Annotated in this window: 52 protein-coding genes (2 of these 52 running past the window's edge); 20 read left to right on the forward strand and 32 right to left on the reverse strand. The window is 36.9% G+C overall.

The annotated features are described in order from the left end of the window. Positions 1-670: the beginning of a glycine--tRNA ligase gene (locus CHB68_RS11095; RefSeq protein ID WP_089260944.1), read on the reverse strand. 875 nt of this gene lie to the left of the window's left edge; the window shows 670 of its 1,545 coding nt (coding positions 1-670); it begins with the start codon at positions 668-670; its stop codon lies beyond the left edge, outside the window. A gap of 37 nt (positions 671-707) precedes the next feature. Beyond that, positions 708-1,607 (reverse strand): hypothetical protein, encoded by a 900-nt coding sequence (locus CHB68_RS11100; protein ID WP_089260945.1) that lies wholly within the window; start codon positions 1,605-1,607, stop codon positions 708-710. A 41-nt stretch (positions 1,608-1,648) separates the two neighbouring features. Between CHB68_RS11100 and CHB68_RS11105 the strand changes: the two genes are divergently transcribed. Both CHB68_RS11105 and CHB68_RS11110 read left to right on the forward strand, forming a co-directional pair. Further along, entirely contained in the window at positions 1,649-2,350 is a 702-nt protein-coding gene (locus CHB68_RS11105; protein WP_089260946.1) for a ComF family protein, read from the forward strand. 51 nt (positions 2,351-2,401) lie between these two features. Beyond that, positions 2,402-4,018, forward strand: coding sequence for an Ig-like domain-containing protein (locus CHB68_RS11110; RefSeq protein ID WP_089260947.1), 1,617 nt, complete (start codon positions 2,402-2,404; stop codon positions 4,016-4,018). A gap of 23 nt (positions 4,019-4,041) precedes the next feature. Here the strand turns inward: CHB68_RS11110 and CHB68_RS11115 are convergent, their stop codons facing one another. Then, the gene (locus CHB68_RS11115) at positions 4,042-4,827 is read right to left on the reverse strand and encodes an amidohydrolase (RefSeq protein ID WP_089260948.1); all 786 of its coding nucleotides are present in this window, start codon (positions 4,825-4,827) and stop codon (positions 4,042-4,044) included. A gap of 7 nt (positions 4,828-4,834) precedes the next feature. Beyond that, positions 4,835-5,299, reverse strand: a complete 465-nt coding sequence (locus CHB68_RS11120; protein ID WP_089260949.1) for an ankyrin repeat domain-containing protein — start codon at positions 5,297-5,299, stop codon at positions 4,835-4,837. A gap of 118 nt (positions 5,300-5,417) precedes the next feature. Here CHB68_RS11120 and CHB68_RS11125 point away from each other — a divergent pair, with 118 nt between their 5' ends. The 3 genes from CHB68_RS11125 to CHB68_RS11135 all read left to right on the forward strand — a co-directional run bounded on the left by CHB68_RS11125 (position 5,418) and on the right by CHB68_RS11135 (position 8,593). Further along, complete coding sequence (locus CHB68_RS11125) at positions 5,418-7,616, forward strand: sensor histidine kinase (protein WP_143815197.1); 2,199 nt, start codon at positions 5,418-5,420, stop codon at positions 7,614-7,616. A 5-nt stretch (positions 7,617-7,621) separates the two neighbouring features. Next, the gene (locus CHB68_RS11130) at positions 7,622-8,026 is read left to right on the forward strand and encodes a response regulator (protein WP_089260951.1); all 405 of its coding nucleotides are present in this window, start codon (positions 7,622-7,624) and stop codon (positions 8,024-8,026) included. Positions 8,027-8,185: 159 nt separating this feature from the next. Beyond that, positions 8,186-8,593, forward strand: a complete 408-nt coding sequence (locus CHB68_RS11135) for a response regulator (RefSeq protein WP_089260952.1) — start codon at positions 8,186-8,188, stop codon at positions 8,591-8,593. A gap of 2 nt (positions 8,594-8,595) precedes the next feature. Here CHB68_RS11135 and CHB68_RS11140 read toward each other — a convergent pair whose 3' ends face one another. Together CHB68_RS11140 and CHB68_RS11145 are read right to left on the reverse strand one after the other, a co-directional pair. Continuing rightward, positions 8,596-9,966 (reverse strand): DUF5689 domain-containing protein, encoded by a 1,371-nt coding sequence (locus CHB68_RS11140; protein WP_089260953.1) that lies wholly within the window; start codon positions 9,964-9,966, stop codon positions 8,596-8,598. 11 nt (positions 9,967-9,977) lie between these two features. Next, positions 9,978-12,722 (reverse strand): carboxypeptidase-like regulatory domain-containing protein, encoded by a 2,745-nt coding sequence (locus tag CHB68_RS11145; RefSeq protein WP_089260954.1) that lies wholly within the window; start codon positions 12,720-12,722, stop codon positions 9,978-9,980. Positions 12,723-12,892: 170 nt separating this feature from the next. Between CHB68_RS11145 and CHB68_RS11150 the strand changes: the two genes are divergently transcribed. Then, the gene (locus CHB68_RS11150; RefSeq protein ID WP_245838920.1) at positions 12,893-13,870 is read left to right on the forward strand and encodes an endonuclease/exonuclease/phosphatase family protein; all 978 of its coding nucleotides are present in this window, start codon (positions 12,893-12,895) and stop codon (positions 13,868-13,870) included. Positions 13,871-13,882: 12 nt separating this feature from the next. Here CHB68_RS11150 and CHB68_RS11155 read toward each other — a convergent pair whose 3' ends face one another. From CHB68_RS11155 to uvrC, 9 genes are all read right to left on the reverse strand, one after another. Beyond that, on the reverse strand, positions 13,883-14,479 hold the full coding sequence (locus tag CHB68_RS11155; RefSeq protein WP_089260956.1) for a 3-keto-disaccharide hydrolase: 597 nt from the start codon (positions 14,477-14,479) through the stop codon (positions 13,883-13,885). A 15-nt stretch (positions 14,480-14,494) separates the two neighbouring features. Then, the gene (locus CHB68_RS11160; protein WP_089260957.1) at positions 14,495-14,935 is read right to left on the reverse strand and encodes a hypothetical protein; all 441 of its coding nucleotides are present in this window, start codon (positions 14,933-14,935) and stop codon (positions 14,495-14,497) included. 93 nt (positions 14,936-15,028) lie between these two features. Then, positions 15,029-17,731, reverse strand: coding sequence for a TonB-dependent receptor (locus CHB68_RS11165; RefSeq protein WP_089260958.1), 2,703 nt, complete (start codon positions 17,729-17,731; stop codon positions 15,029-15,031). A 171-nt stretch (positions 17,732-17,902) separates the two neighbouring features. After that, positions 17,903-19,540 (reverse strand): glucose-6-phosphate isomerase, encoded by a 1,638-nt coding sequence (gene pgi / locus CHB68_RS11170; protein ID WP_089260959.1) that lies wholly within the window; start codon positions 19,538-19,540, stop codon positions 17,903-17,905. A gap of 1 nt (position 19,541) precedes the next feature. Then, positions 19,542-20,825: a M23 family metallopeptidase gene (locus CHB68_RS11175; protein WP_089260960.1), complete on the reverse strand. Its 1,284-nt coding sequence runs from the start codon at positions 20,823-20,825 to the stop codon at positions 19,542-19,544. A 1-nt stretch (position 20,826) separates the two neighbouring features. Further along, positions 20,827-21,795: a tryptophan 2,3-dioxygenase family protein gene (locus CHB68_RS11180; RefSeq protein WP_089260961.1), complete on the reverse strand. Its 969-nt coding sequence runs from the start codon at positions 21,793-21,795 to the stop codon at positions 20,827-20,829. 7 nt (positions 21,796-21,802) lie between these two features. Further along, a complete protein-coding gene (locus CHB68_RS11185; RefSeq protein WP_089260962.1) occupies positions 21,803-22,582 on the reverse strand; it encodes a DUF3108 domain-containing protein in 780 nt (259 codons plus the stop codon). Positions 22,583-22,936: 354 nt separating this feature from the next. Further along, entirely contained in the window at positions 22,937-25,231 is a 2,295-nt protein-coding gene (locus CHB68_RS11190; protein ID WP_089261264.1) for a patatin-like phospholipase family protein, read from the reverse strand. Beyond that, positions 25,209-27,002 carry an excinuclease ABC subunit UvrC gene (gene uvrC / locus CHB68_RS11195; protein WP_089260963.1) on the reverse strand — a complete coding sequence of 598 codons (1,794 nt, stop codon included), beginning with the start codon at positions 27,000-27,002 and terminating at the stop codon, positions 25,209-25,211. The genes CHB68_RS11190 and uvrC overlap by 23 nt, the downstream gene beginning before the upstream one ends. Before the next feature lie 502 nt (positions 27,003-27,504). Here uvrC and CHB68_RS11200 point away from each other — a divergent pair. Next, entirely contained in the window at positions 27,505-28,077 is a 573-nt protein-coding gene (locus tag CHB68_RS11200; RefSeq protein WP_089260964.1) for a 5-formyltetrahydrofolate cyclo-ligase, read from the forward strand. On the opposite strand, the gene CHB68_RS11205 is transcribed toward CHB68_RS11200, so the two are convergent. The 4 genes from CHB68_RS11205 to ileS are packed head-to-tail and all read right to left on the reverse strand — an operon-like array spanning position 28,056 to position 33,193. Further along, complete coding sequence (locus CHB68_RS11205; RefSeq protein ID WP_089260965.1) at positions 28,056-28,718, reverse strand: lipoprotein signal peptidase; 663 nt, start codon at positions 28,716-28,718, stop codon at positions 28,056-28,058. The two genes, CHB68_RS11200 and CHB68_RS11205, sit on opposite strands and share 22 nt — an antisense overlap. Before the next feature lie 33 nt (positions 28,719-28,751). After that, positions 28,752-29,369: a DUF4097 family beta strand repeat-containing protein gene (locus CHB68_RS11210; RefSeq protein ID WP_143815198.1), complete on the reverse strand. Its 618-nt coding sequence runs from the start codon at positions 29,367-29,369 to the stop codon at positions 28,752-28,754. A 38-nt stretch (positions 29,370-29,407) separates the two neighbouring features. Beyond that, complete coding sequence (locus CHB68_RS11215) at positions 29,408-29,791, reverse strand: TraR/DksA family transcriptional regulator (RefSeq protein WP_089260967.1); 384 nt, start codon at positions 29,789-29,791, stop codon at positions 29,408-29,410. A 3-nt stretch (positions 29,792-29,794) separates the two neighbouring features. Further along, entirely contained in the window at positions 29,795-33,193 is a 3,399-nt protein-coding gene (ileS, locus tag CHB68_RS11220) for an isoleucine--tRNA ligase (protein WP_089260968.1), read from the reverse strand. 186 nt (positions 33,194-33,379) lie between these two features. Between ileS and CHB68_RS11225 the strand changes: the two genes are divergently transcribed. Next, the gene (locus CHB68_RS11225; protein ID WP_089260969.1) at positions 33,380-33,751 is read left to right on the forward strand and encodes a hypothetical protein; all 372 of its coding nucleotides are present in this window, start codon (positions 33,380-33,382) and stop codon (positions 33,749-33,751) included. Between the two features lie 53 nt (positions 33,752-33,804). On the opposite strand, the gene CHB68_RS11230 is transcribed toward CHB68_RS11225, so the two are convergent. The 4 genes from CHB68_RS11230 to CHB68_RS11245 all read right to left on the reverse strand — a co-directional run bounded on the left by CHB68_RS11230 (position 33,805) and on the right by CHB68_RS11245 (position 39,720). Beyond that, positions 33,805-36,216: a TonB-dependent receptor gene (locus tag CHB68_RS11230; protein WP_089260970.1), complete on the reverse strand. Its 2,412-nt coding sequence runs from the start codon at positions 36,214-36,216 to the stop codon at positions 33,805-33,807. Beyond that, positions 36,209-36,937 carry a DNA repair protein RecO gene (gene recO, locus CHB68_RS11235; protein ID WP_089260971.1) on the reverse strand — a complete coding sequence of 243 codons (729 nt, stop codon included), beginning with the start codon at positions 36,935-36,937 and terminating at the stop codon, positions 36,209-36,211. Before recO ends, CHB68_RS11230 begins: the two co-directional genes overlap by 8 nt. Before the next feature lie 123 nt (positions 36,938-37,060). After that, entirely contained in the window at positions 37,061-38,404 is a 1,344-nt protein-coding gene (gdhA, locus tag CHB68_RS11240) for an NADP-specific glutamate dehydrogenase (protein ID WP_089260972.1), read from the reverse strand. 161 nt (positions 38,405-38,565) lie between these two features. Continuing rightward, complete coding sequence (locus CHB68_RS11245; RefSeq protein ID WP_089260973.1) at positions 38,566-39,720, reverse strand: cystathionine gamma-synthase; 1,155 nt, start codon at positions 39,718-39,720, stop codon at positions 38,566-38,568. An 84-nt stretch (positions 39,721-39,804) separates the two neighbouring features. On the opposite strand from CHB68_RS11245, the gene CHB68_RS11250 reads away from it, so the two are divergent. Continuing rightward, entirely contained in the window at positions 39,805-40,548 is a 744-nt protein-coding gene (locus tag CHB68_RS11250; RefSeq protein WP_089260974.1) for a DUF3298 and DUF4163 domain-containing protein, read from the forward strand. Here the strand turns inward: CHB68_RS11250 and CHB68_RS11255 are convergent. Then, positions 40,545-41,006 (reverse strand): DinB family protein, encoded by a 462-nt coding sequence (locus tag CHB68_RS11255; protein ID WP_089261265.1) that lies wholly within the window; start codon positions 41,004-41,006, stop codon positions 40,545-40,547. The genes CHB68_RS11250 and CHB68_RS11255 overlap by 4 nt on opposite strands. Before the next feature lie 102 nt (positions 41,007-41,108). Between CHB68_RS11255 and CHB68_RS11260 the strand changes: the two genes are divergently transcribed. Together CHB68_RS11260 and CHB68_RS11265 are read left to right on the forward strand one after the other, a co-directional pair. Beyond that, entirely contained in the window at positions 41,109-41,462 is a 354-nt protein-coding gene (locus tag CHB68_RS11260) for an arsenate reductase family protein (RefSeq protein ID WP_089260975.1), read from the forward strand. Next, a complete protein-coding gene (locus CHB68_RS11265; RefSeq protein WP_089260976.1) occupies positions 41,459-42,376 on the forward strand; it encodes a DMT family transporter in 918 nt (305 codons plus the stop codon). The genes CHB68_RS11260 and CHB68_RS11265 overlap by 4 nt, the downstream gene beginning before the upstream one ends. A gap of 12 nt (positions 42,377-42,388) precedes the next feature. Here CHB68_RS11265 and CHB68_RS11270 read toward each other — a convergent pair whose 3' ends face one another. Together CHB68_RS11270 and CHB68_RS11275 are read right to left on the reverse strand one after the other, a co-directional pair. Further along, positions 42,389-43,009: a GntR family transcriptional regulator gene (locus tag CHB68_RS11270; protein ID WP_089260977.1), complete on the reverse strand. Its 621-nt coding sequence runs from the start codon at positions 43,007-43,009 to the stop codon at positions 42,389-42,391. A 98-nt stretch (positions 43,010-43,107) separates the two neighbouring features. After that, complete coding sequence (locus CHB68_RS11275; protein ID WP_089260978.1) at positions 43,108-43,584, reverse strand: acyl-CoA thioesterase; 477 nt, start codon at positions 43,582-43,584, stop codon at positions 43,108-43,110. 122 nt (positions 43,585-43,706) lie between these two features. Between CHB68_RS11275 and CHB68_RS11280 the strand changes: the two genes are divergently transcribed. From CHB68_RS11280 to trxA, 5 genes are all read left to right on the forward strand, one after another. Then, a complete protein-coding gene (locus CHB68_RS11280) occupies positions 43,707-44,681 on the forward strand; it encodes an NAD(P)H-dependent flavin oxidoreductase (RefSeq protein WP_089260979.1) in 975 nt (324 codons plus the stop codon). A gap of 27 nt (positions 44,682-44,708) precedes the next feature. After that, positions 44,709-45,671, forward strand: a complete 963-nt coding sequence (locus CHB68_RS11285; RefSeq protein WP_089260980.1) for a YheT family hydrolase — start codon at positions 44,709-44,711, stop codon at positions 45,669-45,671. A 169-nt stretch (positions 45,672-45,840) separates the two neighbouring features. Beyond that, entirely contained in the window at positions 45,841-46,320 is a 480-nt protein-coding gene (locus CHB68_RS11290; RefSeq protein WP_089260981.1) for a c-type cytochrome, read from the forward strand. 151 nt (positions 46,321-46,471) lie between these two features. Continuing rightward, a complete protein-coding gene (locus CHB68_RS11295) occupies positions 46,472-47,173 on the forward strand; it encodes a DsbA family oxidoreductase (protein ID WP_089260982.1) in 702 nt (233 codons plus the stop codon). A gap of 28 nt (positions 47,174-47,201) precedes the next feature. Further along, positions 47,202-47,498, forward strand: coding sequence for a thioredoxin (gene trxA, locus CHB68_RS11300; RefSeq protein WP_089260983.1), 297 nt, complete (start codon positions 47,202-47,204; stop codon positions 47,496-47,498). On the opposite strand, the gene CHB68_RS11305 is transcribed toward trxA, so the two are convergent. Further along, positions 47,495-48,535, reverse strand: coding sequence for a lactonase family protein (locus CHB68_RS11305; RefSeq protein WP_179213191.1), 1,041 nt, complete (start codon positions 48,533-48,535; stop codon positions 47,495-47,497). The two genes, trxA and CHB68_RS11305, sit on opposite strands and share 4 nt — an antisense overlap. 243 nt (positions 48,536-48,778) lie before the next feature. On the opposite strand from CHB68_RS11305, the gene CHB68_RS11310 reads away from it, so the two are divergent. After that, positions 48,779-49,036 (forward strand): hypothetical protein, encoded by a 258-nt coding sequence (locus CHB68_RS11310; protein WP_179213192.1) that lies wholly within the window; start codon positions 48,779-48,781, stop codon positions 49,034-49,036. A gap of 10 nt (positions 49,037-49,046) precedes the next feature. Here the strand turns inward: CHB68_RS11310 and CHB68_RS11315 are convergent, their stop codons facing one another. Together CHB68_RS11315 and CHB68_RS11320 are read right to left on the reverse strand one after the other, a co-directional pair. Continuing rightward, positions 49,047-50,672, reverse strand: a complete 1,626-nt coding sequence (locus CHB68_RS11315) for a SulP family inorganic anion transporter (RefSeq protein ID WP_089260986.1) — start codon at positions 50,670-50,672, stop codon at positions 49,047-49,049. Positions 50,673-50,755: 83 nt separating this feature from the next. Continuing rightward, positions 50,756-51,727 carry a phytanoyl-CoA dioxygenase family protein gene (locus CHB68_RS11320; RefSeq protein WP_089260987.1) on the reverse strand — a complete coding sequence of 324 codons (972 nt, stop codon included), beginning with the start codon at positions 51,725-51,727 and terminating at the stop codon, positions 50,756-50,758. Positions 51,728-51,874: 147 nt separating this feature from the next. Here CHB68_RS11320 and CHB68_RS11325 point away from each other — a divergent pair, with 147 nt between their 5' ends. Beyond that, the gene (locus tag CHB68_RS11325; RefSeq protein WP_089260988.1) at positions 51,875-52,723 is read left to right on the forward strand and encodes a helix-turn-helix domain-containing protein; all 849 of its coding nucleotides are present in this window, start codon (positions 51,875-51,877) and stop codon (positions 52,721-52,723) included. Between the two features lie 107 nt (positions 52,724-52,830). Then, positions 52,831-53,358, forward strand: a complete 528-nt coding sequence (locus tag CHB68_RS11330) for a DUF421 domain-containing protein (protein ID WP_089260989.1) — start codon at positions 52,831-52,833, stop codon at positions 53,356-53,358. 52 nt (positions 53,359-53,410) lie between these two features. Here CHB68_RS11330 and CHB68_RS11335 read toward each other — a convergent pair whose 3' ends face one another. Then, a complete protein-coding gene (locus CHB68_RS11335) occupies positions 53,411-54,325 on the reverse strand; it encodes a nicotinic acid mononucleotide adenyltransferase (RefSeq protein WP_089260990.1) in 915 nt (304 codons plus the stop codon). Between the two features lie 121 nt (positions 54,326-54,446). Here CHB68_RS11335 and CHB68_RS11340 point away from each other — a divergent pair, with 121 nt between their 5' ends. Beyond that, positions 54,447-55,448: an NAD(P)H-dependent glycerol-3-phosphate dehydrogenase gene (locus CHB68_RS11340; protein ID WP_089260991.1), complete on the forward strand. Its 1,002-nt coding sequence runs from the start codon at positions 54,447-54,449 to the stop codon at positions 55,446-55,448. Here the strand turns inward: CHB68_RS11340 and CHB68_RS11345 are convergent. Further along, complete coding sequence (locus tag CHB68_RS11345) at positions 55,445-57,112, reverse strand: glycerol-3-phosphate dehydrogenase/oxidase (protein WP_089260992.1); 1,668 nt, start codon at positions 57,110-57,112, stop codon at positions 55,445-55,447. The genes CHB68_RS11340 and CHB68_RS11345 overlap by 4 nt on opposite strands. Positions 57,113-57,250: 138 nt before the next feature. After that, positions 57,251-57,671: the 3' end of a glycerol kinase GlpK gene (gene glpK / locus CHB68_RS11350; RefSeq protein WP_089260993.1), read on the reverse strand. 1,070 nt of this gene lie beyond the right edge of the window; only the last 421 of its 1,491 coding nucleotides appear in the window; its start codon lies beyond the right edge, outside the window; its stop codon occupies positions 57,251-57,253.

Consider the following 57,671-nt stretch of genomic DNA (forward strand, 5'->3'; position numbering starts at 1 on the left):
AGATACCTTGGGCAGTTTCTGGCCTAAGGTAAAGATCCATAGCAGTATCTGCATTGGCACCTAGTTTGGTGCCGAACATGAGATTAAACTGCTTTACATCAGTCCAATTTTTAGAACCGGACATAGGACATGCAATATCCAATTCCTCGATCAAGGCCTTTACATCTGCCAAATCCTCATTCTGCAATGATTTTCCCAATCTTGACAAAATTGTTTTTCCTTGCAATTGGTAATCAACTACCCTTTGGTTGGTTTCCAAAAAAGTTTGTTTATCAAAGGCATCACCAAATCTCTTGGCCGCCTTATTGACCTCCTTTTCAATTTTAGCATCGATCTTGGCCACATAGTCCTCTACCAAGACATCTGCCCTATATCTCTTTTTGGAATCCTTATTATCTATTAATGGATCGTTGAAAGCATCTATATGTCCAGATGCTTTCCAGGTTGTAGGATGCATAAAAATTGCCGCATCCAAGCCAACAATATTATCGTTGAGCTGCACCATTGCCTTCCACCAATAGTCGCGTATGTTCTTTTTGAGTTCCACACCATTTTGACCATAGTCGTAAACGGCACTTAACCCATCATAAATTTCACTAGATTGAAATACGTATCCGTATTCCTTTGCGTGGGATATTACACGCTTAAAATCATCTTCTTGCTTTGCCATGCGGCAAAAATAGAACAATAGCCCAAAAAATGAATAATTATTTTAATTGAAATTCTGAAGAAGTGATCAACCGTTCATCCTCAAAGACATTTAAGGTATAATTACCAGGGATCAGAGAACCTTCTGGTATCGTAATGGCCTCGCATATATAAGACTCCAATCCAGTAAATACAAACTCAACCCTTTTACTATACACATTACCGTTTACCGTAATGGTATTGGCATTATCCTCTATGATCTGTTTATTGGGATCCAAAAACTGTAAATAGATAATTTTTTCGTTATCCGCTTCGCTCTCGTCCGCCAATATGGTTACACAGCCCCTTAATTTTTCAATAATCGATGCTTTATTGGTTTTGGTAGGCCTGGTATTCCTTACGATCCTGAAACCGCTCCCTTCGGCATTGGCCATTTTTAAATAGCTCTTTGTCTTTAGTTTTTGATTCAATTCCAGAATTTTCCTGCGCTGTAAGGCTTCTGCCTCTGCCAATGAATTACTATTGGCACGTAATTGTTCTACTTGCTTACGCGATTCGTCATACTTATCGGTCAACAGCATGTTGTTATAGCGAAGGAAATTATTCTTTAATATTAAACTGTCGTTTTTAGACTCCAATCTTCTAAGTTCACTTTTAAATTCCCTTAGTTTTTCTACGGTAAAGTTTAACCTACCCACAGAATCCAAAAGTTCCTGTACCCTAAATTTGGAATCTTGCAATTCTATCTCGTTCATTTCATTTTTGGCGGCAAGGCGATCTACATCTGCCTTCATAATGGTAAGGTCCCTTACCAATATAGCTTTTTCCTGCTCCAAAAAGTCTATTTGGGCACTAGACTGCGCATAACTGTAATAAAATGCGATCAATAACGCAATGATTACAGCCACAAATGCAGCGAGCAGAATTTTATAATTGAATTTGTTATCTTGATTGTCCATTTAAAACACGGCCTGTAGGTTAATTTAATCTGTAAAATTTGATGCAAAACAGAATTTCAAATATACTAAAGGATGTTACTAACATTCTCCTGCCCATATCATGTTTTGGATGTAATGCACGATTATACGGAGGAGAGGTTATGCTTTGCACACTTTGCCGACATCAATTACCACTCACCGAGTATAATTTTAACGAAGAAAATGCCGTTGACCGTATTTTTTATGGTCGAATTAACATCAAAAAGGCAAATTCTTTCCTTTTCTTCACCGATATTGGAATAGTTAAAAACCTTATTCACAATTTAAAATACAAAAATCAGGAAAAAATTGGCGAGTTTTTAGGCGACTGGTTTGGACAAATATTGAAAAAAAATGGGCATCTCAATAATATTGATTATGTTATACCCGTGCCCTTACATCAAAAAAAATTTAGAAAACGTGGATACAATCAAGTTTCCTTATTTGCCCAACGTATTGCTTTTCACATCAACGCAACATACGCAGATGATTTGCTCATTAAAACCGCCAATACAAAAACACAGACCAAAAAAAATAGATTGGGAAGATGGTATGACAACCGTTCCCTGTTTGAAATTAGGAATAGTGACATGCTTAAACATAAGAACATCTTGCTTTTGGATGATGTTATTACAACGGGTGCAACTATGGAAATTTGCGCAAGTAGTTTAAAAAAAATAGACGGTGTTGGTATTTATATTGCTAGCATGGCCTTTGTACAATAGGCTTACAATTGTACAAAATATGTTGTTTCTTTGTGGTCGATTATAGCATGTATGGGTAGAAAAATTCTAGGTTTTATATTTTTATTTATCATTTTGTTGGTATCCTATCAATGTGCTCAAAGAGGCACACCTACAGGAGGACCAAAGGACATTACGCCACCAAAACTGCTAAAGGCGGAACCCGCCAATTTATCTACTAATTTCAGCGAAAAAAAGATTCGCCTGTATTTTGACGAGCTGGTGAAATTAAAAGATATACAAAAACAACTTATTATATCCCCACCCCTAAAGTACGCCCCTATCCTATCACCACTTGGAGGTGCCAATAAATTTGTAGAAATTACCTTAAAGGATACTTTGGAGCCCAATACTACCTACACTCTTAATTTTGGGCGAGGTATTGTGGACAACAATGAAGAAAATGCCATTCCGTTCTTTACCTATATATTTTCTACCGGGGATTATATAGATTCCCTTGAATTATCAGGTGTGGTCACAGATGCCTTCAACAAAAAAGTGGATCAGTTTATTAGTGTAATGCTATATAAAATTGACACTAGTTATACTGATTCTACCATATATAAACGCCCTCCAAATTACATTACAAATACCTTGGATAGCGCCGTAATTTTTAAACTTAAAAATTTAAAAGAAGGTAAATACGCGCTATTTGGTATTAAAGATGCCGCTAACAATAATGTATTTGATCAAAAAACGGACAAAATAGGTTTTGTGGAAGACACTATTAACTTACCTACAGATTCTATTTACCTATTGAATCTGTTCAAGGAAATTCCCGATTATGGGGTAGCCGTGCCCAGTATGGTTGCAAGTAACAAAATAAGCTTCGGTTATTATGGCGATGGCTCCGCAATTAGCATAGAACCAATAAATGCGCTTCCGGATACTGTAAAATCCATTGTGGTAAAAGAAAGGGACAAGGATACCTTAAACTTTTGGTTCACCCCTTTTGAGATGGATTCTATCCTATTTTCAATTACCAACGAACAACTCAAGTTAAAGGATACGTTTAACGTTAAAAACAGAAAAGTTGCTTTTGATTCCCTGAAAATTTCAATGAACCAAAGGGGAAATATTGAATTTGATCAACCTATTAATTTACAAATCAATACGCCCTTGATTAGTTTTGATACCACCAAGATAAAATTAATGGACAAAGATTCTGTACCGATTGTTCATACCATTACGTTGGACACGCTGGAAAATCAATTAAATTTCGACTTTACCATAGCAACCGGTCAAAATTATCAGCTTGATCTTTTCCCCGGTGCCATTACCGATTTTTTTGAACAAACTAACGATACCATTTCATATAACTTAAGGACCAAAAGTCCTGCCGATTATGGAAACTTAACTTTAAACCTTAATGCCAATACCATTCAATATCCAATCATAGTGCAATTAACCAATGAAAAAGGAGAGGTTCAACGTGAAATTTATGCTAAAGAATCACAATCATTTGAATTCATCAACTTAAATCCGGGTAAATATTTGGCCAGAGTAATTTATGACTTGAACGGAAACGGAAAATGGGATACCGGAAATTACCTTAAAAAAATACAGCCAGAACGGGTAAGCTATTACCCAACAACCATTGAGTTACGTGCCAATTGGGAGAAGATTGAAACTTTTAACCTTATTGAGTAAACACCTTGTATAGCTTATGCTGATTAATGAATTGTAAAAATATCCCTATCCTCCAAAAACCTTAATTTTTCACGGTACTTGTTAAGAATTGCTTTATCCAGAGTCCTAACTAAAGTTTCATCTTTTTCAGAAAAACCTATGCGCTCCCCTAATGGATCATAAATTCCAGAATGGCCTGTATATAAATGACCTTCATAATCCTTTCCTACACGGTTAACACCAATACAATACACCATATTTTCTATAGCCCTTGCCTTTAAGAGTGCATCCCAAGCGTTAATTCTTGGAGCCGGCCAATTGGCTACATAAAGCAAAAGGTCTACATCTTCAGTATTTCTGCTCCAAACAGGAAATCTAAGGTCATAGCATATCAAAGGGCATATTTTAAACCCTTTATATTCCACAATACATTTTTTGGTACCTTTTGTATATTTCTTATGCTCGCCTGCCAAGGTAAACGTATGCCTTTTATCATACGATTCATAATGGCCGTTAGGGAACACAAAAAAAAGACGATTATAATAATGGTTTTCCTCCTTGTAGACCATACTTCCGGTAACGGCACAATCTCTTTTTTGCGCCATTCTTTGCATCCACTGCAAGGTAATATCGCCTTCCTTTTCATGAATATTTTCTGGCGACATCGTAAAACCGGTACTAAACATTTCTGGCAAAATGATCAAATCTACCTTTTCCTTTACTTGATCTATTTTTTGGCCAAAAAATGACCTGTTGTCCTGGGGATCTTCCCATTTGATAGGAGATTGTACCAATGCTACCTGCAGATGTAAGTTATCTTTATTGGACATTATCAATTTATTCAAATAAATCTATCAACGCACTTAAACCCTGGGTCTTGGCATGGTCCAAAGCGCTATTGCCCCTGTTGTCCTTTATGGACTTGTCCGCACCATTGGCAATCAATAATTTTGCAATCTCCAGTCTATTGAACTGTGCTGCATAGATAAGGCATGTAGCCCCCATTGCATTCCTTTCGTTAAGGGCCGCACCCTTGTCTATCAAAAGTTTGGCAATATCCGTAAACCCTTTAAAACAAACCCCCATTAACGCTGTATTTCCGGAGGCGTCCACAGCATCTATCTTTGCTCCTTTTTCAAGTAACAAGCGGGCTATTTCTGTTTCATCATAATACGTTGCCAAAATTAATGGGGTAGAGCCTCTAGAATCCTTACTGTTGACCAAAACGGCATTTTTATCTAACATTGCCTTAACCTCATTATAATTACCTTCCCTTATTGCTTTAAAAAAAAATTCGTTCATAATTGAAAATGTTACGGTTATTAAGTTATAAAAAGGTTGTTTTCCAAGTTTTTTCCTACTAATTTCATTCTTTCCTACAATGCTAATAATTGTACCTTTAAATAAAAACTAATTTCTTTTGAAAACATTAGCTATTGACTTTCTTTTAAAGAAAGCTCCCATCGCGATCGCTATGGTAGATACTAAGTTAAACTTTATTAACTATTCAAACCAATGGCGTAAGGATTTTACTTTGAATAATTCCGATTATATCGGCAAGAATTTATTTGAGGTTATTGGTGAAACTCCTGGGCAATTTGATAAAGATTTAAAAAAAGGATTAAAAGGGGAGGAAATTGAAAATCTTGGTCAAAAATATATTTTACCAAGTGGCAAATTACAATGGCTAAAATGGAAAATTTCTCCTGTTAAAATAGACGATACAAATGATTTGGATGGTCTGCTTATCTTTTTAGAAGACGTAACGGAAGATAAAAAAGAGATAGAATTATTACATAAGGCCGAGGCAGTTGCCAGAATTGGATGCTGGGAAATTGATTTGATCAATAATTCCCTGTACTGGACCAAAACTACCAAGGATATTCACGAAGTAAGTGAAGATTTTGTTCCCGATCTGGCCCAGGGCATAAATTTTTACAAAGAGGGATCCCATAGGGATAAAATTACGGAATTAGTGGGCACAGCCATTGAACAAGGAAAATCTTGGGATACAGAACTAATCATCATTACTGCTAAGGGAAACGAGGTTTGGGTTAGGGCAAAAGGTGAGGTTGAGATGGCCAAAGGACAACCTGTACGTATTATTGGAACTTTTCAGGATATAGACCAAACCAAAAAAATGCAATTGGCCCATGAAGAAATTTCAGAACGATTAAAAATTACTACCCAAACTGCACAAATAGGAATTTGGGATTTTAATCTGGAAACCAACGAACTGTTATGGGACAATGAAATGTACCAAATTTTTGGTGTACAAAAAGATGATTTTTCAGGAGTTTTTGAGGCATGGGAATCAACCATTCATCCAGACGACAAGGAAAAAGCTTTAAAAGCCACAGAAAATGCAGTGGCCGGAGTTAAGGATTTTGACGAAGAGTTTAGAATTATCTTAAAAGACGGTAGCATTAAACACATAAAGGGAACCTCTAAAACTATAAAGGATTATAATGGCAAACCCATTAAACTTACCGGTGCCAACTGGGACATTACAAATTTAAGAAGCACAGAGCTAAAATTGATAAGGAGTACAGAGTCCTTTATAGAAACCTTTGATAACGCATCTATTGGTATGGCATTGGTAAGTCCAGATTTTAGATGGTTAAAGGTCAATAAAAGTTTACTGAACAGTTTAGGTTACACGGAAAAAGAACTGCTGAGCATGAAAACTTTGGATATAACCCACCCAGAGGACATTCTTGCCAGCAAGTCCTTTCATACCAGTGCATATGACGGCCTAAATGATACATATCAATTAGAAAAAAGGTATTTTCATAAAGATGGCCATTTGGTACATGTTGTATTAGGGGTAACGGTAGTAAAGGACATGAACGACAATCCTAGCCATACCATTGCTCAATTTTTGGATATTACAGATAGGATAGAGTCTGAAAAAAGATTGCAAACCTTGGTCGAAGTCACCAAAAGCCAGAACGATAGTCTTATGAACTTTGCCCATATCGTATCCCATAATCTAAGGTCGCACTCTACCAATATGACTATGCTGACCAAGTTTCTTACTATGGAAGAAGATGAGGAAGAGCGTAAGAACCTTCATAACATGATAAACAATGCTGCAGAAAGCTTGGCAGAAACCATTGCCCATTTAAACGATGTCGTACAAGTAAAAACAGGTACGTTAGAAAACTTAAAAAGTATTGGCGTACTCAACACCGTTCATCACATTAAAAAAAGTATAGGCGGACTTTTAGAGGAACAGAATGCCGTATTGAACATTAATGTATCTAAAACTCATTTTGTAAATGCAGTACCGGCATACTTGGAAAGTATCTTTTTGAACGTTATAACCAATGCACTAAAATATAGGTCAGAGAATAGAGCACCTATTATCGAAATCTCCTCAAAAATAAAAGGAGACCATGTACTGATTACATTTTCAGATAATGGTCAAGGCATAGATTTAAAAAGACATGGCGATAAAATATTTGGAATGTACAAGACGTTTCATAAGCACAAGGATGCCAAGGGCATTGGCCTTTTCATTACCAAAAACCAAATTGAAGCAATGGGCGGAAAAATTAATCTTGAAAGTACCGTTGATGTTGGTACAACAATTTTTATTGAATTAAAAAAAGCATAATAAGCATGAAAAACGTACAAATTTGCTGTATAATCGATGATGACCCCATTTTCATTTATGGTACTAAAAGGATTATGAAAGAAGTGGATTTTGCCGAAACTATCTTGGTCTTCAACAACGGGCAAGAAGCAGTGGAAGGGTTGATGGAAATTAGCCAAAGTGGAGAATTAATGCCAGAAGTTATTTTCCTGGACTTGAACATGCCTATTATGAACGGTTGGGAATTTCTGGACGAATACAAAAATTTACCAAACCATAATACGGAGAAGACCATTATCTACATTATTAGTTCATCTGTTGACCCTAGAGATCTGGAACGAGTAAAAAATTATGAGCAAGTAAACAATTATATTCTTAAACCAATTACACCAGATGATTTATCAAATATCTTAAAAGCTACAAAGACATAGTCTGTCTATATCTTACGACATTGATATATTCAAAATTTACTATTAGTATATAGAATCATTGGTAAAATGATTAATATTGAACTAATCGTTTTATTTATAGTGTCCAAAAGTATATCTTGACCCAAGCCAAATTTAAGAACTGTAAAAAAGATTAATTTAATGGGCGTATTTTCTAGTTGCTGCATTATCGATGATGATGAATTTTTTATTTTGAGCAGTAAGAAAACCTTACAACAAATAGATTTCAGTACGAACATTCTATATTATACCAATGGTCAGAAAGCATTAGATGGATTAGTAGGTCTTATCGTTGAAAATATAGCCCTGCCTACCATTATCTTTCTTGATCTAAATATGCCAAAAAGGGATGGATGGTCTTTTCTAGAAGAATTTGAGGAATTTCCAGAAGATAAAATTAAACACATTCAAATTTATATTACCAGTTCCTTTATTAGTCCGTCACTGATCGAAAAATCAAAAAAGTACAAATTGGTCAAAGATTATATTGTAAAACCCTTAACGGAGAATGCGTTGCAGAAAATAATTTCATCCCATAAAGTTATTTGATGCTACCTAACCCCGGGCGTAAAATCTTCAGGTGCAATTTGCGGGTCATTTAACGTACCGCTACCTCCACTATCATTAATGATTATCCATTCTTGGGGATTGAACTCGGCATTGGCAATGTTAATTTCCGGTTTGCGTAAAGCCCTACCATCTTCAAACTCATGATCGGTTCCACTACCATCTTCACCAATGACCCCATAAAGATCTATAATCGTACCAAAAGGATCAACCAACGCTATATTATCATCACCGTTAGAATCCGCAGGTGAATTTGTTCCTACGATAATGTCCGGTGTAAAACCATACACACGTTCAAATTCCCCAGCATTGGGCGATATTACCAAAAGGGACTTTGCCCCAATAGTATAGTTTGATAAATCTATGGAGGAACTTACGGTCAAATTTGCATTGGTATACCTTACCAAACTCCATCCTTTTAAGGATAATATACTATCCGATGAATGATATAGTTCAACAAACCTTGCGCCGGCATTATTGTTAGGGTCCGCTAGTTCCGAAATAAAGACATTGTTAGAGCTGTATTCATCAATTACATCCTTACATCTATCATTCATTAAATTTATGTCCTCCACATTCCTTACCGTTAAAAGAAAAGAATTCCCCTTTTTAGTCAATATTCCTGTAATGGTCCCAGATTGCGCCGGAATCAATTGTTCATGAAAAGTTGAATAACCGCTATTAAGTAGTCCCAACTCATTGTCCTCACAATCCATTACGGTCCTAATAGTTTCTTCATTTGAAATTGCAAAGGGTTCGCCGATCAAATTTTCAGCAAATTCCACATTTTCCAGCTTAACCAAAGTACTTAACATATTGTCACTTAAATTGGTCAGGGACACCAATGTGGGTTCAACCCCAACATTATCCTTACATGAAGTAAAAATATGGTCAAAAACCACAGTTTTAGGCAGTCTGCCAACACTACGATTCCCAAATGAGGTAAATACGCCACCTATTTTAAAAAGATCGTTAGATTCACCTAAATAAAGTCCTTTTAATTTAACCTTGATATGTTGGCCAACATTAAAAAATAGATGGGAATCCCTAAGTTCCAGTTCTATCTGTAATCCATGGGTTGGATTACTGCGACTGTCCTGAATATGTAGTACGTTATAAAAATTTCCCGATTGATCGGAAGAGGTCACATAGCCTTCAATAATCAAATCTTCCTGTATTTGAGCAGTATCACCAGTAAACATCGCTTTAAGCTCACCAATTGTAATCGTATCATATTGTTCGTCGTTACAAAAGGTTTCCAATTTGTCAAAATCCCTGTCATCAACACAACCCGTTATTAATAAGACCAAGCTGGCCATCAGCAAATTCAATATTTTATTTTTCGTTGCGCACATATACCGTGGTTTTAAAAGCTAAATGCCAAATTCAAAAAATAAGTTCTACCAAATCCATACCAATATTTAGGGGCAAATGAAGGTGTACCACTTAAATTATCCTGATTTAACTGGCCATAATTACCATTTCTACTTTGCTCATAACCTCCTGTTCTAAAGGTCGTATCAAATACATTATTAACACTTGCGAACACACTCAAATATTTCCCGTTCCTTAACCATGACTTGCCACCTATAAGATTGAGCAAGTAAAAATTGTCCAATGGACGCTGTTTTAATAAATTTTGGACATTTTGAGTTGTGGCTTCTGGAAACTTCTCACCTGTTTCCGGGTCGGTCAGAAAACTTTCCGTTCTAATAATCGTAGAGATGTTGGCATAATTATTTGCCAAATAATTTGCGGTTGTACCAACCCACCAATATTTTGGATCTCTATACTCTAACCCTATTGCAATAGCTTTTTGGGGACCTTGGGCCAGTTTGTATCCTTTTATGGCCGCAATACCTAGAGATTTTGAACCGATAACGTCAATGACATCCTCGTTGGAACCGGCCGTATCAAAATTTATGGTTACGGAAGGATCACTGGCATATATATGTTTGGCAATGGATGATACAAAGGATAATTTAACGGCACTTGACAATTTGTATTCCAATCCTAGTTCCGTACCCATATGTAACTTATCCATATCCGTTAACACCTCTTGTACGAAATCTGACCCAATTCCTGAATCCACAAAGAAAAAATTTATATCGGTGGTATTTTGAAAACGGGTATAATAGCCTGTTAACCTACCGGTAAGTTTAGGCAATCTTAAAAAATAGGTTGCATCTACAGTGGTAATTTTTTCATTATTTATATTTGGCACAACGGTATTGGATTCCCTGGGATTTACAAAAACATTTTGGAGTATAGGTGCTTTTTGGATTAAGCCAATATTTCCAGAAACCCAATGCCTACCCGTTACCTTATAATTTACCCCAGATTTTAGGGACCAATTGGAAAATTTGACCCTTTCACTTTTCCCTAAGGAGTTGTTCAAAAATCTCTCATTTTGGTACAAACCGCTACGTTGATATTTTACTAGTTCATATTTTCCAGATATAAACCAAGATAATTTATGAAGACGTAAGTTCAATTGGGTATATGCACTATTACTATTACCTAACAATTTATAATGATAATTGAATATGTCTCCTTTCTTCTTATTTACATCCGTTGCTAAATCATTGCGCGTTTCTGAAAATATATCAATATCATTATGATATTCAGCACCCAATAAATCGTTGATCAGTGCATAGTTTTTAGAGTGCAATTCTTGAAAGGTTGTTCCAAAATCTATCCTTATACTATCGCTTAAATTTATATTTGAATTTAGGTTCATGGTTAATTGATCATCAGCAATAGTGTCGTCATAGAGAACATACGCAGCTTTTCCATTTTGACCTAAACTAGTATTGGCCTTATAAATAGAACCCCAATTTAATTCTGGGCTTTTTAAAAAGCCATCCTTAGCGATTATGGCACTTTCAAAATTAGCACCTATTGGACTATTGATATAAAAACTTGGCAGATACCTATAATACGTTGGGTCTGGATTAGGCGCATTGTAATATCCTAATCTACTTCTTTTATAAAATCCGGTTTGATAACTTAACCCGGCATCTACCTTTACCCTATTGGATTCAAAAATGTAATTCAATAAGAACAATGGTTCCTTAATATGTCTTTCCCTGGAATTTCTGATTTTACCATTCTGTTCGCCCCAATACGGATTATATTTTCTGCCTTGAATTTCAAATACCTCCTCAGTTAACGCCGAAGAGCGACCTCTTCTATTGGAACCTAAAATTCCTGCAACATTTAAGGTATGTTTTTTATTAAACTGATATTCCAAATTACCATATAAAGAATAAGCGTCATATAAAGTTCCATTAATATAACCCTCTTTTGCCCATCTTCTAGACGCCGATAACATGAAGGCAAACTTTTCATTTTTCAATCCGGAATTATAAGTCGCCATTAATCTACCGGAATAGGTCCTGTTAGATATAGAGGAAGACAGCCTAGTACCAGGTCTTAATCTAGATGGGCGTAAATCTATATTGGTGTTGCCCAAAATACTCCCAAAAGTAAAATCCGAAACTTCCAGTCCATTGGCATATAACTGGTTTCTTATTACATCATTAAGACCTCCCCAGTTATTCCATTGCGGCCTACCGTCTAACAATTTATTCATGGGCAACCCATTTAACCGAACTTCACCATATTGAGAATCATATCCCCTGACCCTGAAAAATGCCTGGCCAAAATCAAACGCGGCCCTATTTAAAAAAACATCTTTTGTGGCCTGGAGCAAGGCCAAGGAATTGGAATTCATTTCGTCATCCAACAACTCATCTTCAGAAATATTGATTAAATGTAAACTCTTCTCTAACGTTATATCCTTCTCTATTAAAATAACTCCCAGTTCCAAATCTTTGCCCTCTAAAAAAACTGGTATACGTTTACTAACATAATCCTTAATAGATATTTGAAGAATGTAGGACCCACTACCATTATCAGTTAAATAAAATTCTCCTTTATGATTAGAAAGAACTTTATTAGAATTTCCTTCTAAAAAAATTTCAGCATTCTGTAGGACCTTCTCATTTTGTGCATCTTTTATAACTCCCTTTATATATAAATTGGTTTGTGCTTGAGACCATGAGATACCAAAAATGAAAATTAAAAAGACTATTATTTTTCTATTCATGCAACAGCTTAAGACCTTACCATCAGGTCATTAAGATATCAATTACTAAATAATTACCATAAATTTTCCGTATACTAGTATATTTTTAAGTCAAAATACCATTCGTGAGGCATTATCATTTTTTGTTATTAATTTTTCTTTATTCAGGAGTTTTTAGTCAAGATTCCAATATGTATCAAATTAGGACTATAGCTTTTTACAACTTGGAAAATCTATTTGACACAGAGAATGATAGCTTAATATTTGATGATGACCGCACACCTTCCGGCAAAGACCAATGGACCAAGGAGCGTTATCTTGGAAAGATTGAGAACATGTCTAAGGTACTTTCGGAAATAGGCTCTTCTGCCCATACATCGGTTCCTGACATTATTGGAGTTTGCGAAGTAGAGAATTTAGATGTTTTACAAGACCTAGTTGACCACCAAAATCTAAAACCTTATAATTTTGGTATTATTCATTTTGATTCCCCAGATGAGCGTGGTATAGATGTAGCCCTATTATACAAAAGAGATGCATTTATTCCTGTTAATTTTAATAGCCATAGATTATTATTGTTCACAGACGACGGAAACCGTAATTATACCCGCGATCAGTTGATCGTAGAGGGCTTACTGGATAATGAAACCATATATTTTATGGTTAACCATTGGCCTTCCAGAAGTGGTGGTGAAGCCAGAAGTAGGCCTTACCGATTAGAAGCGGCCAAATTGAACAAACGCATAATAGACTCGGTTAGAAGAGAGGATATCAATGCTAAAATAATTAGTATGGGAGACTTTAACGACGACCCCATAGACCCAAGTTTCAAAAAAGTTCTTGAGGTACGAAAAAATGCCAAAAAATTGGATAGTCTAGACTTATACGGTCCTATGGAAAAAATGTATAGGAAAGGAAATGGCTCGTTGGCCTATAGGGATAAATGGAATTTATTTGACCAACTTTATATGACCGCTAACCTAATCGATAAATCCAAAAAAACGTATAGCTTTTGGAAAGCAGGTATTCATACCCCAGACTATCTAATAGACCAGAAGGGAAAATATAAAGGATACCCTTTACGCACCTATGCAGGCGGAACATATATTGGTGGGTACAGCGATCATTTTCCCGTTTTCCTTTATTTGATAAAAAAGGCCGCGCCTTAGGTCAACAAAAAATCAATCCAACTCCTGGATCTCTATATTCTTCCACCGTACTTTAATACCGCCACCATCGTGTATTTGCAATAAAATAGAACCTTCCCCAGCACCGATTATCTCATCCTCTAACGATACCATTTCCATACCATTGACCCAAGAGGTGACCGTATTGCCATCTACTTTGATTTTCATATGGTTCCATTCACCGAATTTTAAGGCATTGTCCTTTTCAAGTTCTGGTTTCACCAACCATTTTCTACCATAAGATTCATAAATGCCCCCAGTGAAATAGCCCGGTGGAGCAACTTCTATTTGCCAACCACTTACCGTTGTACCTTCTACGGTAGACCTTATAAAGACACCACTATTTCCATTGGCCTCCTGCTTAAAATCTAGGGTCAACACGAAATTTTTATAATGTTGGTCTGTAGACAAATATCCATAACCTTTATCCTTGCCGCTTTCGCAAACCAGTTCTCCATTTTCTACATACCATTTTTCGGTTCCAAAAACGGACCAGCCTTCCAAGTCCACACCATTGAACAGCGGTCTACTTTGCGCATTCATGGCAACAGTACAAAGCACCATCAATAATAAAGATGTAATTTTACCCATCTACCTCTTATTGGGTTAATTGAACCATTGTCCCCAAGGAATTCTACTTAATATAAGTAGTAGGCCAATACCATAGAAAATAGCAATACTCTTAAATTTTTTATCACCTTCCACAAATTTCTTGTGCCTGGACCATCCTATGGTTATAAACACAATTGCAGCAATATTGATAAATGGGTGCTCTACGGCCAGTAAACGTGCAGCGGAAGACAAACCGCCCATACCAAATTCCAGTAAGGCACTAAGCCCGCTTGGTGACACAAAGTATAGCACAAGGCCTACCAATAGTTGTATATGACAAAGAATTAGGGCAAAAAGACTGAGCCTTAAATCTTTGTTCATGTTGAAGATCCGTTTTCCTATAAGACCGGTTACGGCATTGGCAACCGCCAAAAATAACACCGCCAATGCAACATAGGCCAAATAAGAATGAAGCATTTGAATAGTTTCGTACATAGTTGTTTAGTTTTCAAATTTAAAAGTACTGAAATTTAAGCATAAAAAAACCCTGACTTTGCAGCCAGGGTTAAAAATTATAACATTGATATTTTAGAAGCTATAACGAGCACTTACGTTAAAAGTCCTTCCAAATCCAAAGAATACTTTGTTGTCCGTAGAAATACCGTTATAAGTTGGGTCATTTCCTTCTGCAAAAGTATTGGTCAATGATTCAGCAATATATTCCGTATTGAATAAATTGTTCACGTTTGCAGCAATATTCAATTTGTTGTTACCTCCTAAACCAATAGTATAGTAGGCTCCTAAATCAAATAACGTGTAGCTTGGTAAACGCAATGAACCATCGTTATCAGCAGAATCAAAATCCTCTGCATTTAAGAATGCGTACAATCTAGATGCATTGTAAAGATTGGTACTGATCTTAAGATCTTTTATTGGTCTAATGATCATTTCCAAGTTAGTAGTAAACTGGGCTGCGTCCCCAACTTTTACACCGTCCAAGAATAAGGTTACATCTGGATCAATTACATTTCTATCATCATCCAATGCTTGTCCAAACGCATTTCCACCATACTCCCAATCACCTAGAGAAATCATACCTCTAAATTGCACAACATCAGAAGCACGGTAATCTGCCTCTATTTCTACCCCTTGGTGGATTTGCTCAACACCATTGATGTTCGCAGTTCCTTCATCACCTGTTGGAGTTTCAACACTGATATTAACAAACCTATCTTTCCAAGTAGTTCTGTAAAGATTGATCTTAGCTCTAAAGTCACCTAAATTAAGACCATATCCCATTTCTAATCCCAATACTTTTTCATTGGTCAAATCTGGATTCAATTCATTCACAAAATTGATATAAACTGCATCGAACAAAGGTTGTTTTGAATAATAACCAGCGTTGAAGAATACGTTGTTAGCTTCATTAATATTGAAGTTGGCACCACCTTTAATGTTACCCCCTAAAATATTTTCCCAATCCGTTTCCTGCAAAGGATCAGAATCCAAATAGTTAAAATAATCTATTCTCTTAAAACCTTGTTGTGACAATCCACCTTGTACGAATGCAGAAACGATACCATCTGTATATTCAACTTGGCCAAAAGCACCATACCATCTTACCAAACCATCATTATAGTAATCAATCTTTTCTTCGTCATCTATACTCTTGAAAACATTTACAATAGATGAAAAATCTGACTCAACAACATCATCCGGACGGATAATATGATTTGGATTATTGATGTCATCCGTATCCAAATAAGCATCTGCACCCAAAAGGTTGTCCATTCTTCTGTAGTGGATTCCTTTATAACTTCTCAAATCCAAACCAAGATCATAGCTCCATTTTTCATTGATCTGCGTATTCAAGTTGGCAATAATACCAAACCAGTTATGAGAATTTATTGAGGCTCTTCTGGCCAAACCATCTCCAAAACTTGTAGTCACGTATTCACCATCTGCATTAGGAGACAATTGATAATCCCTGCCATCGTAAAATGTTACAGCCTCACCAGAGTTGAATCTAGATATTAAATCATAGTCTACCTGACCTGTTTCCGGAATTCTATATCTACTAGAGCTAGCAAATCCAAAACTTGGTCCTACACCTATATCTCCTGTTCCACCACCACGACCAAAAGAAGCATATGCAGAGGTAGATAACGTAGATTTTTCAGAAGCTTTAAATTCCCATGTCAATGATGTAATTGGCTTATGGTAGAAATTTCTTCTCCATCCAAATTCCTCTCCGTTCAACATACCACCATTATAGTTATATCTAGCACCATATTCCAAATGATCCGCTAAAGTTGCCACGTTAAAGAAACTTGAAGTTCTTTGGTTGTGCACCTGTGGAGCACCAGTCAATACAAATTGAAAGTTGTGCTTCTCGTTTGGCTCGTAACCCAAACCAATGAAATAGTTATAACCCTCAAATTGCGTTCCTTGAACATAACCATCACCAGATGTTCTACCCAATAAAATAGATGCTGCAAAACCTTTTTCAGAAAGACCTGTGTTATAGGCAACGTTAGTTTTTAAATAACCATCATTACCGCCACCAAGTGTAACCGTACCACCTTCTTCCTTATCGGTTGATTTTGTGATAACGTTAATTGTACCACCTACGGATGATATTGCCAATTTAGAAGAACCAAGTCCTCTTTGCACTTGCATAGCTGTAGTAACATCACCAAGACCGGCCCAGTTACTCCAATATACCGCACCATTCTCCATATCGTTAACGGGTATTCCGTTAACCATTACCGCGGTATTTCTAGAATCAAATCCCCTTACGTTAACCCTACCATCACCAAAACCACCACCGGTCTTGGTTGCATAAATTGACGGAGTAGATTTTAAAATTTCAGGTAGCTCCTGAGAACCTAATTTTTCTTGTATTTCCGCAGCCCTGATCGTGGAAACCGCAACAGGTGTTTCCCTGTCCTTAGCTATATCCAAAATACCGGTAACCACAACTCCTTCCAGTTCCTCTGCGTTTGGCACCAATACAATAGAACCTATACTTCCTGTAGCAGTAAAAGCTACTTGCTTGGAATCAAAGCCAATGTAAGAAACTACAAGTGTACCGTTAGCAGCATTTACATTGATCGTAAAGTTTCCGTCAAAATCCGTTGATGTACCATTGGAGGTACCTTTAACCATTACCGTAGCTCCCGGCAATGGAGAATTGGTGTCACCATCTAGTACGGTACCTGTAATAGTTCCTTGTGAAAAAGCAGTTACGGTCATTAAAAATGCCGCTAATGCAAAATACATTTTTTTCATTTTTTTCAAGTTTTTTGTTAGTTTTTAACTCGCTGCAAAAGTCTTTTAATTTTTGTCCTCTAACGTTAAGGTAACGTTAAATCAGCCATGCAAAAATACCGGAAATAATAATAAAAATGAACTGTAAATGAATAAGTTATACTTTTTTGAAGAACTTAATGGAATTCTAGATTATTTCTTAAAATATTGCAAAAGTCGCAATGTAGAGCTGTCATGATTTGACAATTCCGAACTTTCTATATCCTTCAATATGGTACCTGCCAATTGTTTACCTAGTTCTACTCCCCATTGATCGTAACTATATATATTCCAAATAACCCCCTGGACAAAAATTTTGTGTTCATAAAATGCAATAAGGGCACCCAAACTTTTTGGAGTTAATTTGTCTATTAATATTGTATTTGTTGGTTTGTTTCCTTCAAAAACCTTAAAAGGAGTTAAAGCATCTATTTCTTCTTGGTCCGTGTTTTTAGCCTGTAGCTCAGAAACAACCTCTTCCTTGGTTTTTCCGTTCATCAATGCCTCGGTTTGGGCAAAAAAATTGGCCATAAGTTTATTATGGTGTCCCTTATCCCCATGTAACGAATGTTTATAACCAATAAAATCCGTAGGAATCAATTTTGTACCCTGGTGTATTAATTGAAAGAATGCATGTTGCGAGTTTGTTCCTGGTTCTCCCCAAATAATCGTTCCTGTTTCATAACCGACGACATTACCACTACGGTCAACACTTTTTCCATTACTTTCCATAATACCCTGTTGCAGGTAAGCAGAAAATCTGCTCAAATATTGGGTATACGGTATAATTGCTTCTGTCTCGGCACCATAAAAGTTGTTGTACCAAACACTTAACAATGCCATAATCACCGGGATGTTTTCTGAAAAATCCGTTTCCTTGAAATGAATATCGGCTTCATTGGCTCCTTTCAACATATCATTGAAATTGTCATAACCAACCGCCAGTGCAATGGTTAGCCCAACTGCACTCCATAATGAAAACCGGCCTCCTACCCAATCCCACATTGGAAAAACATTGGCAGCATCAATACCAAATTCCGCTATTTTTTCCGAATTTGTCGATACCGCAGCAAAATGTTTTGCAATATCCTGTTGGGTGGCATGACGTAAGAACCACTTCTTTATCGTCGTGGCATTACTTAAGGTCTCTTGGGTCGTAAACGTTTTGGACACTACCACAAACAATGTAGTTTCAGGATCCAATGTCTTTAATACTTCGTTCACATGATCCCCGTCCACATTACTTACAAAATGAACGGAAAGATGATTTTTATAATATTTAAGGGCTTCCGTAACCATAGCCGGACCCAAATCAGAACCTCCAATTCCTATATTGACAACATCGGTAAAAGGTTTGCCGGTATACCCTTTTAATTCCCCATTTATTACCGCGTTCGTAAATTCTTTTATATGCGCTTTGACCTCATAGACCTCTGGCATTACATTAACACCATTCACGCGTACATTATCGGTTTCTTTTGACCTCAACGCAGTGTGCAATACCGCCCTACCTTCAGTCTCATTTATTGCATCACCGCTAAAGTATTTCTTGATTGAATCTTCCAAACTTACTTCATTGGCCAATTGCATTAACAATTCCATAGTAGATTCATCTATTCTATTTTTGGAATAATCAAATAAGAAATCGTTCCATTGCAGCGTAAACTTTTCCGCTCTTTTGGCATCTGAAGCGAACATACTTCTTAAATGCTCATTTTTAATATTATTGTAATGGTTATTAAGCTTGATCCAAGCAGGAGTTTGCGTTGGGTTAATTCTATTTAATGACATATTATTGATTAAGCGTTATTAAATCATCTTCATCTTCCAATAAAACCTTTGGATAAATAATACAATCCAATTGTTCCTTAATTGGTGTTATATAAGCGAAATAGTCCGGTTTTAACGAATCGTTCAAAGGTTCTGCCTGGGGCAATTCCTCCTTTAGAGGATCTACCTGTTTACCATTCTTCCAAAAACGATAACACACATGTGGGCCACCTGTATTACCTGTCATACCTACCCAACCGATAACATCACCTTGGCGCACAAATTGGCCTTTTTTCACTTTTTGGGCTTTCATATGTAAGTATTGGGTTGCATAAGTGCCATTGTGCCTGATTTTTACATATTTGCCATTACCGCCCCTTCTGGTAGATTCTATAACTGTACCATCTGCCGTTGCCATAATTGGTGTGCCTATTGGCGCTGCATAGTCCGTACCTTTATGTGGCCGTACTTTATACCCGTAATATTTTATTCGTCTATTTAGATTATACCTTGATGATAACCTGCCAAATTCAACCGGCATTCTTAAAAATGTCCTGCGAAGATTATTGGCATCTTGATCAAAATAATCTACAATATTTTTCAAGGAATCATTTTCATAGGCAAAAGCATAGATCGGTTTGCCATTATGTTCAAAATATGCAGCTTCTACCGGTTCTGCTCCAGCGTAAATAGTATCATTGATGTATTTTTCCTTATAGATGACCTTAAATTTATCTTTTTTCTGAAGCCTTGAAAAATCTATGGTCCAAGCATACACATTTGCCAGATTATGGGTAACATTATAATCTATGCCCTGGTCCAAAATTGCTTCTGATAAACTGGTTTCAATAACCCCGGATACTTCTCGCTGCACGTATTTAACCTTTCTTTTACTTCTATATGCGTGTGCGCTATCCCGCAAATCTACCACCGTATAATTTATAGGGTCATTTTGATAAATAAACACCTGCGCCTGCCCAACCGTATCTTTGGATTTTAGGATTACATAAGGTTTGCCGACCCTAATTTTTCTCACATCGAAGGTATCTCTATATCGTTCTGAAATAGCTGCAACCTTTGGGTATGCAACCTTATTCTTTTGCATTAACTCACCAAAACTGTCGCCATTTCTGACCGTATCTAGATGTACCGCAAATTCATCTAGATTAAAACCGTACTGCTCATTTATCTTTGGCAGTTCCTTTACCTGTTGCACCTGTTGTGCCAATTCTTTTGCTTGCCCATTATCGTCCTTACAGGAGACCGCAATCGTCAATGCCAATATTATGCCCCAATATCTATGCATTCTAATGTTTTGATTTATCTGGATTAAACATATGGTCTACCCATTGTTTCCCCCAATTATTTAATTCATCTTCTGTGTAAATCTCTGGAAAAAAAACTATTTTCTGAAAACTGGGCGGAAGGTATTCTTTCCAATTGGTTCCACCGGTAGCATCTATATCTCCCGTTTCCCTGCGCAAATATCTATGAGCTGAGCCCATATGCATCAATTGCCAGTTTACATTTGCATTTACATCAAGTGCCTTTAGCGCCTCTATAAGATCCGTGTCCTTCTTTTGAGATTTGGACAATCCTAAATATTTATGATAAATGGTAGCCTCCTTTACTTGCTTAGCAATCCTGATCAACCTTGGCGTATACCTATATTCAAACTGTTTCAAGGTCAATGTTTTTTCCCCGGTACTTAAATCAGTGGCCCCTTTTTTCCAATAGATATGCTCATACAGCTGTTCAATGGAATCTGCTTGGGAAAATTGATTTCTTTCACTTACATGTACCAAATTCTCCAGACCGGTGGCGTAAATCTCGATCATTCTAAACTGTGCGGACTGAAATCCACTGGCAGGCAGTAAAGCCATACGGTATTGAAGAAATTGCTCCCTTTCCATTCCTTTAATCATAATGCCAAAAGAAGAAATGAGCACCGTATAATAACTATTGATTCGTCTTAATTTTTCTACAAAAAAATTAACATCGTCACTTTTGTCATCTACCAACTGTTTTTGCTCGTGGAGTATAAGCTTAAAATATAATTCCGTAATCTGGTGGTACATGATGAAAATCTCTTCATCTGGGAAATGGGTTCTTGGAACCTGTAAACTTAACAAGGTGTCTAAATGAATATAATCCCAATACGTTAGGTAACGCTGATGAAGCAAACCGTCCAAATATGAGCTGAGATCTTGGCCTGAATCCTTATATTTTTCTTCAAGTTTAGAAATTTGGGAATTGATCTGCTCTCTATCTTTCATTTAAACGTTAATCCATTATAATTTTAAACTGATGTTTAAGACCATTGTATCCATCCAAATCTGCTTTAATGGCACCTACCGCCAAATCTGCCTTTATACGTATAGGTATTCTATTTTGATCATTTGAAACCCATAAGGACAAACTTTCCTGCTCTTTAAAAACACGTCCGGATTGTACCAAGGGCCTAAACTTTAAACATTCCACCTTACCGTATTTGGTATTAACAACTTCCAAACCTAAATACTTAAGCTTAAAATTGAAAACCCCATCATCATCATAAAGCATTTTTAAGGTAATGGCCTTACCTTCCTCAAGATCATCTGTCTTATAATTGTTTCTTAAATAATAAAAAGCAGAAATAAGATCTTGGATATTCTCTTGTAGTGTAAAATTAAGCTTTTTCTTGTTTTTCTTATCATTTAACTCAGCTTTCGCTTCCTCATAATCAAAGTTTATTTCAACATCTTTAGTATATCCGCCCTCGTTGATTTTTCTAATAAACCTATAGGGCTTACCATCCTCCTTATCAAAGTAACTTTCATATGTGTCATCTACCTTAAAAAACCAACTGGCAACACCCGTGGTCTCACCATGACCTACAACATGGTATACAGATTTATCGTCAATAGTGGCATTTTTGACTTGTAACGTTGCATAACTGGCGTTTAAAAACCCATAGTGCAACCTAAATTTTAACCACTCGCCCGTACTAAATGCAGTTTGCTCATTTTGACCAAAAACACCTAAACTTATACTTAGAAGGGAAAGCAATATTAATTTTCTCATAGTCCTTACTTTAAGGCAAAAGTAGCAATTGAAGTTTCTCGATTGCTATCGTTACAATAACTTAAACAAAATTTGTTCCAAAGTATTGCACAAAAAAAGCCCAGTCTTAAAACTGGGCTTTTCCTAAATAACCAACCAAACTTTAAATTATGAAAAACCACTACTTAAAGTTGTAAGGGAACCACCCCTTAGCTGGTGTAAATTTACAGCACTATTTTCTTCCTGTAATACGGTTTAACTTACTTTAACGATAAACTTAACAGTTATTCACACTTAAGGTTAATATTTATGAAAGTATTAAGAACAAAGGCGCAAGAGGTAAATTTATTGCGTTAAATTCTTACTCGATAAAGCCTAAAACCAATACCCTACGCTGACAAAAAATTGGGAATTATCCGTTTCTGGTGACCAAGAATATAACAGATTGATCGGACCTAAAAAAGATTGCCAGCCATAGCCTACACCAAAACCGGAATACATTGGTGCCTTGAACCAATCTCCTGTCCTAAATAAATCATCATCTACATTGGCAAAATTGGCCGAGAAAAGTGCATGGTGCTTTTGTGCGAATTCATAATCTAACCTTCCATAGGCCTTCACATAACTATTTCCGAACAAACTAATAAAATCATATCCTATAAATGGGGCAAAATTGTTAATATAGTCCGTACCGAACCCCCCTAATAAAAAATCAAAACTGGTAACCTTGGAGGTACCCAACTTAAACCCACCTTCTGTTTCCAAATTTAAGGACAGGTTTTTAAACAAGGGAAATGCCATACCCATTCTTGCCTTTGAAACCGAGAAATCCTTGAAATTATCATTGAAATCAGATGACAAAAGGTAATAATGCATGTCCCCATTAAAATATAGTCCGCGTTTAGGAAAATATTTATCATCATAGGTATCTAGTTTTAATGCACCAAAGACACTTATATAATTACTCTTTTCAAAATAGGTCCTACCATTTTCAGTTTGGGTATTTATTGGCACATTGGGATCGGTTATTTCCCCAAAGGTCCTGGTACTGTACTTTAGATCCTTATATTCTGCACCTAAAGTAAAAGCAAATTCCTCTTTGACCACGGTTTGCACATATATTTGATTAGTGAAATCCGATACCGATAGATTAATGGAATTAATCCTGGTATTTTGTGTAACATCAAAATTATCGCCAATAAGGTCAAAATCTATTTCCTGTTCAAAATCATTGAACCTAGAATTAATACCAAAACTCCAATAGGTGCCTTTATCCATATAATATTCAAAGTTATACCGAATATTATCCCCTAGAATAAGATCAAAAGAAGCCACATCGTCCCTTGACAAAACTTTACGCTTGGTCAGGTTGATGATTGCCCCACTTTTGTACAAGTCATCATAATGGGCCCCAAGTCTCAAAAAAGAAGTGGTAGGTGTTTCATCTAGCGGTAAAACCAAATCCTCACCATCATCAACATTGGTCAATAATTTGTATCTAATTGTCTTAAAATTTCCGGTTGCAGCAAGGTTGCCTATACCTTGTTGTAGTTTATGAAAGGTTATAGGTTCGTTTAGATTAAATCTTAATTTACCTTTTACATATCCGCGGGTATGACTTGTATTGCCCTCGATCATCAATCTATTCAAAACAATATTTTCATCGGTTTTATAATTAACCGTCTTTTCCTTTCCAGAGCCGTTGGACAGCGCTTTTAATTCTTCGAATTTTAAAAATGCGGCATCTTCCCCGGTCTTGATTATAGCCTTTAGCTTATTGAATTCTATAACCGAATACTGTTCTATTTGAGGTTTAATATAAATGTCCGTCTTTGCGGATTTTTGTTTCATATCCGCTACCGTTCTATAATTATTGATCTGTAGTAAAATTTCTGTTGCGGACAAGAGCGATTCCCTGTCTGACAGGTCATGCTGCACATCAACGCCAATAATAATATCAGCGCCCATTGCCAAAACTTCATCTATGGGATAATTGTTCACCACACCACCATCTATTAAAACCTTATCATCTATAATCGTTGGCTCAAATAACGATGGCAAGGTTCCACTTGCCAAAACGGCCTCTGGCAGATATCCTTTATTCAAGATTACCTGTTTGCCGGTTTCAATATCAGTGGCCACACAAACAAACGGCGTAGGCAGCTTATTGAAATCCTTGACATCTTTTACATGATATAATAATTTTACCAGTTCATTATAGATATTCTGACCTCCGGAATATGCAGGTGGAACGGACACCTTAAAATTATCAAACGGTAATGACAAAGCATACCTTTCAGAATCTTCCTTCTCATAAAACGTTTTTGCACTTCTTGGAAGATTATCTTGAATCAACGATCCAAAATTTGTTGCATTGAACATTGAGTCAAGTTCCATGGCCGTATATCCAGAGGCATATAATGCACCAACAATAGCACCCATACTAGAGCCGCCAATATAATCTATCTTGATACCTGCCTGCTCAATCACCTTTAAGGCCCCAATATGTGCCATGCCCTTTGCCCCACCACCACTGAGTACCAGACCTATCTTAGGCCTTTCATTCTCTTGACCCTCTTGTCCGATCAACAATGATACGTTGAGCAAACTAAATGCTAGGCCAAATAAAATGCATTTAAGACCGGCGCTATGTGGTATGAAATGATTCATAAATTTTATTTGCTTTTGATGCACCAACTATTTCTGCCAAACTTTCTTTAGACGCCTCTTTAATACGTTTAACGGATTTAAATTGCTTTAACAATTGTTGCGCGGTTTTTTCACCCACACCTTCAATACCTATTAATTCCGAATTTATAGCACCCTTACTCCTTTTATTTCTATGTAGGGTAATGCCAAACCTGTGCGCTTCATTTCTCGCATTTTGAATGATTTTTAAACTTTCGCTCTTTTTATCCAAATATAACGGTACAGGGTCCTCGGGAAAATAAATTTCCTCTAGCCGTTTGGCTATACCTACTATGGCAATTTTACCCCTTAATCCTAATGCATCTATACTTTTAAGCGCTGAAGACAACTGACCCTTACCACCATCTATTACAATAAGTTGGGGCAAAGGCTCCATTTCCTCCAATAATCGTTTATACCGTCTAAAGACAACTTCTTCCATAGAGGCAAAATCATCTGGACCAACGACTGTTTTAATATTGTAATGCCGGTAATCTTTTTTGGATGGTTTCCCGTCCTTGAATACTACACACGCAGCTACCGGATTGCTCCCCTGTATGTTACTATTATCAAAACACTCTATATGCCTAGGTTCTACGGACAAATGCAAATCTTTTTTCATTTGCGCCATGATCCTATTGGTATGGCGGTCCGGGTCAATTATCTTAATTTGGTTAAAACGTTCCTGTCTAAAAAATTTAGCATTACGTTCAGAAAGGTCAAGTATGCGTTTTTTATCTCCTAATTTGGGTACGGTAATCCTTAAATCGGGAGTAAGGGCAACCTTAAATGGCACATACAGTTCCTTGGAATTTGACTGGAACCGTTCCCTTATTTCCACTATTGCCAATTCCAGTAATTCTTCGTCCTTCTCCTCAAGCTTTTTCTTGATTTCCATAGTGTGCGACCTAATAATAGACCCATGGGATAATTGTAAAAAATTAACATATGCAAAAGCATTGTCAGAAATTATACTAAATACATCTACATTACTGATTTTAGGATTTACAATGGTAGATTTTACCTGATAATTTTCCAATACATCTATCTTGTCCTTAATAACCTGCGCTTCTTCAAACTTCATTTCAGCGGCCAGCGCCTTCATCTGACCTTTAAAGTAAGTAATAGACGATTTAAAATTCCCCTTTACTATTTCCCTTATATCATCTATTTGACGGTCATATTCCACTATAGATTGATACCCTTCACATGGTCCTTTACAATTGCCTAAATGATATTCTAAACAAACCTTATATTTACCCGCGTTGATCTTCTCCGCAGAAAGGTCATAATTGCATGTCCTCAACGGATAAACACTCTTAATCAAGTCCAACAATGTACGTACCGTTTTCATACTGGTATAAGGACCGTAATACTCTGAACCATCCTTAATAACCCTTCTTGTAGGAAACAACCTTGGAAAACGTTCATTTTTTAAGCATAACCATGGGTAGGATTTGTCATCTTTTAGCAATACGTTATACCGCGGTCTAAGTTCCTTGATCAGGTTATTTTCCAATAATAGGGCATCTGATTCTGTAGGTACTACTATATGTCTTATCTCCTTTATCTTTTTGACCAGAACACGGGTTTTACCATATTCATGGTTTTTATTAAAATATGAGGAAACCCTTTTTTTTAGATTTTTTGCCTTACCTACATATAGAATACCTCCATTTGCATCATAAAATTGATATACCCCAGGACTGGAGGGCAATGCGCTTAATTGTATATTTAATGGAATCCCTGACATAGTTCTACACTACGAATTTAGTCTATAATACTAATTAAAATAACACTATACCTTATATATAATGATACAAAAAAGTAGTTTAACTCGCCAACGTTTCTAATTGCGTATTTGATAATTAAAATGAATTTAATTATGAAGTGTTTAAAAAAACAATAACTAAATTACATAGTGCGTAATATAAAAATTTTATACTTTTGTAATCTTTTGATTTTCATTTATTTATAATATCGACTTCTTTTTAGTATTTACCACAACGTTAATTTTTTAATAAAAAAGCGCTGTTTAACGATAAAAAAGTGCAGTTCATAGATATCTTATTAATTATTTTACCTATTTTTAACGTAATTACGAATCATTTTACCACTATAAGAACATTATAATTATGGAAAGCTATATCATCACTCTTGGAACATATCTTATATTAATGTTATTTTTTAAGGTATTTTTTGCTGTTGCAGGTAAAGAATAACCTAAGTATTTTCAGCATACTAATCACTTCACGATGCTGAAGAAAGATATACGCTATAAATATTCCAAACTTAGAAGTTCCCTATCTCAATCACAGATTACCGATAATAGTATTGCTATTGCGAATTCCGCATTAAGTCTACCTATATGGAATTACTATTATTTCCATATTTTTTTATCCATTAAAAATAAATTAGAAATAGATACAGAAGGCCTAATTTCCATATTATTAGGTTACGATAAACATGTAGTGGTGCCCAAAATAGTTTCCAACAACCAGTTAGAACATTACCTTCTTACAGACAGTACCAAATTTTCATATAATTCCTTACATATACCTGAACCCGTAGATGGTATAACCATAGATCCATTAAAATTAGAAGTAGTATTTATACCTCTCCTTGCTTTTGACATTAAAGGAAACAGAATTGGCTATGGTAAAGGTTATTATGATCGCTTTTTAAAGGAATGCAGAAGAGATGTCGTAAAAATAGGCCTTTCCTTTTTTGAAGCTGAACAAGAACCATTTGATGATGTTCTACCTACCGATATACCATTGGATTATTGTATTACACCCAACAAAACCTACTCGTTCAATGTGCTATAATCTTCATTGTCCGGATCTTTTTTATCCAAATCCTTACCAAATGCTTTTTTGTTGAATACTAATAAAATACCCACTCCGGTGCTAATTGCGGTATCCGCTATATTGAATACAGGCTCAAAAAACCTAAAATTCTTTCCACCAAAACCAGGCACCCAATTAGGCCAGGTAGTGTCTACCATTGGAAAATACAACATGTCTACCACCTTACCATAAAATAACTTTCCATAGGGCTCATTTGAAAAGAGAGTAGCTACTTCATTATAGCTATCATTAAAAATTATTCCATAAAAAACAGAATCTAAAATGTTACCCAATGCACCGGCAAAAATTAAGGATACCGCCCAAATAAGTGTATTGGACGCTTTCTTTCTAATTACGTCAAAAAGCCAATACCCAATTCCAAAAATGGCGAATAACCTAAAAATGGTCAATACCAATTTACCTATTTCATCCGAAATGGGTAAAATGTCGCTTAATTTAGCTCCCCATGCCGCACCTTCATTTTCTATAAAGAGAATCTTAAACCAACTAAATACCTCAACGGATTCACCCAGTACAAAGTGGGTCTTAATATATATTTTACTCCATTGATCTATTACTAGGATCAATACAATAAATAAAATGGATTTTTTAATATTCATGGGTTCAAATCAATGTGGGCAAAAATATAAATATTATTCGGTTTTAATGAGTTCAATATTACCTGTAACGGTTTGCAGGTCATATGTGGAGAAACCATTTGGGATTATATTTGGACTGACCTCACCATATTTGGTCGTTGCAGATATATTTGCGGCATTGGACAATACCTTAATTGCACCACTTTGTGTTTTGACTTTTATAACTCCAACTGCATTGTTTACCTCGCATACCCCATCGGACAAGATAATGTTCAGTTTCTTATAGGCGCCATTTACAACTACTCTTGAACTGGTACCGTAAACTTCAACATTTCTGTTTTTTGGTAGTGATATATTCAATACGATGGAAACCACTTTATGGGCGCTTAATTTATCATTAGGGTTACTGAAATTTGGTGAAAAACCGGCGTCAATGAATATAGTTGAACCTCTGGAAACTACTTGTAGATTTAAATTATCAACATATTCACCTTCAATATTTGCCTCGGCATTGACCACCTGCTCATCTACAGTATTAACTTGAACCTCAAAACAGTTTGCCGTATTGACTTGAATCAAATCTATATCTTCCGTAAGCAGAATTCTCTGAACATGTTTTTGGGCAAAAAGACCCAAAGGACATAGGACCAGTAAAAATAAAAATCTACCCAAAATAATGGTATTAAAAAACGCCCCTTAAGGCGTTTTATTTAAGACTGCATATTTTTAGCCTCTATACTAAGAGTGGCGTGCGGTACAAGTTTTAAACGCTCCTTATTAATAAGTTTACCGGTTACACGGCAAATACCGTAAGTCTTGTTCTCTATACGCAACAAAGCGTTCTTAAGGTCTCGAATAAATTTCTCTTGTCTAATGGCCAATTGGGTGTTGGCTTCCTTACTCATTGTTTCCGACCCTTCCTCAAAGGCCTTAAAAGTTGGAGAAGTATCATCCGTACCATTATTACCATCGTTCATGTAGGCACTTTTTAATAGCTCTAAATGACTTTTAGCCTTTTCTATCTTGTCTTCTATTAAATCTTTGAATTCTGCCAAGTCCTTGTCAGAATACCTTACTTTTAAATCTTCTGCCATCTTTTAATATTTTTCAATAAATAATTTTGTGTTTACTTCATCAAATGCAATATCCGTACCTATTTCCAATTTATCCTCAAAATTCAATACTGCCGTTAATGTCTCGGTTTTAATATAGTCAATATTTTTCTCAACCGCCTTCTCGACAAAACCATCTTTCAAGATTTTAATTGCAATTTTATCAGTTACTTCATAACCGGAATCTTTTCTAATATTCTGAATCCTGTTAACCAATTCCCTAGCTATGCCCTCATTGCGCAAATCCTCATTTATGGTAACATCCAAGGCAACAGTTAATTTTCCTGAAGTGGCCACCATCCAACCTTCTATATCCTGAGAACTAATTTCTACATCTTGTAACTGTAAATTAATACTTTTATTCTCTAATTTAATTGTTAATTCGCCATTCTGTTCAATTTTCTGGATATCAGTCTGCGAAAATGCATTGACCACTTGTGCAATGGCTTTCATATCCTTTCCAAATTTTGGCCCTAACGTCTTGAAATTAGGCTTTATACGCTTTACCAATATACCCGAGGCATCATCTAGCAACTGAATATCCTTAACGTTAACTTCTGACTTAATTAATTCTGAAACCGCCTTGATATCTTTCTTGTCCTGCTCATCCAGTACGGGAATCATAATTTTCTGCAATGGCTGGCGTACCTTGATCTTTTCTTTTTGACGTATGGAGAGTACCAAAGAGGATATGGTCTGCGCTTTTTGCATTCTAACTTCCAAACCTTTATCTATCAAAGATTCATTGGCTACCGGAAAATCCGATAAATGTACACTTTCAAAACCGCCCTTTACGGTTGCCTTGTTCAGGTCCAAATACAAACGATCCATAAAAAATGGTGCTATAGGAGCAGATAATCTTGCCACTACATCCAAACATGTATATAATGTCTGATAGGCCGCAATTTTATCCTGTGCGTATTCACCTTTCCAAAAACGTCTCCTGCACAATCGTACATACCAGTTGCTTAAATTTTCTTGAACAAAGTCAGAAATTGACCTTGCCGCCCTTGTGGGTTCATATTCGCCATACGCCGTATCTACTACCTTGATCAGGGAATTTAATTCTGACAAAATCCAACGGTCTATCTCTGGACGTTCTTGCACCGGTACATCTGGCTCTTTATAAGAGAACGCATCTAGATTGGCATATAACCCAAAGAAAGAATACGTATTATAAATGGTACCAAAGAACTTTCTTTTGACTTCAATGATGCCTTCCGTGTCAAACTTTAAATTATCCCATGGATTTGCATTACTGATCATATACCACCTGGTTGCATCTGCACCATGTTCGTTCATGGTTTCAAAGGGATCAACGGCATTACCCAAACGTTTTGACATTTTTTTGCCTTCCTTATCCAACACTAAACCGTTGGATACCACATTCTTATAGGCAACGGAATCAAAAACCATAGTAGCTATTGCATGTAGGGTGTAGAACCAACCACGTGTTTGGTCAACACCTTCGGCGATAAAATCTGCAGGAAACGTTTTTCCTTCATCTATCAAATCCTTATTCTCAAATGGATAATGCCATTGAGCGTAAGGCATAGACCCACTATCAAACCAAACGTCTATAAGGTCGCTCTCACGCTTCATAGGCTTTCCAGAAGCCGATACCAATGTAATTTGATCTACGATATTCTTATGTAAATCTATTTTATCATAATTTTCCTCTGACATGTCTCCCACAACGAAATCTGCATAGATATCTTCTTGCAATACACCGGCCTCAATGGCTTTTGCCATTTCAGATTTCAGTTCGGCAACGGAACCAACAATTAATTCTTCCTTACCATCCTCGGTTCTCCAAATAGGTAAAGGAATACCCCAGTAACGTGATCTTGATAAATTCCAATCATTGGCATTTGCCAACCAGTTTCCAAACCTGCCTTCACCTGTGGCTTTTGGTTTCCAATTTATGGTCTGGTTCAATTCAAACATTCGTTCCTTGACATCTGCCACTTTTATGAACCACGAATCCAATGGATAATACAAAATAGGCTTATCCGTACGCCAACAATTAGGATAACTATGTACGTATTTTTCAACCTTAAAGGCTTTGTTCTCTTCCTTGAGCTTTATGGCAATCTCTACATCTACCGATCGTTCCGGAGCCTTACCATCTTCGTAATACTCGTTTTTCACATATTTACCGCCTAGCTCCTTTAATTCCGGTCTAAATTTACCCTGTAGATCTACCAAAGGCACCAAGTTTCCATTCTCGTCCAATACCAACATTGGCGGAATTTCCGGTACGGCCTGTTTGGCAACCATAGCATCATCTGCCCCAAACGTTGGAGCTGTATGTACTATACCCGTACCATCTTCTGTTGTAACAAAATCACCAGCAATTATCCTAAATGCATTTTCTGCATTTTCATAAGGCAATACATAATCTAACAGTTGCTCATATTTAATGTTCAACAAGTCTTTACCCTTAAATTCTTTTACGACATAAAAAGGAATTTTTTTATCACCAGACGCATAAGACAACAAATCCGATTTCTCCGACACCTGATTGTATTTACCCGAGAATTGTTTTCCTACCAAATTTTTGGCAAGTATAACGTTCATGGGTTCAAACGTATATTGGTTATACGTTTCTACTAACACGTAATCAATTTTTGGCCCTACAGTTAACGCAGTGTTAGACGGCAATGTCCAAGGTGTCGTCGTCCAAGCTAAAAAGTAGACAGTACCTTCGTTTTGTAAAAAATCCGGTAAGGTTTCTTCTATTGCTTTAAATTGTGCGGTAACCGTAGTATCCGTCACATCTTGATAGGTACCCGGCTGATTTAGTTCATGTGAGCTTAATCCCGTACCGGCTTTTGGCGAGTATGGTTGAATGGTGTACCCCTTGTAAATAAGGTCCTTGGAATATATTTGTTTTAACAACCACCATACGGTCTCCATGTATTTGGACTTGTAGGTAATATACGGGTCATCCATATCAACCCAATAACCAACCTGTTGGGTCATGGCGTTCCATACATCCGTATAGCGCATTACCGCTTTCTTACAAGCTGCATTGTATTCCTCAACGGATATCTTTACCCCAATATCCTCTTTGGTAATGCCCAGCTCTTTTTCCACTCCCAATTCTATTGGTAGTCCATGGGTATCCCAACCCGCTTTTCTTTTTACCTGAAATCCTTTCATGGTCTTATACCTAGGAAAAATATCCTTAATGGTACGTGCCATTACGTGATGGATACCGGGCATACCATTGGCCGATGGAGGACCTTCGTAAAACACATAGCTCTCCTTTCCCTCACGGGTAGAGATACTTTTCTCAAAAATGGCATGGGTGGCCCAATAGTCCAAAATTTCTTCTGCAACCTTTGGTAAATCTAATCCTTGGTATTCTGCGAACTTCATACGAAAATGCTTATGGCACTGGAATTTAAAGGCTGCAAAATTATAAAATTTAGATTTAAATTATGGGTTTTGTCCACACTGAAATAGTAGGTTATATGCTAATGTGAAAAATATTAACATGTTTTACGTCCAAAATGTAAAATGACCCGTATATAACTCTAAACAATAACCATTTAACATAACACAATGAAAAAAGTAATTTTAGGATCATTAGCAATTTTAGCATTAAGTATGTCTATTTCCTGTAGAGAAACTGCAGACAAGGCAAAATCCGCTACAGAAGAAGCTGGTGCCGCTTTAGAGGAAGCTGGAGAAAGCTTGAAAGAAGCTGGTGAAGAGCTTGAAGAGGCTGGTGAAGGTGCTATGGATGCCGCCAAGGAAGCCAGTGAGGATGCTATGAAAGCTGCTGAAGATGCGGCCGAAACCGTAAAGGAAGCCGGTGAAAAAACCATGGATGCCGCAAAAGAAGCAGGTAACGACGTTAAGGATGCGGCCAATGAAGCTGCTGACAAGGCTGCAAAAAAAGCCAATGAAATAGAAAAAGCGGTTAAAAACTAAATTAACCTCTCTCTTAAATTCTTAAAGACCCGTTATTGCGGGTCTTTTTTTGTTTAAAAATAGTAGCCAAGTCCTAAGATGACATTACGCCCTGGTGCAACAATACCTGAGGAATAAGTCCTGTAACGTTGGTCCGTTATATTTTCCATACTTGCGGATGCCTTTAAACTCTGCGAAATATCAAACTGCGAACGAAAATTCAACGTATACCATGACGGTGCAAACGGATTTCCATTTTCATCAACAGCATAGATATATTCCTTTGATCGCTCAGACATTGAAAGATCATTATAAACTATCTCTCCATTATAGTTGACATAAAGATCTGTCTTTAACCTTTGGTTTTTCCATATAATATGGAAATCCCCAAAAGTAGGTGCGGCATGTCTTGCGGGAGTCTCCGTACCATCTTCTTCCTCTTCCACACCTTGGGTAAAAGTAAGGTTGGATCTCATGGACCATTGCTCGGTCAAATAGGCATCCAAACCAAATTCAAATCCGTAAACGAAAGCCTTGGCCGCATTTTGTATTGCTTGTACGTTACTTAGCTCACCGCCATATTCTATTTCAGAAACACCATTATAACTAAAATCCCTGCGCACCAATGCATCAACCAAATACGTATAATAGGCCGTACCCTTTATAATTACCTTGTCCTTAATATTACGATGTATACCAAATTCTACATTATACGCATATTCAGGCTCCAGGTCTGGGTTGGGAACTACTACGGATCCCGGTTCAGAATCGAATATTTTACCTACATCATCAATATTGGGCGCCCTAAATCCTGTTGAACCGTTCAAGGTTATTTGTAAATTAGCCTTGGGAAACCAACTTAAACCTAAACTACCCGTCAACGCCCCTGTACTTAAATCTGCTTTTTTAAATGGAAAGTCGTAAAACGTATCATCAAAATCCGCATTTACCCATACATGGCTATAACGAAGGCCGGACATTAATGTTAAATTAGGTTTGGCCTTATACTCACCATTGATATAACCCGCCAAACTCTGCCAAGTAGATCCATCTGGATAACGTGATGCCGACGGATATTCCTCGTTGGTCACGATATTTCTATCGATACCTAAAGAACCAACCGTATTAAAAATATACTCCCCACCGTAATAAGTTTTAAAATTACCTATTTTCTTATTCTCCAAATCTATATTTACATTCAAGGCATTGACCTGTTCCTTGGTGGAATTCAACACATCATCCTGAAAATCCCTATTATGCCTACTTTCTTCAAAATGTTGATATGCCAAACCAAGCTTTAACCCATCATATACTTTACCATCACCTTTTCTTAAAACCTGGGCATTGGCCATAAACCATTTTTGAGGACCATAATACCATTCTGCCGATCTTAACCCTTGCCCATCACTTGAAGGACGTATTAATCTATCATATCTAGAATAATCCGATGTTTCTGAAAAATATGCTCCCAGATTTAAATTCCATTTTGCATTGGGCCTGAACAATACTTTTTGCATTAGATTTATTTGATCATACCCTGTTGTAACCTGTGTTCTAGGTGACCCATTTTCCATTAATACATCCTCACCGTTATTACGCGTTACGTATGAATTCCTTAAATAAGAATCCGGTCCATGGGAACCCATTTTTAGATCTTGAAAATCGTTGTAGGTCACACTTGTTAGCGATGCCCACTTTTTTTTACCGATATTTATATTTGCATGCACCGTATTTTCATTGTTGGCCGATGAAAACCTATAATTGGTATTTCCCGCTACCAACAGGCTATCATTTTCTGCGAGTACTGGTTTTTTCGGGTAAAAGTTCATAACGCCCCCAATGGCATCACTCCCATAAATTACCGAACCCGGACCAAATATTATTTCAGTATTCTTAATTGTATACGGATCTATTGAAATTATGTTTTGAATATTACCGCCCCTAAAAATAGCATTATTCATACGTACACCGTCTACGGACAATAGCAACCTATTAGTGGCAAAGCCCCTTATCATAGGACTACCACCACCTAATTGACTTTTTTGCACAAAGACCTTTCCGCTACTTTCAAGTAAATCTGCGGAAGTCTGGGGGGCAGTAAATGAAATAGACTTGGCATCTATGGATATGATTTTATTGGGTATATCCTTTTTCTGTTGCTCCCATTTGGAAACCGACATTACCACTTCATCCAATTGTTGGGCCTTCATAAATAAGTACACCTTATTTCCTTGTCGTAGCAACTGCTGTTTGGTGGTTTTATATTCTTCATAACCAATATGCCGCAAGGTAATGCGTTCCCTATCCAAAAATAGGGATGCATTGAACCTGCCATCAAAATCTGAAAGGGCTATCTTGGATTTATCCTTGTTAAATATGGCCACATTGGATATGGCCTCGCCACTATCCTCATCTAGAACAGATATATACTGCGCATTGCCAATAAAGGCCATGAAAAACCATATGCCTAAAAAAAATTTATACATAAGTGTTAAAGACTTCGTTTAATACGGCAAGAGATTTTGGTTTTCTAAATCCCTGTAAATGCAATTCAAAATATAACACCAAAGATTTAAGCAACTCTTGTCTATTGGTTTTTTTCATCTTTATGGTGTGAATTGCATCAAAATTTGTGCCTAAGAACGTCTTGAAATAATAAAAATTTTCTCCCCTCAACATTGGATTCAAGGTTTCCTTGCCCACAAATTCACCTTCCAAAAGGTCAAAATACGGTCTATCTTGTTGATAGACATCTGGATAGAAACCAAGGAACTTTGTAAGGGACAGCATAAAATACAGATGAAAATTTGCAATATCATCATGTACGTCCAACCATTGTAGCGAAGCCTCTAAAAACTGAAACAAGTCTTCGTTTCTTTCTTCTTCACGAATACTGTTACCCAATAATTCCGCCAGAAATAGGGCCATGGCATTCTTGGCCATATTGGCGTATAACGTTTGGTAGTGGTAATATACCTTGGCCTCCCTTATAGATTCCAATGAACCCTTGTTCTTATGGTTGACCACAATTTCCAATTGGGTAAGGGGTTGAAAATAGGCCGACTTTAATTTTCCTTTTTTAGAAGCTAGTACCCCGCGCAATAAATAGGACTTAACTCCGTCCGAAGCTGTAAATGCCTTAACGATGAGACTGGTATCGCCATATTTAAGTGCCGTAAAAACTATTGCCTTGGTCGTAACTTGCATTGGAACGTGCTGTAAGACCACAAAGATAGCGGTTTGTATATTGGCCTTTGTACAAAAAAAAGCGAGGTCTTTAGAAAGACCTCGCAAATAAACACTTTAACCTTTTGGTTATGGACCAGGATTTTAAATCACCCCTTGAGCCAACATAGCATCGGCAACTTTCACAAAACCTGCAATATTAGCACCTTTTACGTAGTTACAGAACCCATCTTCTTCCTTACCATATTGAATACAAGAATCATGTATATCTTCCATGATATCCCTTAATCTTTCATCTACTTCTTCCCTAGTCCAACTAATACGAAGGGAATTTTGGGACATTTCAAGTCCTGATGTGGCCACACCACCGGCATTTGATGCCTTCCCGGGAGCAAACAAAATTTTTGCGTTATTGAACTCATGAACGGCATCTGCATTACAAGGCATATTAGCTCCTTCCGCAACACACATACAGCCATTACTTAATAAATTTTTGGCATCATTCTGGTCTAGTTCGTTTTGGGTGGCACAGGGCAAGGCAATATCACACTTTACGTTCCAAGGAGTCTGGCCTCCATGGAATTCTGCCGTTGGATATTTGTTGACGTATTCTGATATTCTACCGCGTTTGTTATTTTTCAAATCCATCACAAAGGCAAGTTTTTCATCATTTAATCCGTCTTTGTCATAAATAAATCCACTAGAATCCGAAAGAGTTACCACTTTGGCACCTAGGACAATGGCCTTTTCTGCTGCATACTGGGCAACGTTTCCTGAACCGGAAATCACCACGGTTTTACCATTAAAACTTTCGTTTCTGGTCTTTAACATACTCTCAGCAAAATATACGGTACCATAGCCAGTAGCCTCTGGTCTAATCTTAGACCCTCCCCAAGAAAGTCCCTTACCGGTCAATACACCCGTAAACTCATTTCTAATTTTTTTGTACATGCCAAAAAGGAATCCTATTTCACGCGCACCCACTCCAATATCTCCGGCAGGGACATCTGTATTGGGCCCTATGTGCCTATTAAGCTCCAACATAAAGGCATGGCAAAAACGCATGACCTCATCATCTGACTTACCTTTTGGGTCAAAATCAGAACCCCCTTTACCACCACCCATAGGTAGGGTAGTTAGACTGTTCTTAAATACTTGCTCAAAAGCCAAAAACTTTAAGATACTTGCATTTACGGTTGGGTGAAAACGCAACCCTCCTTTATAAGGCCCAATGGCTGAGTTCATCTGAATTCTATATCCGCGGTTTACATGAATTTCCCCATCATCATCTACCCATGCTACCCTAAACGACACTAAACGCTCTGGCTCAACCATTCTCAAAAGAATGTTCTTGCCATTATATATTTCATGCTTTGCAATATATGGTATAACAGTTTCTGCAACTTCTTGCACCGCCTGTATGAATTCTGGTTCGTGCCCATTCCTGGCAATAACCTCATCCATAAATGCTTTTATTTTATCTTCCATAAAGCTATTTACAATTGTATTAATTTATTGATTTCAAAATATAACGGCAAAATTATGTTATTCATGTAATTTATTACGTACTTTTTTTAAAAGTTGATAATTTTTGTTGTTTTAACAACAAATAATCGATTTTAGATTCTAAAGTTCAATAAAATTACATTTTAAGTTAACGCTTGCTTTAAATCCGCAATTAAATCCTCAGAATCCTCAATACCAACACTTAAGCGAATCAGTGCATCTACTACACCACTTTTTTCCCGCTCTTCTTTAGGAATACTGGCATGGGTCATACTTGCAGGGTGCCCAGCAAGACTTTCTACCCCTCCCAATGATTCCGCCAACGTAAATACCCGCAAGCTTTCAACAATTTTTATGGCATCTTCATAACTGCCGCCTTTTGGAATAAATGATATCATACCTCCAAAATCCTTCATTTGTGTCTTGGCAATGTCGTGGTTGGGATGATCGTCAAAACCTGGCCAATATACTTTTTCAACGTTTGGACTGTTCCGTAAAAAATGGGCTATGGCCTTACCGTTTTCACAATGGCGCTGCATTCTTACATGAAGGGTCTTGATACCCCGCAATACCAAAAAACTATCCATTGGACCACATACGGCACCGCTGGCATTCTGGATAAAATACAACCTATCTGCCAAAACCTTATCCTTAACAACCAATGCCCCCACGACCGTATCACTATGTCCCCCTAAATATTTGGTAGCGGAATGCATTACGATATCAGCACCCAAATCTAATGGAGTTTGTAAATAGGGGGTTGCAAAGGTATTATCAACGCCCAAAAGTATATTCTTTCCTTGTACCAAAGTTGCTACAGCCTTAATATCAATGATACCCATCATAGGATTGGTAGGTGTTTCTACCCAGATAAGTTTGGTATTTTTATTGATTTTGGACTGTATGGCAGCTGTACTTCTCATCCCCACAAAATGAAAAACAATACCATACTTTTCAAAAATTTTCTTGAAAATTCTATAGGTACCCCCATAAAGATCATGCGTAGAAATTACCTCGTCTCCCGGTTCCAATAATTTTATTACGGCATCTATGGCTGCCAAACCACTTCCAAAAGCCAAACCATGGGTGCCGTTCTCAATACTGGCCAAAGCATTTTCCAAAGCTGTCCTAGTAGGATTTGCACTTCTAGAATATTCATATCCCTTATGCCCTCCAGGTGTAGTTTGCGCATAGGTAGAGGTTTGATAGATAGGAGGCATTACGGCACCATATGCCTTTTCCGGTATTTGACCTCCATGAATTGCCTTTGTATTGAACTTTAAATCCTTACCACCCATAGCTAACAAATATTTTACACAAATGTATCGTTATCTTCTGACGAATACAATGAAGGTGTATTTTTACATAAAACTTGACCTTACATGAACAATAGATTCTTTTGCCTACTTACACTATTCTTTATCTTAAGTTGTGAAACCAAAGAAGAACTGACCTTTGAACCTTTATCCATTTCAAAAAAAGAGTGCCAAGACTGTTCCTTTGTAACCATTAACGTTCCTAAGGCCATAGGAAATTCTAAATTGGCAAACACAATAAACATTGCCATTAGTGAGGAAATTATTTCATGGTTAAGCTTTAACGAGACCGGGAAGGCCAATAATATCAAAGAAGGTATAGATGCATTTATAACGGACTATAACGAACTTAAAAATAAATATCCAGAGGAATCCATGCCATGGGAGGCTACTATAAATGGAGATATTGTTTTTGACAATGGGCAGATATTGACCATACAATTAGAATCATACCTTTTTACAGGAGGGGCACACGGCATTAATTCTGTACGATTTTTGAATTTTAACAAGTTAAACGCAACGGAACTCTACAGAGAAGAATTATTTACATCCAAAGAAACTTTTACCTCCTATGCCGAAGAAGTTTTTAGAACACAGGAACATATACCTGCAGAAGCGAATATTAATAGTACTGGTTTTATGTTTGAAACAGAAACTTTTTATTTACCTGAAAATATTGGATACACTGATGACGGGCTCCTACTTTATTATGAACCATATGAAATTGCATCCTATGCTGATGGGCCCATTACCTTGTTATTACCCTATAAAGAAGTAAACAGCTATTTAAAACTTGCCGTAACTCCTTAACCTAAATGTTTTAAAAGCAAGGTTATGGTATTAGCATGCAAGCCTTCATGAAATAAATTAAACCCTATGGCGTCCTCTACGTTTCTTAAGGTAACTTTTGCGCTGGTAGTATACTCTTTATACTCTTTAAAAAGTTGGGTTTCATAATCCTCTTTGATCCATTCTACGGTAGAAATCAAAAAATCCGCAACCATCATTATTTCCTCATCCGAAGCAGTTCCATCAGGAACGGTGCCCTTCATAAATTTATCTACTAATTCTTTTGGCACTCTCATTTGAAGCCCACTGAATTTATAACATAAAAGCTGTTGGGTCACTACCGTATGCGCAATATTCCAAAAAATATTATTGTTGAACCCTTCTGGTATTGCCAATAGTTTTTCTTTGGGGGTATTCGTTAAAACTTTATGTAGGTTTTTTCGATTTTGAAGTGTGATTTCCAATAAATTCTCGACCATTATTTCCTGTTTAATAGGATGTAAAAATAGTACAATTAAAGGGAAATGGGTTTCTTTGCAAACGATTAAGCAAAGAAAAGCAAAACAAACGTTTAACCTATCATGAAAAAAATATACCACCTAAGTTCTTGCTCTACGTGCCAGCGAATTATCAAAGAACTGCAACCACTTGCCAATTTTGAACTACAGGATATTAAAGCAACTCCTATTACCAAAAAGCAATTAGAACACATGCATACCTTATCCAATAGTTATGAAGCATTGTTCAGCAAAAGGGCCATACTATATAGGGAACGCAATTTAAAGGAACAGAACCTTACAGAGGAAGATTTTAAAAATTTAATCTTGGAACAATATACCTTCTTAAAAAGACCTGTAATCATTAATGAGAATGATATTTTTATTGGCAATAGCAAAAAAGTGGTAGAAGCCGCAAAAAAGGCTATACACCATTGAGCAAAAGACTACTTGCAATACTTGCGGCCGTAGGGGCAACTACTATCTATGGTATTAACCACACTATAGCCAAAGGCGTTATGCCCCATTATGTGCAGCCCTTTGGTTTTATAATCTTAAGGGTGTTGGGTGCGGCCATTTTGTTTTGGGCCATTTCCTTCCTTGGACCCAAAGAACGTATAGACCCAAGAGATTACCTTAGAATGCTTGTTTGTGCCCTTTTGGGCATGGCCCTTAATATGTTGGTCTTTTTTAAAGGCTTATCCTTATCTACTCCGATCAACAGTGCGGTGTTGATTACAACCACGCCGATCATTGTATTGATTTTATCCGCAGTTATTCTCAAGGAAAAGATTTCCGGTAGAAAAATTCTTGGTATAAGTATTGGTTTAATTGGTGCACTGGGCCTTATACTCTTTGGAACCGAGATACGTATGGATGCTCCAAATATACCGTTGGGAAATTTTTTAATCTTTATGAATTCCATGTTCTACGGCTCATACCTAGTTGTAGTAAAAGTACTTATTACAAAATATCACCCCTTTACCTTTATGAAATGGCTTTTTAGTTTAGGGGTACTTATATGTCTACCCTTTGGATATGAAGAATTTATGGACATATCATGGTCCACTCTTCCAATAAATGCATATGGAGCTATTGCTTTTGTAATATTGGGCACAACTTTTTGCACCTATCTATTTAACATATTTGCCCTTTCCCAACTAAAGGCATCTACCTTAAGTGCATTTGTATATGTACAACCTCTAGTTGGTATTGCCTACGCCATTATCAGCGGACAAGACCATCTTACTTTTATTAAAATTATAGCAGCATGTCTTGTTCTAATTGGGGTTTATTTGGCCAGCAGAAAACCCAAATTATCCGGTACCAGGGTCAGCAATGGAGACAACTAAGGAAATGATGTATTAACTTAAATGAGATTTCCTGGTGTTTTCCAGATGCACCTTTATGGCATTCACGGCCACGTCCTCATCTCTATGGTGCATGGCAGATATTATATTCAAATGTTCCTGCATGACCATATTCAACGGCCTTGAAATACCAACAAGATCCATAAGTGATGTAATCTTAGCAGTTTTAAAAAGGTTGTATAACATACTATTTCCACAATTTTTAGCAATAAATTCATGGAAATAACAATCTATCTTATGAAATACATAGAGGCTTTGAGGACCTTTTTCAAAAGGTACCAGCAATTGCCTTAAATCATCTATTTTAGATTGCGACGCATTTTTGGTAAAAAGTTGTACCGTCATGGTTTCAATGGCCATTCTACAATCAAACAAATCAGAAATTTCAATTTCACTCAACTCCCTCACGGTAAGACCACTATCCGGTTCACCAACCAATAAGGACTCTTCCCTTAATTGTTGCAACACAATAGCAATGGAGCCATCGTTAATATTCAAGGTATGGGTCAAACGTTGATCGGTTATTAACTGTCCAGGAGATAATTTCTTGGTTACGATCAATTTTTTCACCTTTCCATATGTGTCTTGAAAAATATCTTCTGGGAGGTTGGCCATAAAGTAAATATACTAAAATAGGGTTATCAAATATAATAGAACACAATACAAATCAATGGGTTGCATAATTTGTTTAAAAAAATATCCTTTCTGTAATTTTATAACCCTTTATTGGGTACACGTGCAAACTTTCTTGAATCCTCTTTGGTAAGCACTTTAAAATTGGCCCCTTTTTCTACTGCGCTGAATGTTTTCAACAAATCATTGGTCAAGCCGGTCAATTTTCTAGTTTTCAAATCCATCCAAGCGCCCATCATTTCACAACGGGCTACATTTTCTCCTTTATGATTATAAAAATTATGTTCAAATTCAAAAAACTTGGCATCTTCGCTCATCCCAACAATTTCCAACGAAACCTTCACTGGCTTTCCAGGAAACACTTCCTTGAAATAATAAATATGCTCATAGAATACCACTGGTCCTATTTCATGAATTGCCATTGCCCTATGGTCAAACCCCAATTCCATTAAAAATGCCATTCTGGTATGACTCATAAAATTCACATAGGCCGAATTAGCCAAATGCCGGTTTGCATCAACATCACTCCACCTAACTTCAAATTCTTTTAAGTACATAAAATTATTTTTTTGCTATGCATGCATAATACTCCCTAAAAATAACATAGTTTTGATTCGTATGGAATAAAGAACACGGTTTTTTATCCTTAATTTTAATTCTAGTTAAAAAATTACATATTATGTCTATCAAACCTGCTTTCATTAATGAATTGGCATTACCGATCGTTGCTGCACCCATGTTTTTAATATCGGGGCCTAAATTGGTCATAGAATGTTGTAAAAATGGTATCGTAGGTACTTTTCCTGCGCTAAACCAACGAACTAGCGAAGGTTTTGAAGAATGGCTGATAGAAATAAAGACCGCATTGAAGAAATATGAAGCGGAAACCGGCAAAAAAGCAGCACCCTTCGGCGTAAATTTAATAGTACATCCTACCAATCCTAGATTAGAGGCGGATATTAAACTGTGCGTAAAACATCAAGTACCATTGATAATTACTTCCTTAGGGGCAGTGTCGCAAGTAGTAGATGCCATTCATAGTTATGGCGGACTCGTATTCCATGATATCATTAAGAAAAGACATGCGGAAAAAGCGGCAGAGGCCGGGGTTGACGGATTAATTCTTGTTGCTGCGGGTGCAGGGGGTCATGCGGGTACCATTAATCCCATGCCATTGGTAGCAGAAATAAAAAAATTCTTTCACAAGACCATCTTACTTTCCGGCTGTATCAGTACCGGTAGAGATGTTGCATCTGCACTTCAAATGGGAGCCGACCTTGCCTACATGGGAACACGATTTATAAATACGGAAGAAAGTAAGGCTACACCGGAGTATAGAAAAATGATTATTGAAGCTGGCGCTAGCGATGTCGTATATACCGCAGCAATCTCTGGAGTTCACGCCAACTTTCTAGGAGCAAGCCTTAAAGCCGCAGGTATTACCGAGGAGGATTTAAAAAAGGATGTAAAGATAGATTTTGGAAAAGAATTGGATACCGAAGCCAAGGCATGGAAAACCATTTGGTCTGCAGGGCAAGGTTCCGCTCTTATAAATGATACCGTACCTGTTTCAACCTTAGTATCAAATTTAAAAACGGAATTTAAAGAGGCTATCCAGGAACAAATAAAAGTTTTGGAAACCTATCCTAAATAAATTTGTATTTAAAAGTTAACCTCATAAATGCCCATAATAGATTCATCATACCATCCTTCCCCAATATTTAGGAACGGACATTTCTCTACCATATATAACGGTCTATTTAGAAAGGTTGATGATTTAGAACAGAAACGTATTAGAATTAACCTGCCCGATGAAGATTTTTTGGATACGGATTGGAGCTATGCCGCTGAAACCTCCAAAAAATTGGTCATTATCATTCATGGACTGGAAGGAAGCTCCCAAAGGGCCTATGTAAAAGGCAGTGCTAAATTACTCTCACAAAAAGGTTTTGATATCTGCGCCATTAATCTAAGAGGCTGTAGCGGAACGGCCAACAATCTTTTTAGATCCTACCATTCTGGTGCTACGGAGGACTTACAATATGTAATGGACCATGTCCTGAACTTAAAAGTATACCAGCAAATATTCCTCCATGGTTTTAGCCTTGGAGGCAATCTTTTACTAAAATATTTAGGGGAAAAAAGAAGCGTTCCGGACCAAATAAAAGGTGCATCCGCCATTTCTGTACCCTGTCAACTAGCAGACTCCCTTTATCAACTATTGCAATATAAGAACGTACTTTATGCAAGAAGGTTTAAAGGAAACCTTTTAGAAAAATTAAAACAAAAGCAACAAGTATTTCCTGACCTGATCTCTAATGATGACATTAGAAACATAAAAAATCTTAAGGATTTTGATGATATCTATACCAGTAGGGCCCATGGTTTCAAAGATGCTATGGACTATTATGCAAAGAGCAGCAGTCTACAATTTTTAAAACATATTAATGTTCCTACTTTAATCATCAATGCCTTGAACGATTCCTTTTTAGGTCCTGAATGTTACCCTATAGAAATTGCAAAAAACCATACACACTTGTTTTTGGAGACTCCAAAATATGGTGGTCATGTTGGTTTTCATGGTGCAAAAAACCAAACGTATGCCGAAAGACGCACATTAGAATTTTTCGAGAATCTTTCCTGAACATGAACATTTATACGTGCAATTTTTCATAAATTTTTACAAAAATGTTAACCGTCTAAATATATTCCCTAAATCTATACGTACATTGCGTTTAAAAGCTAGGGTCACCATTAAAAATTCATATCTTAGACCCTAAATTGAGAGACAACTTTTAAAATATCGTAAACGTATGCGCAAATTATTAACCTTATTAGCTCTTGGCACAATGATTATAGGTTGTGGTGAGAAAAAGGAAGAGAAGAAGGAAGGTTTTGAAATGAACAGAACCAAGAAGGAAGCTAAAACAGAAACTGCAACTGAAGGTGTTCCGGTTGATTTGGACAATAAAGGTGTTGGTCCAATAACCAGTGTAAAGTTCGATGATACTATAAACGAGGAAATGGCCGCTGCAGGAAAAGAAAAATTCCAAGCTATTTGTACCGCTTGCCATATGGCAGAACAACGTATGATAGGACCTGCGTTAAAAGGTGTTTATGAAAGAAGAAGTCCAGAATGGGTAATGAACATGATCATTAATCCAGACAAAATGTTGAAAGAAGACCCAATTGCCAAAGCTTTGTTGAAAGAATACAACAATGCCATTATGCTGAATCAAAACCTAAATGAGGAAGAAGCTCGCAACCTAGCGGAGTATTTACGTACTCTATAACTTCCATTGAAATTATACGCAAACCCTTTCAACAGTCTTGAAAGGGTTTTTTTATGCTTTTTTTGTAATCCATTACTCCTCCAATCGGGTGAAGTATAAGAGAAAAATGTAATGAAAGGGTATTGCCTTACGACCAATGTAACCTAAGATAATGAACATTACTATGCAAAATGATAAAATAAAAATAGATATAGTTTCTGATGTCGCCTGCCCTTGGTGCTATGTCGGAAAAAAAAGATTGGAAAAAGCCATTGCACAATGGAAAGGAGCTCCAATAGATATAGAATGGCACCCTTTTCAATTAGATGCCAATATGCCTAAGGAAGGCTTGGACAGAGACACCTATCTTATAAATAAGTTCGGCAATTTGGAAGGCCCTTTGGAAATGACCAAGCGTTTGGTAGAAAACGGCAAAGAGGAAGGAATTACCTTTAACTTTGGACCAGAATGGCGCGCAGTAAATACGCTACCGCTTCACCAATTACTACATGTTGCCGGTGAAGAAGGATTCAAGGATGTATTGAAAGAGCGATTGATGAAGGCATATTTTGATGAAAATCTCCATTTGAACAAACCGGAAGTACTCACTACCATTATGGAAGAATACGGCTGGCCAGAGGAAAAAACAAAAGAAATTTTAAAGAACGAAGACATTGCCTATAGTGTAAAACAAGAAATTGCACATTATCAGCAACGTGGCGTAAACAGTGTACCGTTTTTTATCATAAATGATAAATATGGAATTAGCGGAGCACAACCTGCCACTGCTTTTTTAGAGGCATTTGAGCAAGTGGCACCTTTGACCATTTTGAGCGAAGGTGACCATTGTGATTCCACAACAGGTATTTGTTAAGCTATAAACCTATAAAAAGTAAGCTATTATGAAAACATCATTTTCAAACATTATAGCCGGTGATACTCCGGTACTGGTAGACTTTTTTGCCGACTGGTGCGGCCCTTGTAAAACATTGGCCCCTATCCTTAAAGATGTCAAGGATGAACTGGGCGATGCAATTAAAATAGTAAAAATCGATGTCGATAAAAATCAATCCCTTGCCACTACCTATCAAGTAAGAGGGGTGCCTACCATGATATTGTACAAGAACGGAAAACAAGTTTGGAGACAATCTGGTGTAATACAGAAACGGGATTTGGTTGAAATCATAAAATCCCATTAATAAAATTTTAAACATACAGGACTTGGCAAATCAACCTCGTTGATAAAACTTAAGGTGCCTTTTTCAATATCCCTTTTGAAAACCACAATATTATTACTGCGTTGATTTGCCACAAGTACGTATGACCCACTGGGGTCAATAGTAAAATTCCTAGGCCAATCACCCTTTACAGGTTCTCTTGCCACCAAAGCTAATTTTCCGCTAGTTTCATTTACCTTGAAAATTACGATGGTATTTTCTCCACGATTAGATCCATAAAGATATTTACCGTCTGGGGACAAATGAATATCGGCACAGAAACTCTCGCCTTTAAAATTATCAGACAGGGTATTATAAACCGCTATGGTTTCATAACTCCCCCCTATTTTTTTAAACAAGGTAATCGTAGAGTTCAGCTCATTAATGACATATAAAAAAATACCATTGGCAGAAGCCACAAAATGCCTTGGGCCTGCACCGCTTGCCAATACAAGTTCTTTCTGTTCGCTGGGAACAAAAACATTCTCCTGTTTACTATATTTTTTAATACGGTCCAAACCTAGATCGGCAACGAACAGTTCATCGTCGAAAAACTTGGCCATATGGGCATGGGCCGTCTTACTTGTATCTAATACCTTATGGTCAATTACTTGTGGAGATGGAAGCAAAGCTCCATTTTCTTGGGTATTATAAATTGTAAAATTGCCTCCTGTATAATTTGCCACTGCAACATGACGACCATTGCCACTAACACCAACATAGCAAGGATTTGCCCCAAATGTGGACATCATATCCAATTTGGTAAGTACCGTATCCTTGACATCAAAAGTGGTAATTACTCCACTACCATCCTTATAATTATCTACCTCACCAACTGCATACAACGTTTTTTTATCCGGTGAAAACGTTATAAAGGAAGGATTTTCTATTTGGGCAGCCAAAGTTTGGTCACTAAGCCTTCCCGTATCCACATTAAAGTTAAACCTATAAATTCCCTCACTTCCATTCTTTGTATACGTGCCTACAAAAAGTATTGCATCATTTGTATTTTTATCCATATCACAGCCAATCAAAAAAATGAAACCAAAAAACATTGGTAACAAAAATATTTTACTTTTCATGTTGAAATAAATTTATCAGAATACTATAATTAAATATGATTCATATACCTATATAATTACTTCTATTAAAAATAGGAAAGTATTCGTCTATTCGTATGAATTTGCACAGGAATGTAACATTTACACTTTTATGGCACTAATATATAAAGTGATGATATGGGCGGTTATGGTGTACAATCAATGAAGGTAATCAAGGTCAATAGGGCGCTACTTAAAAAAAGTAGAAGCTTTAGGGAGCTACGCAAAGACTATATGGACCATACCCATAAAACAAAACTTCAATTCAAGGAGCTTACTGAGGGTGAACGTAAAAAAATAAGGGCAGCTATTATTGCACAGGTAAGAAAAAACCGTACTCAAGAAGTAATTTATTATATCATGGCACTGATAGGGACCATCTGTTTGCTATATGCCATTTACTATTTTGCCCGGTCCTAACTACCTAGCCTTATAAGCCCCAGAGTTTAAAAGGGTTGTTTGCTGAATCGTTATTTTTTATGGGCTTGTCTATCATAACCTTATATGTGGGATCCTCCATTACGTTCACATCAATTATTTCCTCGGCATTTTCCAATAAGCGAATACAGTCTTTACTTAAATGGCGCAAATGAACTTTTTTACCAAGCTTGGCATACCGTTCCGTAATTTTGTTCAAAGCTTCAATACCACTCATATCTGCCACCCTACTCTCCTTAAAGTCTATAATAACTTGTTCTGGATCTCCAGGTACATCAAATTTTTCACTAAATAACGTAGTAGAACCAAAAAATAACGGACCATAGATTTCATAATGCTTAACTCCGTTTTCATCTATATGCTTTCTTGCACGGATTCTTTTGGCATTTTCCCATGAATAGGCCAATGCAGAAATGACAACCCCTAAAAGCACAGCAATGGCCAAATTATGAGTAATAGCGGTAATCAATGTCACCAAAATCATAACCACAACATCTGAATTTGGCATTTTCCGAAAGGTCTTAAAACTTGCCCATTCAAAAGTCCCAATGGCAACCATGAACATAAGTCCTACCAAAGCCGCCATAGGCAAACGCTCTATAACACTAGATCCAAACATAATAAATACCAATAACATTACGGCCGCAGTAATACCGGATAACCTAGCCCTTGCACCAGAAGAGGTATTGATCAAACTTTGACCGATCATTGCACAACCTCCCATGCCCGATAAAAATCCAGAAAGTATGTTCGCCGAACCTTGCGCAACACATTCCCTATTACTGTTACCCCTAGTTTCAGTTATTTCATCAATAATATTTAGGGTAAGCAAACTTTCTATAAGTCCTACACCGGCAACAATGGCTGCATATGGAAAAATTATTTTAAAAGATTCAAAAGTTAGGGGTATCTGTGGTATGGACAATGGTGGAAAACCTCCCTTAATAGATTCACCTTCACGCATTGTATCCGCAACGGTAAGAGTATCTATTCCAAAACCCAATACAATGGCAGAAACCACTACAATGGCCACCAATGATGAAGGCACCGCTTTGGTCAATTTGGGTAAGCCCCATATGATCAACATGGTCAATAAGGTAAGTCCCAACATCATTGCCATATTTGTTCCTGTCAACAACTGATCGGTCCCTTTCTGATAAAAATTTGGGAACTGCGCCATAAAAATGATGATTGCCAAACCATTGACAAAGCCGAACATAACCGGGTGAGGCACCAACCTGATAAACTTTCCTAATTTTAAAACTCCGGCCAGTATTTGTAATATCCCCGCAATAATTACGGTTGCAAACACATAGTTTAAAATAGTTTCTGGCGCTATACCCGGAAAGTTTCTCTTTAATTCAAGTATTAAACCAATGAATACGACAGCAACTGCTCCCGTTGCACCCGAAATCATACCCGGCCTACCACCAAAAATTGAGGTAATCAATGCCAGAACAAAAGCGGCATATAAACCGGTTAAGGGAGAAAACCCTGGTATTAATGCAAATGCTATTGCTTCTGGCACCAAGGCCAACGCTACGGTAAGTCCAGATAAAATTTCTGTCTTATAATCTACCTTTTGCTTAAAATCAAATAAATTGAAAATCTTCGCCATGTATCAAAACCTTTAAAGGGCGCAAAAATAGTAATATTTACCGGCCCTGCCACAAACATGTAGATTATTACCAAATTATCTGTTTACCAGTCCTTTAATCCCAATAACTTCTCTCCCAAAGGAGATAATTTGGCAGTATCGTATTTGGTTTGTTCCCAATTACGGGGATCACCAGGAAAAGCATAGCCTTCCGGTGCAATCCTATTTTTCCAAGAATTGATTCTCCATTTTTTTAACGGAGTATTCTCAGGCTCTGCAGGCATCATGGAAATATATTGTGCAATTCTTACTTTGTCCTTAGATTTATTAGGTCTTATACCATGGGGTTCGGTACTATTAAAAATTAAAAGATCACCCGCTTTCATTTTTACCTTAACAATTTTACCTTCTAAACCTTTTAAGTTTGGTTGAAAACGGTCACGGTCATTAGGTTGGGTCAATTTCCAAGAATCATAATTTCTATATAACCATGGAATACATTGAAAACCGCCCATTTGCTCATCATCTTGATCTGCAAGGGCCAGTACACCTTGAACATTCTGTGGCTTAGTTTCCGGATCATAATCCCAATGAATAAATCCTTTCTTATCCACTCCTTCCGGCAATGGAAAATTTAAATTGGCACGGTCAATGGTTACCCATAATTTTTCAGTTCCCCACACATCTACAAAGGCATCATAGACTTTTTGTGTTTGCCTGTTATTCCATAAGTGCTGATGATTATATACCTCAACCATTCCAGTTCCTGTAAGTTCTTTCATTTTCATTTCCGCTCTCGGTGCAGCATACCAAGAGGATTTATCATTTGGGTCTTTTTCATCGAACTCCCAAAGAAAATCAGCGGTTGCTTTTGCCTGCTCCAAAGGCACGGCATTTTTAATTACAATATACCCGTTCTCTATCCAAAATTGCCAATCATCCTCGCTGAGTACACGAAGTGGAACACCGTTAGATCGATCATTTAATTGCTGTTTGCTACTAGTTGCCGTAGACGGATTTCCCGGTATATCCTTATGGCCTTTATTTCCAAGCTCTACCTTGTTTAAATGTTTCATGGTCTTAAAATTTAAGTTGAATCTATGATATAAATCTACTGACCTTTAAGCCCTTACACCACCTTGATATTAACCACAATTTGAACTATATTGATTTTTAAGCCGGCTACATTTAAATATATGTGCAATTTTGTTACATTTATCCCTATGAAAATTGAACTGGAAACTATAGAACCTGAATCTAAAAGTCTTTTTAGATTGCTACATGACCCAAAATTAAGTCATCTTTTTTATTGGCACTTTCACCCAGAATATGAATTGGTCTACATTGAAGGTGCCAATGGAACAAGACATGTTGGTGATCATATTTCTGAATATGAAGAGACAGATTTGGTGCTAATTGGCTCTAATATACCCCACTTAAATTTTGACTATGGGGTAAAGACGACCTATAGGGAAGAAGTATTACATATTAAACCTTCGTTCAAAAATACCTTTGTTGAACCAATGCCAGAATTACAGAGCCTTAACAGGTTACTTGATTTGTCCCGTTATGGCATAGCATTTCATGGCGAGACAAAAAAAACGGTAGGTAAATTGCTTAAGGAACTTCATACCTTAAAACCTTTTGAATATTTTATGGCTATAATGAATATTCTAAAAAGGCTTTCTCAAAGTAATGAATTTCAATTACTGCACAAAAAGCCGTACAAAAACAGGTACAGTAAAAAAGAACAAAGTAGAATTCGTGAAATTTATGCCTTGATCGATGAACGCTACCAAGGTAAGATTTCTGTAGATGAAGTGGCTCAATTTTGTAATTTGACCAAACCTGCATTTTGCCGATACTTCAAAAAAGCTACAGGTAGTACTTTTATAGAATTCCTGAACCAGTACCGTATAAGCCAGTCTAAACGTTTGCTCTTAAGCGGTAAGAACGTTAGTGAAACCTGTTTTGAATGTGGCTTTGAAAGCCTATCATACTTTAATAGAACGTTTAAAAAAGTTACGGGAGAAAATCCTTCGGCATTTAAAAAAAGATTGCTTACCGTTTAAATGAAGTAGTATTATAGGTAATAGAGGAAAGTAATTGTGTACTAACGGATTACCTTTATTATGCCAAGATACAGGCATTGTAAAACATACCTCATAACCTAGAACACATGGAAATTTTTGAACCATTAACACTACAGACCGTATTGCAAATGTGCATTGCCGCAATTTGTATTTATCTTTATATCATGCTCATTACCCGGGTTACGGGCAAACGAACCTTTGCAAAAATGACCAGCTTTGATTTTGCCGTAACCATAGCAATGGGCTCCATTTTAGCGGATGCGGTAAACAAACCAGTGTCAAGCCTTATGCCCGCAATTGTTTCCCTGGCCTTGCTTGCAGGGTTACAAGCGCTGTTCGCCAAAATATTATCTTCTTCTGACAAAGCTCAAAAAATAATCACGAACACACCTATTTTATTGATGAAAGACGGAAAAATTTTCAAGGAGAACCTAAATAAGGCTCTGGTAAGCCAAGCCGACCTTATGGGTAAATTAAGAGAGGCGAACGTATTGCAGCTTTCACAAGTAAAAGCGGTAGTTTTTGAAACCACTGGAGATATTTCCGTATTACATACAGATTCTCCTGTAGAAATTGATGATATTATAATGACCGATGTAGCTGCCACTATATAAAAATACCCCGTTCTAAAAGACCAGGGCATTCTTAAGACAATCAACCTAAAAACTATTTTACCTTCTTTCTCTCCACTTTCATGATAGGGTTAGAAGTCTTTGTTCTTTTCTTGGTTAGGATATCCTTACCGGTTTTTAAATATTGCTGATATCCTCTGCCACTAAATTCATAAGTAGTTCCACTACTAGGGTGATAAAGCTCAATAGTGCTATCGTTAATGACATATAACTCAAAATAATCATCACCAAAAAAATCATAATCCAGCGTTAAGGCCTTTAAGGTATTATCTCCCTGTACATCATATACCACATAATTTCCTTCATAATCCCATTGCAGATTTGAAACCCTTGTATTAGGAGCATCTAAGGAAGACCTGAAAAAATCGGGTAGAAACTGTATATAATTTTCATTGTCAAAATCATTTATAGCACCTGTCTGACTTGTATAAATTTTCTCCCAAGCATCATATTCCTGTATAAAATAATTGATGTTGTCATAGAATACCATATTATAATCAAATGAATTGGTCTGGTATCCTTTTAAAAAATAGGATGTATCCGTACTTGCATCATAAAGCTCAATAGTATTTCTATTAACCGCATAGACTTCCAAGGCCCAACGCCCATCGATATCATGATCAATTTCTACTATGCCCCTTAACGTACTATACGTACCTACATCAATACCGTAGCCGCCACCGGTTTTACCAATGCCTACAATGTTATTGTTGGCATAAACGATGCCACGGTCAAAGGAAATGGTAAAGGCACGTTGCAAAAATGGTACTTCCCCATATCCACGCGTTTCATTGATATCTACATACCACAAATCATAGTCTTGCAATACTTGATCGGTATTATAGGCAGATTCCTCAATAAAATTATCTTCTATGATTACATCTGCATAACAAGAAACCATAAGCGTGGCCAAAAGAACATATCCTGTAAGTAGTTTTAATGTTTTCATACAATTTTATTTAAAGGTTATGTACTGATAAACAATCTCTATGCCAAAATCATCATAACCCTATAAACCAACGTATTACAAGCATCTAAATAAATAGTAAATTTGTACCATAAACATAGGCATGAAAAAGGACGCTAAATTTGCAGTATTGGGAGGTGGTAGCTGGGCTACCGCCATAGTGAAGATGTTGACCGAAAACCAAGAACGAGTAGGATGGTATATGCGAAATTCCGATGCTATTGGTTATATTAAAATACAAAAGCATAATCCCAATTACCTCACTTCAGTTGAATTTAAAACAGAACAATTACTGTTAACTAACGATATTAACGATGCGGTAAATAATGCCGATATATTAATTTTTGCCATACCCTCTGCCTTTTTGGTATCCGAGTTGGAAAAATTAAATGAATCCATTAAGGATAAAATTATTTTTTCTGCCATAAAAGGGATCGTACCAGAATCCGGATTAATCGTAGGTGAACATTTTCATGAGGTATACAACATACCTTTTGACCATATTGGTGTAATTACCGGACCATGCCATGCAGAGGAAGTTGCCATGGAACGTTTATCCTATTTGACCATTGCCTGTGCCGATAAGCAAAAAGCGGAGTACGTAGCCAAAAACCTGTCCGGCAATTATATAAAAACAAATATCAGCAAGGATATTATAGGTACGGAATATGCGGCAATGTTAAAGAATATTTATGCCATTGCAGCGGGTATTGCTCACGGACTGGGCTATGGGGATAATTTTCAAAGTGTTTTGATGAGTAATGCCATAAGGGAAATGAAACGCTATACCAAAAGAATACACAACATTGACCGCAACATTAACAAATCTGCTTATTTAGGTGATCTGTTGGTCACAGGATATTCCATTTTTAGCCGTAACCGCATGTTCGGCAATATGATCGGTAAAGGTTATACGGTAAAGAGTGCCCAAATGGAAATGAACATGGTGGCAGAAGGATATTATGCCGCCAAAAGTGCATATGTCATAAAAGAAAAATTCAAGAAAAAAGTAAAGACGCCAATCATAGACGCCGTTTACCAAGTTCTTTACGAAAATAAAAACCCTAAAAAGGTGTTTCTTGCCCTGACGGATAAGCTGGACTAGTTTCTGGTAAGGGAAAAATCTGAATGTTCCTTTAATTCTGCCTCTAAGATTGTTCTCCAACCTTGAACTATTTCATCGGTCACTCCAAATTTGTTCTGGAATTCCTTTAAGATAGGCTCCATAAGCGATCTGATGCTGTCAATATCAAAATATAACCTACCGGTTCTTCTTATAAAGAAATCCATTGGGTTTTGTACCATTTCATAATCAATACCAAAGGTAAGTTCCGCTTTGGCCAACCTAATATATTTATCTTCTTCTACCAATTTTGTGTAGGTATCTAAAATAACTTCTGTCTGTTTGCCATAGTTGGTTACCAAAAACCAAGCGTCATGCTGTGTAAAACCGTCGTCTTTTATCTTATCATACACTTGGGCAATGTATTTTTTTACATGCTTGAATTTTTTAAAATCATCATTTCCGCACAGATATATTTTTTCTGTATAACATTCCTTGAGTTCAATATTATATTCCTCATCCATTTTTTTTGCAATACGATCAACTACCCTTTCGGCCATTTTGCGATAACCAGTCAATTTACCGCCGGCAATACTGATCAACCCCGTTGCGGAAACAAAGATTTCATCTTTCCTGGAAAGTTCAGAAGCGGACTTACCTTCCTCATGTATCAGTGGGCGTAGACCTGCCCAAGAAGAAACTATATCCTCCAGTTCCAAATTAATATCAGGAAACATATTATTTACGGCCGATATTAAATAGATCGCATCGGCAATATCTGTCCTTACCTCATCTTTACTATCATTATAATTGGTATCCGTAGTGCCTACATAAGTAATTTTACCTCTTGGAATAGCGAACATCATTCGCCCATCGGGTATATCAAAATATACTGATTGCTTTACGGGAAGTTTCTCATATGGAAAAACTAAATGGACACCTTTGGTCAAATGTAATTGTTTTCCCTTCTTGGAATTGTTCAGGCTCCTTAACTCATCTACCCAAGGTCCCGCAGCACTGATTACATATTTAGAATTAATGGTAAATTCACTGCCTGAAATCATATCTACAGCCTTTACCCCCGCAACTTTATCATTTTCATATAGAAAATCGTTCACCTTGGCATAGTTCAAGGCTTGAGCACCAAAAAGCAGACTGGTCTTTATATTTTCAATGGTAAGCCTTGCATCATCCGTTCTATATTCCGCATAGTAGCCCGCCCCGTTCAATATCTTTTTAGGTAATAAAGGTTCCAATTTAAGGGCTTCCTTCTTTTCAAGCATTTTTCGTTTATCATCACCCGTTACCTGTGCAAGTATATCATAGACTTTAAGTCCAATAGAAGTTAGCCACTTACCATACGATCCATTTTCTATTAACGGAAGCAACATCTTTTCCGGTAGGACCAAATGTGGAGCCAATTTATGCACAATGGCCCTTTCCGAGCCTACTTCCTTTACCAACCAAAAATCAAATTGTTTGAGGTATCGCAATCCGCCATGTATCAATTTGGTCGATTTACTGCTGGTGCCCGATGCAAAATCACCTTTTTCCAAAAGGGCAACCTTTAGTCCACGTGATGCCGCATCCAATGCAATACCACCGCCTGTTATACCGCCACCTATGACCACAAGATCAAATTCTTCTCCCTGCAGTGATGCTATTGTTTTTTGACGTTCTAAATTGGTAAATTTTATATTTTTCATCAAAGATGTTTATTTGCTATTAAAAAGTTGATTTCCAACTTTGTACTGTTACAACCCTAAGCAGCCCAAAGATATGGTTAGGACCACATTTAAATATGCTCGATAAAATTATTTAATTGTAAAATTGATGTTTTAAAACTATTCTTCGTCTTCCCAACCTTTTGTACGTTCAACCGCCTTCTGCCATTTCTTATAGAGGCGCTTTCTCTTTACGCGATCAAATGTGGGTTTAAAAATACGGTCCATGGGTCTGTTCTCATCAATATCAGATTGCTCCCAAAAGCCAACTTGTATGCCCGCCAAAAAAGCGGCTCCCATTGCGGTAGATTCAATAATTTCCGGCCTATGCACCTCCGAATCCAAAATATCGGCCTGAAATTGCATTAAATGGTTATTGGCACATGCGCCGCCGTCTACCCTAAGATTTTTAAGTTGAATACCGGAATCATCTTCCATGGCCTTTAGAATATCCTTGGTCTGATAGGCAAGGGCCTCTAAAGTGGCCTTGGCTATATGGGCCTTACCGGTATCACGTGTTAATCCAAATATGGCACCTCTG

Source organism: Maribacter sedimenticola (genome assembly GCF_900188415.1).
GTDB lineage: Bacteria > Bacteroidota > Bacteroidia > Flavobacteriales > Flavobacteriaceae > Maribacter > Maribacter sedimenticola.

What these genes read in the sequence shown, in the direction of transcription:
- CHB68_RS11185 (WP_089260962.1), bottom strand. Translation starts at nt 22,582, where the DNA reads ATGAGAAAATTAATATTGCTTTCCCTTCTAAGTATAAGTTTAGGTGTT.
- CHB68_RS11340 (WP_089260991.1), top strand. Translation starts at nt 54,447, where the DNA reads ATGAAAAAGGACGCTAAATTTGCAGTATTGGGAGGTGGTAGCTGGGCT.
- CHB68_RS11345 (WP_089260992.1), bottom strand. Translation starts at nt 57,112, where the DNA reads ATGAAAAATATAAAATTTACCAATTTAGAACGTCAAAAAACAATAGCA.
- recO (WP_089260971.1), bottom strand. Translation starts at nt 36,937, where the DNA reads ATGCAAGTTACGACCAAGGCAATAGTTTTTACGGCACTTAAATATGGC.
- CHB68_RS11180 (WP_089260961.1), bottom strand. Translation starts at nt 21,795, where the DNA reads ATGAAAGATAGAGAGCAGATCAATTCCCAAATTTCTAAACTTGAAGAA.
- CHB68_RS11335 (WP_089260990.1), bottom strand. Translation starts at nt 54,325, where the DNA reads ATGAAAACATTAAAACTACTTACAGGATATGTTCTTTTGGCCACGCTT.
- CHB68_RS11110 (WP_089260947.1), top strand. Translation starts at nt 2,402, where the DNA reads ATGGGTAGAAAAATTCTAGGTTTTATATTTTTATTTATCATTTTGTTG.
- CHB68_RS11325 (WP_089260988.1), top strand. Translation starts at nt 51,875, where the DNA reads ATGAAAATTGAACTGGAAACTATAGAACCTGAATCTAAAAGTCTTTTT.
- CHB68_RS11255 (WP_089261265.1), bottom strand. Translation starts at nt 41,006, where the DNA reads ATGGTCGAGAATTTATTGGAAATCACACTTCAAAATCGAAAAAACCTA.
- CHB68_RS11320 (WP_089260987.1), bottom strand. Translation starts at nt 51,727, where the DNA reads ATGAAACATTTAAACAAGGTAGAGCTTGGAAATAAAGGCCATAAGGAT.
- gdhA (WP_089260972.1), bottom strand. Translation starts at nt 38,404, where the DNA reads ATGGAAGATAAAATAAAAGCATTTATGGATGAGGTTATTGCCAGGAAT.
- CHB68_RS11190 (WP_089261264.1), bottom strand. Translation starts at nt 25,231, where the DNA reads ATGAATCATTTCATACCACATAGCGCCGGTCTTAAATGCATTTTATTT.
- CHB68_RS11175 (WP_089260960.1), bottom strand. Translation starts at nt 20,825, where the DNA reads ATGCATAGATATTGGGGCATAATATTGGCATTGACGATTGCGGTCTCC.
- CHB68_RS11225 (WP_089260969.1), top strand. Translation starts at nt 33,380, where the DNA reads ATGAAAAAAGTAATTTTAGGATCATTAGCAATTTTAGCATTAAGTATG.
- CHB68_RS11285 (WP_089260980.1), top strand. Translation starts at nt 44,709, where the DNA reads ATGCCCATAATAGATTCATCATACCATCCTTCCCCAATATTTAGGAAC.
- CHB68_RS11135 (WP_089260952.1), top strand. Translation starts at nt 8,186, where the DNA reads ATGGGCGTATTTTCTAGTTGCTGCATTATCGATGATGATGAATTTTTT.
- CHB68_RS11280 (WP_089260979.1), top strand. Translation starts at nt 43,707, where the DNA reads ATGTCTATCAAACCTGCTTTCATTAATGAATTGGCATTACCGATCGTT.
- CHB68_RS11160 (WP_089260957.1), bottom strand. Translation starts at nt 14,935, where the DNA reads ATGTACGAAACTATTCAAATGCTTCATTCTTATTTGGCCTATGTTGCA.
- CHB68_RS11215 (WP_089260967.1), bottom strand. Translation starts at nt 29,791, where the DNA reads ATGGCAGAAGATTTAAAAGTAAGGTATTCTGACAAGGACTTGGCAGAA.
- CHB68_RS11115 (WP_089260948.1), bottom strand. Translation starts at nt 4,827, where the DNA reads ATGTCCAATAAAGATAACTTACATCTGCAGGTAGCATTGGTACAATCT.
- CHB68_RS11130 (WP_089260951.1), top strand. Translation starts at nt 7,622, where the DNA reads ATGAAAAACGTACAAATTTGCTGTATAATCGATGATGACCCCATTTTC.
- CHB68_RS11150 (WP_245838920.1), top strand. Translation starts at nt 12,893, where the DNA reads ATGTATCAAATTAGGACTATAGCTTTTTACAACTTGGAAAATCTATTT.
- CHB68_RS11205 (WP_089260965.1), bottom strand. Translation starts at nt 28,718, where the DNA reads ATGAATATTAAAAAATCCATTTTATTTATTGTATTGATCCTAGTAATA.
- trxA (WP_089260983.1), top strand. Translation starts at nt 47,202, where the DNA reads ATGAAAACATCATTTTCAAACATTATAGCCGGTGATACTCCGGTACTG.
- CHB68_RS11295 (WP_089260982.1), top strand. Translation starts at nt 46,472, where the DNA reads ATGAACATTACTATGCAAAATGATAAAATAAAAATAGATATAGTTTCT.
- CHB68_RS11315 (WP_089260986.1), bottom strand. Translation starts at nt 50,672, where the DNA reads ATGGCGAAGATTTTCAATTTATTTGATTTTAAGCAAAAGGTAGATTAT.
- CHB68_RS11305 (WP_179213191.1), bottom strand. Translation starts at nt 48,535, where the DNA reads ATGGATAAAAATACAAATGATGCAATACTTTTTGTAGGCACGTATACA.
- ileS (WP_089260968.1), bottom strand. Translation starts at nt 33,193, where the DNA reads ATGAAGTTCGCAGAATACCAAGGATTAGATTTACCAAAGGTTGCAGAA.
- CHB68_RS11270 (WP_089260977.1), bottom strand. Translation starts at nt 43,009, where the DNA reads ATGGCCAACCTCCCAGAAGATATTTTTCAAGACACATATGGAAAGGTG.
- CHB68_RS11330 (WP_089260989.1), top strand. Translation starts at nt 52,831, where the DNA reads ATGGAAATTTTTGAACCATTAACACTACAGACCGTATTGCAAATGTGC.
- CHB68_RS11310 (WP_179213192.1), top strand. Translation starts at nt 48,779, where the DNA reads ATGAAGGTAATCAAGGTCAATAGGGCGCTACTTAAAAAAAGTAGAAGC.
- CHB68_RS11245 (WP_089260973.1), bottom strand. Translation starts at nt 39,720, where the DNA reads ATGGGTGGTAAGGATTTAAAGTTCAATACAAAGGCAATTCATGGAGGT.
- CHB68_RS11260 (WP_089260975.1), top strand. Translation starts at nt 41,109, where the DNA reads ATGAAAAAAATATACCACCTAAGTTCTTGCTCTACGTGCCAGCGAATT.
- CHB68_RS11250 (WP_089260974.1), top strand. Translation starts at nt 39,805, where the DNA reads ATGAACAATAGATTCTTTTGCCTACTTACACTATTCTTTATCTTAAGT.
- CHB68_RS11155 (WP_089260956.1), bottom strand. Translation starts at nt 14,479, where the DNA reads ATGGGTAAAATTACATCTTTATTATTGATGGTGCTTTGTACTGTTGCC.
- uvrC (WP_089260963.1), bottom strand. Translation starts at nt 27,002, where the DNA reads ATGTCAGGGATTCCATTAAATATACAATTAAGCGCATTGCCCTCCAGT.
- CHB68_RS11165 (WP_089260958.1), bottom strand. Translation starts at nt 17,731, where the DNA reads ATGAAAAAAATGTATTTTGCATTAGCGGCATTTTTAATGACCGTAACT.
- pgi (WP_089260959.1), bottom strand. Translation starts at nt 19,540, where the DNA reads ATGTCATTAAATAGAATTAACCCAACGCAAACTCCTGCTTGGATCAAG.
- CHB68_RS11120 (WP_089260949.1), bottom strand. Translation starts at nt 5,299, where the DNA reads ATGAACGAATTTTTTTTTAAAGCAATAAGGGAAGGTAATTATAATGAG.
- CHB68_RS11275 (WP_089260978.1), bottom strand. Translation starts at nt 43,584, where the DNA reads ATGTACTTAAAAGAATTTGAAGTTAGGTGGAGTGATGTTGATGCAAAC.
- CHB68_RS11230 (WP_089260970.1), bottom strand. Translation starts at nt 36,216, where the DNA reads ATGTATAAATTTTTTTTAGGCATATGGTTTTTCATGGCCTTTATTGGC.
- CHB68_RS11290 (WP_089260981.1), top strand. Translation starts at nt 45,841, where the DNA reads ATGCGCAAATTATTAACCTTATTAGCTCTTGGCACAATGATTATAGGT.
- CHB68_RS11140 (WP_089260953.1), bottom strand. Translation starts at nt 9,966, where the DNA reads ATGTGCGCAACGAAAAATAAAATATTGAATTTGCTGATGGCCAGCTTG.
- CHB68_RS11100 (WP_089260945.1), bottom strand. Translation starts at nt 1,607, where the DNA reads ATGGACAATCAAGATAACAAATTCAATTATAAAATTCTGCTCGCTGCA.
- CHB68_RS11200 (WP_089260964.1), top strand. Translation starts at nt 27,505, where the DNA reads ATGCTGAAGAAAGATATACGCTATAAATATTCCAAACTTAGAAGTTCC.
- CHB68_RS11145 (WP_089260954.1), bottom strand. Translation starts at nt 12,722, where the DNA reads ATGAATAGAAAAATAATAGTCTTTTTAATTTTCATTTTTGGTATCTCA.
- CHB68_RS11105 (WP_089260946.1), top strand. Translation starts at nt 1,649, where the DNA reads ATGCAAAACAGAATTTCAAATATACTAAAGGATGTTACTAACATTCTC.